Origin of the sequence: Pantoea sp. SIMBA_079, from assembly GCF_046940275.1 — a bacterium.
In the GTDB taxonomy this organism is placed as follows: Bacteria; Pseudomonadota; Gammaproteobacteria; order Enterobacterales; family Enterobacteriaceae; genus Pantoea; species Pantoea borealis.
The window spans coordinates 172,862-216,903 of sequence record NZ_JAWRYR010000005.1; the positions used below are offsets into that span (position 1 = coordinate 172,862).

52 protein-coding genes (1 of these 52 cut by a window edge) are annotated in these 44,042 nt (G+C 54.9%); 41 read left to right on the forward strand and 11 right to left on the reverse strand.

The features are described 5' to 3' along the window. The 4 genes from SB719_RS09835 to SB719_RS09850 all read left to right on the forward strand — a co-directional run. Window positions 1-1,038, forward strand: partial view of a lipopolysaccharide biosynthesis protein gene (locus SB719_RS09835; protein WP_065649676.1) — the 3' portion only. Its footprint begins 483 nt before the window's first position; the window shows 1,038 of its 1,521 coding nt (coding positions 484-1,521); its start codon lies off the left edge, out of view; the stop codon is at window positions 1,036-1,038. A 2-nt stretch (window positions 1,039-1,040) separates the two neighbouring features. After that, a complete protein-coding gene (locus SB719_RS09840) occupies window positions 1,041-2,039 on the forward strand; it encodes a glycosyltransferase family 2 protein (protein WP_293004601.1) in 999 nt (332 codons plus the stop codon). Between the two features lie 120 nt (window positions 2,040-2,159). Beyond that, entirely contained in the window at window positions 2,160-3,170 is a 1,011-nt protein-coding gene (gene pyrD, locus SB719_RS09845; RefSeq protein ID WP_065649674.1) for a quinone-dependent dihydroorotate dehydrogenase, read from the forward strand. A gap of 151 nt (window positions 3,171-3,321) precedes the next feature. After that, window positions 3,322-3,858 carry a cell division protein ZapC gene (locus tag SB719_RS09850; RefSeq protein ID WP_065649673.1) on the forward strand — a complete coding sequence of 179 codons (537 nt, stop codon included), beginning with the start codon at window positions 3,322-3,324 and terminating at the stop codon, window positions 3,856-3,858. 3 nt (window positions 3,859-3,861) lie between these two features. Here SB719_RS09850 and SB719_RS09855 read toward each other — a convergent pair whose 3' ends face one another. Next, on the reverse strand, window positions 3,862-4,971 hold the full coding sequence (locus SB719_RS09855; protein WP_314686626.1) for a YcbX family protein: 1,110 nt from the start codon (window positions 4,969-4,971) through the stop codon (window positions 3,862-3,864). Between the two features lie 96 nt (window positions 4,972-5,067). On the opposite strand from SB719_RS09855, the gene rlmKL reads away from it, so the two are divergent. The 6 genes from rlmKL to rmf all read left to right on the forward strand — a co-directional run bounded on the left by rlmKL (window position 5,068) and on the right by rmf (window position 13,014). Beyond that, window positions 5,068-7,185 carry a bifunctional 23S rRNA (guanine(2069)-N(7))-methyltransferase RlmK/23S rRNA (guanine(2445)-N(2))-methyltransferase RlmL gene (rlmKL, locus tag SB719_RS09860; RefSeq protein ID WP_292972220.1) on the forward strand — a complete coding sequence of 706 codons (2,118 nt, stop codon included), beginning with the start codon at window positions 5,068-5,070 and terminating at the stop codon, window positions 7,183-7,185. 5 nt (window positions 7,186-7,190) lie between these two features. Beyond that, window positions 7,191-9,098, forward strand: coding sequence for an ABC transporter ATP-binding protein (locus SB719_RS09865; RefSeq protein ID WP_065649670.1), 1,908 nt, complete (start codon window positions 7,191-7,193; stop codon window positions 9,096-9,098). A gap of 16 nt (window positions 9,099-9,114) precedes the next feature. Continuing rightward, window positions 9,115-10,401: a membrane integrity-associated transporter subunit PqiA gene (pqiA, locus tag SB719_RS09870; RefSeq protein ID WP_065649669.1), complete on the forward strand. Its 1,287-nt coding sequence runs from the start codon at window positions 9,115-9,117 to the stop codon at window positions 10,399-10,401. Next, on the forward strand, window positions 10,373-12,016 hold the full coding sequence (gene pqiB, locus SB719_RS09875; protein ID WP_304233512.1) for an intermembrane transport protein PqiB: 1,644 nt from the start codon (window positions 10,373-10,375) through the stop codon (window positions 12,014-12,016). The genes pqiA and pqiB overlap by 29 nt, the downstream gene beginning before the upstream one ends. Further along, window positions 12,013-12,579 (forward strand): membrane integrity-associated transporter subunit PqiC, encoded by a 567-nt coding sequence (gene pqiC / locus SB719_RS09880; RefSeq protein WP_304233508.1) that lies wholly within the window; start codon window positions 12,013-12,015, stop codon window positions 12,577-12,579. Before pqiB ends, pqiC begins: the two co-directional genes overlap by 4 nt. A gap of 267 nt (window positions 12,580-12,846) precedes the next feature. Further along, on the forward strand, window positions 12,847-13,014 hold the full coding sequence (gene rmf / locus SB719_RS09885) for a ribosome modulation factor (RefSeq protein WP_075050746.1): 168 nt from the start codon (window positions 12,847-12,849) through the stop codon (window positions 13,012-13,014). A gap of 60 nt (window positions 13,015-13,074) precedes the next feature. On the opposite strand, the gene fabA is transcribed toward rmf, so the two are convergent. Together fabA and SB719_RS09895 are read right to left on the reverse strand one after the other, a co-directional pair. Further along, a complete protein-coding gene (gene fabA / locus SB719_RS09890) occupies window positions 13,075-13,593 on the reverse strand; it encodes a bifunctional 3-hydroxydecanoyl-ACP dehydratase/trans-2-decenoyl-ACP isomerase (RefSeq protein WP_039383641.1) in 519 nt (172 codons plus the stop codon). Window positions 13,594-13,660: 67 nt separating this feature from the next. After that, a complete protein-coding gene (locus tag SB719_RS09895; RefSeq protein ID WP_293004607.1) occupies window positions 13,661-15,505 on the reverse strand; it encodes a Lon protease family protein in 1,845 nt (614 codons plus the stop codon). A gap of 70 nt (window positions 15,506-15,575) precedes the next feature. On the opposite strand from SB719_RS09895, the gene matP reads away from it, so the two are divergent. Continuing rightward, on the forward strand, window positions 15,576-16,040 hold the full coding sequence (gene matP / locus SB719_RS09900; protein ID WP_139074201.1) for a macrodomain Ter protein MatP: 465 nt from the start codon (window positions 15,576-15,578) through the stop codon (window positions 16,038-16,040). A 55-nt stretch (window positions 16,041-16,095) separates the two neighbouring features. On the opposite strand, the gene ompA is transcribed toward matP, so the two are convergent. Together ompA and sulA are read right to left on the reverse strand one after the other, a co-directional pair. After that, window positions 16,096-17,169 carry a porin OmpA gene (gene ompA / locus SB719_RS09905; RefSeq protein WP_039383647.1) on the reverse strand — a complete coding sequence of 358 codons (1,074 nt, stop codon included), beginning with the start codon at window positions 17,167-17,169 and terminating at the stop codon, window positions 16,096-16,098. Window positions 17,170-17,518: 349 nt separating this feature from the next. Continuing rightward, window positions 17,519-18,010, reverse strand: coding sequence for an SOS-induced cell division inhibitor SulA (sulA, locus tag SB719_RS09910; RefSeq protein ID WP_065649665.1), 492 nt, complete (start codon window positions 18,008-18,010; stop codon window positions 17,519-17,521). Window positions 18,011-18,231: 221 nt separating this feature from the next. On the opposite strand from sulA, the gene SB719_RS09915 reads away from it, so the two are divergent. Further along, complete coding sequence (locus tag SB719_RS09915; RefSeq protein WP_065650486.1) at window positions 18,232-18,834, forward strand: TfoX/Sxy family DNA transformation protein; 603 nt, start codon at window positions 18,232-18,234, stop codon at window positions 18,832-18,834. A gap of 23 nt (window positions 18,835-18,857) precedes the next feature. Here SB719_RS09915 and yccS read toward each other — a convergent pair whose 3' ends face one another. The 4 genes from yccS to SB719_RS09935 form a co-directional block, all read right to left on the reverse strand. After that, the gene (gene yccS / locus SB719_RS09920; protein WP_065649664.1) at window positions 18,858-20,993 is read right to left on the reverse strand and encodes a YccS family putative transporter; all 2,136 of its coding nucleotides are present in this window, start codon (window positions 20,991-20,993) and stop codon (window positions 18,858-18,860) included. A gap of 11 nt (window positions 20,994-21,004) precedes the next feature. Continuing rightward, complete coding sequence (locus SB719_RS09925) at window positions 21,005-21,448, reverse strand: YccF domain-containing protein (protein WP_412159179.1); 444 nt, start codon at window positions 21,446-21,448, stop codon at window positions 21,005-21,007. A 134-nt stretch (window positions 21,449-21,582) separates the two neighbouring features. Next, window positions 21,583-22,632 carry a tyrosine-type recombinase/integrase gene (locus SB719_RS09930; protein ID WP_150034552.1) on the reverse strand — a complete coding sequence of 350 codons (1,050 nt, stop codon included), beginning with the start codon at window positions 22,630-22,632 and terminating at the stop codon, window positions 21,583-21,585. Between the two features lie 26 nt (window positions 22,633-22,658). Then, window positions 22,659-23,522, reverse strand: coding sequence for a phage repressor protein CI (locus SB719_RS09935; protein ID WP_412159180.1), 864 nt, complete (start codon window positions 23,520-23,522; stop codon window positions 22,659-22,661). A gap of 122 nt (window positions 23,523-23,644) precedes the next feature. Between SB719_RS09935 and SB719_RS09940 the strand changes: the two genes are divergently transcribed. The 12 genes from SB719_RS09940 (at window position 23,645) to SB719_RS09995 (ending at window position 31,275) form a co-directional block, all read left to right on the forward strand. Beyond that, a complete protein-coding gene (locus SB719_RS09940; RefSeq protein WP_150034554.1) occupies window positions 23,645-24,022 on the forward strand; it encodes a Cro/Cl family transcriptional regulator in 378 nt (125 codons plus the stop codon). Window positions 24,023-24,055: 33 nt separating this feature from the next. After that, window positions 24,056-24,565 carry a phage regulatory CII family protein gene (locus tag SB719_RS09945; RefSeq protein WP_412159181.1) on the forward strand — a complete coding sequence of 170 codons (510 nt, stop codon included), beginning with the start codon at window positions 24,056-24,058 and terminating at the stop codon, window positions 24,563-24,565. 10 nt (window positions 24,566-24,575) lie between these two features. Next, window positions 24,576-24,752: a phage filamentation protein Fil family protein gene (locus tag SB719_RS09950; protein ID WP_412159182.1), complete on the forward strand. Its 177-nt coding sequence runs from the start codon at window positions 24,576-24,578 to the stop codon at window positions 24,750-24,752. Further along, window positions 24,716-25,054, forward strand: a complete 339-nt coding sequence (locus SB719_RS09955) for a DUF5347 family protein (RefSeq protein ID WP_412159183.1) — start codon at window positions 24,716-24,718, stop codon at window positions 25,052-25,054. Before SB719_RS09950 ends, SB719_RS09955 begins: the two co-directional genes overlap by 37 nt. A gap of 64 nt (window positions 25,055-25,118) precedes the next feature. Beyond that, window positions 25,119-25,349: a DUF2732 family protein gene (locus SB719_RS09960; RefSeq protein ID WP_412159184.1), complete on the forward strand. Its 231-nt coding sequence runs from the start codon at window positions 25,119-25,121 to the stop codon at window positions 25,347-25,349. Further along, window positions 25,349-25,555 (forward strand): TraR/DksA family transcriptional regulator, encoded by a 207-nt coding sequence (locus tag SB719_RS09965; RefSeq protein WP_412159185.1) that lies wholly within the window; start codon window positions 25,349-25,351, stop codon window positions 25,553-25,555. The genes SB719_RS09960 and SB719_RS09965 overlap by 1 nt, the downstream gene beginning before the upstream one ends. After that, a complete protein-coding gene (locus SB719_RS09970; RefSeq protein ID WP_412159186.1) occupies window positions 25,555-27,816 on the forward strand; it encodes a replication endonuclease in 2,262 nt (753 codons plus the stop codon). The genes SB719_RS09965 and SB719_RS09970 overlap by 1 nt, the downstream gene beginning before the upstream one ends. 189 nt (window positions 27,817-28,005) lie before the next feature. Next, a complete protein-coding gene (locus SB719_RS09975; protein WP_150034562.1) occupies window positions 28,006-28,191 on the forward strand; it encodes a hypothetical protein in 186 nt (61 codons plus the stop codon). Window positions 28,192-28,296: 105 nt separating this feature from the next. After that, window positions 28,297-28,560 (forward strand): hypothetical protein, encoded by a 264-nt coding sequence (locus SB719_RS09980; RefSeq protein WP_412159187.1) that lies wholly within the window; start codon window positions 28,297-28,299, stop codon window positions 28,558-28,560. A gap of 317 nt (window positions 28,561-28,877) precedes the next feature. Beyond that, window positions 28,878-29,666 (forward strand): TIGR04255 family protein, encoded by a 789-nt coding sequence (locus SB719_RS09985; protein WP_412159188.1) that lies wholly within the window; start codon window positions 28,878-28,880, stop codon window positions 29,664-29,666. A gap of 11 nt (window positions 29,667-29,677) precedes the next feature. After that, window positions 29,678-30,397 carry a hypothetical protein gene (locus SB719_RS09990; RefSeq protein WP_412159189.1) on the forward strand — a complete coding sequence of 240 codons (720 nt, stop codon included), beginning with the start codon at window positions 29,678-29,680 and terminating at the stop codon, window positions 30,395-30,397. Window positions 30,398-30,414: 17 nt separating this feature from the next. Next, the gene (locus tag SB719_RS09995) at window positions 30,415-31,275 is read left to right on the forward strand and encodes a hypothetical protein (protein ID WP_412159190.1); all 861 of its coding nucleotides are present in this window, start codon (window positions 30,415-30,417) and stop codon (window positions 31,273-31,275) included. A gap of 2 nt (window positions 31,276-31,277) precedes the next feature. Here SB719_RS09995 and SB719_RS10000 read toward each other — a convergent pair whose 3' ends face one another. Both SB719_RS10000 and SB719_RS10005 read right to left on the reverse strand, forming a co-directional pair. Further along, the gene (locus SB719_RS10000; RefSeq protein WP_412159191.1) at window positions 31,278-32,324 is read right to left on the reverse strand and encodes a phage portal protein; all 1,047 of its coding nucleotides are present in this window, start codon (window positions 32,322-32,324) and stop codon (window positions 31,278-31,280) included. Continuing rightward, a complete protein-coding gene (locus tag SB719_RS10005) occupies window positions 32,324-34,087 on the reverse strand; it encodes a terminase ATPase subunit family protein (RefSeq protein WP_412159192.1) in 1,764 nt (587 codons plus the stop codon). Before SB719_RS10005 ends, SB719_RS10000 begins: the two co-directional genes overlap by 1 nt. Before the next feature lie 145 nt (window positions 34,088-34,232). Here SB719_RS10005 and SB719_RS10010 point away from each other — a divergent pair, with 145 nt between their 5' ends. From SB719_RS10010 to SB719_RS10090, 17 genes are all read left to right on the forward strand, one after another. Then, on the forward strand, window positions 34,233-35,078 hold the full coding sequence (locus SB719_RS10010) for a GPO family capsid scaffolding protein (protein ID WP_412159193.1): 846 nt from the start codon (window positions 34,233-34,235) through the stop codon (window positions 35,076-35,078). A 47-nt stretch (window positions 35,079-35,125) separates the two neighbouring features. Continuing rightward, window positions 35,126-36,223 carry a phage major capsid protein, P2 family gene (locus SB719_RS10015; RefSeq protein WP_412159194.1) on the forward strand — a complete coding sequence of 366 codons (1,098 nt, stop codon included), beginning with the start codon at window positions 35,126-35,128 and terminating at the stop codon, window positions 36,221-36,223. A 3-nt stretch (window positions 36,224-36,226) separates the two neighbouring features. Then, entirely contained in the window at window positions 36,227-36,895 is a 669-nt protein-coding gene (locus tag SB719_RS10020) for a terminase endonuclease subunit (protein WP_412159195.1), read from the forward strand. A 92-nt stretch (window positions 36,896-36,987) separates the two neighbouring features. Next, window positions 36,988-37,458, forward strand: a complete 471-nt coding sequence (locus SB719_RS10025; RefSeq protein WP_113655930.1) for a head completion/stabilization protein — start codon at window positions 36,988-36,990, stop codon at window positions 37,456-37,458. Continuing rightward, window positions 37,458-37,661 carry a tail protein X gene (locus SB719_RS10030; protein ID WP_412159196.1) on the forward strand — a complete coding sequence of 68 codons (204 nt, stop codon included), beginning with the start codon at window positions 37,458-37,460 and terminating at the stop codon, window positions 37,659-37,661. Before SB719_RS10025 ends, SB719_RS10030 begins: the two co-directional genes overlap by 1 nt. A gap of 5 nt (window positions 37,662-37,666) precedes the next feature. Further along, window positions 37,667-37,882 (forward strand): HP1 family phage holin, encoded by a 216-nt coding sequence (locus SB719_RS10035; RefSeq protein ID WP_370513568.1) that lies wholly within the window; start codon window positions 37,667-37,669, stop codon window positions 37,880-37,882. After that, entirely contained in the window at window positions 37,863-38,375 is a 513-nt protein-coding gene (locus tag SB719_RS10040) for a lysozyme (protein ID WP_412159197.1), read from the forward strand. Before SB719_RS10035 ends, SB719_RS10040 begins: the two co-directional genes overlap by 20 nt. Beyond that, on the forward strand, window positions 38,372-38,788 hold the full coding sequence (gene lysB / locus SB719_RS10045; RefSeq protein WP_412159198.1) for an Rz-like lysis system protein LysB: 417 nt from the start codon (window positions 38,372-38,374) through the stop codon (window positions 38,786-38,788). The genes SB719_RS10040 and lysB overlap by 4 nt, the downstream gene beginning before the upstream one ends. Continuing rightward, complete coding sequence (lysC, locus tag SB719_RS10050) at window positions 38,694-38,963, forward strand: Rz1-like lysis system protein LysC (protein WP_412159199.1); 270 nt, start codon at window positions 38,694-38,696, stop codon at window positions 38,961-38,963. The genes lysB and lysC overlap by 95 nt, the downstream gene beginning before the upstream one ends. Next, window positions 38,896-39,363: a phage tail protein gene (locus tag SB719_RS10055; protein WP_113655747.1), complete on the forward strand. Its 468-nt coding sequence runs from the start codon at window positions 38,896-38,898 to the stop codon at window positions 39,361-39,363. The genes lysC and SB719_RS10055 overlap by 68 nt, the downstream gene beginning before the upstream one ends. Next, complete coding sequence (locus SB719_RS10060; protein WP_412159200.1) at window positions 39,360-39,806, forward strand: phage virion morphogenesis protein; 447 nt, start codon at window positions 39,360-39,362, stop codon at window positions 39,804-39,806. Before SB719_RS10055 ends, SB719_RS10060 begins: the two co-directional genes overlap by 4 nt. Before the next feature lie 29 nt (window positions 39,807-39,835). After that, a complete protein-coding gene (locus tag SB719_RS10065; RefSeq protein WP_412159201.1) occupies window positions 39,836-40,633 on the forward strand; it encodes a hypothetical protein in 798 nt (265 codons plus the stop codon). A gap of 75 nt (window positions 40,634-40,708) precedes the next feature. Further along, window positions 40,709-41,293 (forward strand): phage baseplate assembly protein V, encoded by a 585-nt coding sequence (locus tag SB719_RS10070; RefSeq protein WP_412159202.1) that lies wholly within the window; start codon window positions 40,709-40,711, stop codon window positions 41,291-41,293. Beyond that, window positions 41,290-41,640: a GPW/gp25 family protein gene (locus tag SB719_RS10075; RefSeq protein WP_412159203.1), complete on the forward strand. Its 351-nt coding sequence runs from the start codon at window positions 41,290-41,292 to the stop codon at window positions 41,638-41,640. The genes SB719_RS10070 and SB719_RS10075 overlap by 4 nt, the downstream gene beginning before the upstream one ends. Window positions 41,641-41,644: 4 nt before the next feature. Beyond that, window positions 41,645-42,553 (forward strand): baseplate assembly protein, encoded by a 909-nt coding sequence (locus SB719_RS10080; RefSeq protein WP_412159204.1) that lies wholly within the window; start codon window positions 41,645-41,647, stop codon window positions 42,551-42,553. Continuing rightward, a complete protein-coding gene (locus SB719_RS10085) occupies window positions 42,546-43,154 on the forward strand; it encodes a phage tail protein I (RefSeq protein WP_412159205.1) in 609 nt (202 codons plus the stop codon). Before SB719_RS10080 ends, SB719_RS10085 begins: the two co-directional genes overlap by 8 nt. Further along, a partial coding sequence (locus SB719_RS10090) for a phage tail protein (RefSeq protein ID WP_412159206.1) occupies window positions 43,151-44,042 on the forward strand: 892 nt, incomplete at its 3' end. The genes SB719_RS10085 and SB719_RS10090, both read left to right, overlap by 4 nt.

The following is a 44,042-nucleotide window of genomic DNA, read 5'->3' on the forward strand; positions in this document are numbered from 1 at the left end:
ATCACCACGCTGCGCACGTTTGGTGCGGTGCTGGTGATCCAGCTCTTCGCTAATGCAGTACTGACGTTCTTTATCTGGCAGCTGCTGGTCTCTGTTGCTGAGGCGGGATGCTGTATCTGGAAGGCGCACCAGCTCATTCCGCGCGCGGCGCGTAAAGAGAAGCGCAGCGACCTGAAAGCAGTGCTGAGGCCTTTTATTCGTTTTGCGCTGAGCGCCGCGTTTTCCAGCGCAATCTGGACGTTTATCTCGCAGATTGACCGACTGGTACTGTCCAAAACCCTGCCGCTGAGCGAGTACGGATCATTTACCGTCGTGGCCACGGCGGCAACCGGTATCCTGCTGCTCAGCAGCCCGATTATGCAGGCGATTGTGCCGCGTATGACCGGCATGAAAACGCAGCAACAGGGCGATGCGGAATCACTGCGGCTCTACCGTTACACTACGCAGGCTGTCGCCATCTTTATGGCTCCGCTCAGCATCACTATCGCCTGCTATTCAGGCCCGCTGCTCTGGGCGTGGACGCAAAAAACGCAGATTGTCGATGAGATGGCTTTTGTCCTGACGCTTTATGCATTAGGCAGCGGAATTCAGGCGATCTGTGGCTTGCTCTATCACCTGCAATACGTCAATGGCAACCTCAAGCTGCATATGCAGGGCTTTACCCTGTTTGCCATTCTGCTGGTGCCGCTTAACATCTGGTGTGCGATTCACTACGGCGCGCTGGGAACCGGCTGGCTGTGGCTGGCGCAGAACATTTTCTACCTGGCTGGCTGGGCATGGCTGGTACACCGTCGCTTTGCGCCGGGTATTCACTTTACCTGGCTCACGCGCGATGTGGCGCTGATCTGGGCCGTATCGGGCCTGATTGCTGGCCTGAGCACGCTGCTGCCTATTGAGTGGAATCAGAATCGCTGGATCAACCTGCTCTGGCTGGCATTGATTGGTGCCGTGAATCTCGGTGTCTGCTGTCTGCTGCACAGCCTGGTGCTGAAGCGCCTGCGCCGCACCCCTGTTGTTAATGCTGAAGAAAGAGGATAAGTATGACGTCGCGTCACGCACCGACTGTATCGGTCATTATTCCTAACTGGAACTGCGCCCCGTGGCTGCCGGAGACGATGCAGTCGCTGCTGCAGCAGACGTCGCCGGCAGATGAGATCATTATTATCGACGATGGCTCAACGGATGAGAGCGTGAGCTGGCTTACGGCGTTCGCCGCTGCGCATCCGCAGGTCACCCTGCTGAGCGGCAACCGCGGCGGCGTCAGCGCGGCGCGGATGAAAGGGATGGCGGTCGCCACCGGCGATTTTATCTACTTTATGGATGCCGATGACTTTATCTCTGCCGATCTCTTCGCTGACTTCCGGCGCGCGCAGGCGCAGCATAACGAACTCGAGCTGTTCTGCTTCGGTGCAAAAATGTTTTTTGATGTGCCGGAGCCGCAGCGCCACTATCAGACGATACATCAGCGTCACGTCAGCGGCCTGTTTTCCGGCGGCAGCGAAAGTCTGCGTACGCTGATCCAGCATCAGTCGGCGCATCGGGTGATCTGGAGCAGCATTATTTCCCGGCAGCTGATTGAGCGGCTGGGGCTGAGTTTCCTGCCGATTCAGAACCATGAAGATGCGCCCTTTATGTTTGCGCTCTATATGCAGGCGCACAGCTTTTACTGCACCAGCGAGAGTTATTACTACAAGCGCTTTATGCTGAGCTCACTGTCGCAAAGCACCCGCGACTTCTCATGGATCAAAAACTATTTTATCGCCCGCGACAGCAGCGAAGCCTTTTTGCGTGCGCATCAGCTGCCGCAGGATGACGCATTACTGGATGACTACTATCAGACCATTATGCATGGCTGCCTGGCGCAGATCCGCAAACACCGCATCAGGGTACCTGCAGAGTGGCAGCCGCGGGTGAATGCACTGGTTCGGCGCGTTTTACGCCATAATACCCGACTGAAACTGCTGTGGTATTGTCCGCCGCTCTATCACGGTCTGCAGGCGTGCCGTAATCGCCTGAGTCGTTATTCGTCCCGCCGTTGATCGCGATCGTATTCTGCGTTTCGTCACCAATTTACTTTTGCGCCAGAGCACCTTACCATTCTGGCGCACGTCATCCCGTGCACCCGCTGTTTCTTCGTTTACTGCCATTCAGGAGAGTGCATGTTATATCCCATCGTCCGGCCCGCCCTGTTTAAACTCGATCCCGAGCGCGCGCATGAACTCACCTTCCAGCAGCTGCGTTTTATCAGCGGTACGCCGCTGGAAGGGCTGATCCGGCAGTCGCTGCCGGCGCGTCCGGTCAGTTGTATGGGCCTCACGTTTCCCAACGCGCTGGGTCTGGCAGCCGGTCTGGATAAAAACGCGGAGTGTATCGATGCATTCGGCGCAATGGGGTTTGGCTTTATCGAGGTGGGAACCGTGACGCCGCGTGCACAGCCGGGCAATGATAAACCGCGCATGTTTCGTCTGGTTGAGGCGGGCGGCATCATTAACCGGATGGGATTTAATAACCACGGGGTTGATCACCTGGTAGAGAACGTTAAAAAAGCGCGATTTAAAGGCGTGCTGGGGATCAATATTGGCAAAAATAAAGATACTCCGGTAGAGCAGGGGAAAGATGATTACCTGATCTGCATGGAGAAGGTCTACGCCCACGCGGGTTATATTGCGATAAATATCTCTTCACCTAACACGCCGGGGCTGCGTACGCTGCAATATGGCGATGCGCTGGACGATTTGCTGGCAGCCATTAAATTAAAACAGCAGGAATTACAGCAGCGACACCTTAAATATGTTCCGGTGGCAGTAAAGATTGCGCCGGATCTGTCTGAGGAGGAATTAATCCAGGTCGCTGACAGTCTGGTGCGCCACCAAATTGACGGAGTAATTGCAACCAATACCACGCTGGATCGTACGCTGGTCAGCGGGCTTAAATATGCGGATGAAGCGGGCGGCCTGAGCGGGCGCCCGGTGCAGGCGCGCAGCACCGAGGTGATCCGCCGACTGGCACTGGAGCTGCAGGGGCGCTTACCGGTTATTGGTGCAGGGGGAATAGATTCACTGATCGCCGCCCGGGAAAAAATTGCCGCGGGCGCCACGCTGGTGCAGATATACTCCGGATTTATTTATCAGGGACCGGCTTTAATTAAAGATATCGTGACCCACCTCTAAGACATATCTCACTTTCCCCGGCCAGGGGGTTTATTTCTCCCTCTGGCTCGTTTATATTTTCCCCTGTTGTTCTATTTTTCAGCTTTTTGCTTAAAGCGATATTTTATTTTTTAGGCGCCATTTAGCGCAGCAGAACCCAACAGGGCACATCATGAAAATCAAACCCGATGACAACTGGCGCTGGTATTACGACGCCGAGCATGACCGTATGATGCTTGATTTGGCTGATGGCACACTCTTCCGCTCCCGCTTCTCCCGCAAAATGCTGACCCCCGACGCGTTTAACAGCAGCGGCTTCTGCGTCGATGACGCCGCACTCTATTTCAGTTTCGACGATCGCTGTCGTGAGTGTGAATTATCCGCTCATCAGCGAGCCGAGCTGATCCTGAATGCGCTGGTGGCAAGCCGCTTTCTTAAGCCGCTGATGCCGAAAAGCTGGCACTTTATCAGCCACAAACACAGCTGGCAGCCGGTCGCGGGCGATATGGTCACGGCTACGCTGGCAGAGAGTGGTGAGCAGGCGCAGCTGCTGGTGGTAGAGAGCAGTGAAAACGCGGCACTCTGCCTGGTTGCACAGCCAGGACTGAGCGTGGCGGGAAAAAGTATGCAGCTGGGCGATGCGATCAAAATCATGAACGATCGCCTGCAGCCGCTGCAGCTGGCGACCTGGTACGCGCGCGCGGTTTAGCCCTTACGCCAGGTCAATATCACTGGCCGGAATACAGCTGCAGCTCAGAATCGTGCCGTCAGCGCGTACGGCGCTCTGCTTTAACGGCCTGACGGTGCCGGACACCAGCGTCACTTTACAGCTGCCGCACAGCCCGGCCCGGCAGGAATAGGGAATGCGAAACCCTGCCATCTCCAGCTGTTCCAGTAATACCTGCTGATTATCTCCCTCAAAGCGCCGGCCCTGACAGGTAATGGTAACGCTGGCAGGCGTGCCTGTCTCTGCGTTCAGCGGCGCCGCAATTTCGCCGGCCCCGTAGCCGCGCGGGGTATGACGTTCCAGAATAGTCACGCTGTCGCCGCTGCGGATCAGCCCGCTGTTCAGGGCAACCAGATTCAGGCCAAAATCGATATCCCCGCTGCCATCCTGCGCGCTGCGAAAGCCCTGCAGCGTGGTCAGCGGCTCACCCGCGCGGTGTTTTTCTCCGCTTTCCGTTCCGATAGTGGTGAATACGCAGCGGCTGCACGGTTTCGGCACGATAAACTCAACGTCACCGATTTTCAGCCGCTTCCAGCTATCCTCATCCCAGGCAGCGACACCGCTGACCACCAGGTTAGGGCGAAACTGCTCCACGCGTACGCCAGCCGGGCAGCGCTGCTGCAGATCCTGCAGAGACGCCATATTGACCAGCAGAAACGGATAGCCGTCGGCAAAGCCGAGCGGCACGGCGTCAAAACGCTTTACGCGACGTGTCGGCGTTTCGCCCACCCAGCGCAGCTGTACCGGGCGCGGAAAATAGTCGCTCAGCCAGCGGTTGATCGTTTCCGGCGCGGTGCGGGCAGTAAAGGTGTTACCCCAGACAACGGTTTCACTCTCTTCTGCCGCAAAGTCGGCATAGCGGATCAGCGCCTGCTGGCCGTCCGGCGCGTTAATCAGCAGGCCATCCGGCAGCATAACCGGCGTAAAACGTACCAGCTGCGGAAACTGACGGGCGGTGATGAATGTCCCGTCTGGCTCTGCAATCATAAAGATGCGATCGAACGCCAGACCGCTCTGCAGCACCTGTGCGTGCGACTGCTGCTGGCCGCGCATCGATTTGACCGGGTGAATATAAAGACGGGATAAGGTAATCATCATCGTTCCATGCAGACAAAAAGAAGCTAACTTTATGACATAGGACGCTGATTCGCTATAATGCGCAACAATTTTAGCAAGAGTATAAGTGACGATATGAATTCTCTGTTTGCCAGTACGGCGCGTGGGCTCGAAGAGCTGTTGAAAACTGAGCTGGACGCGCTGGGCGCGCAGGATTTGCAGGTGGTGCAGGGCGGCGTCCACTTCCGTGCCGACGATCGCGTTATGTATCAAAGCCTGCTGTGGAGCCGTCTGGCTTCACGTATTTTGCTGCCGCTGGGAGAATTCGGTGTCTGGAGTGACCTCGATCTCTATGTCGGCGCGCAGAGTATCCCCTGGGCTGAGCTGTTTGACAGCGAAACCACCTTTGCCATCCATTTCAGCGGCACTAATGACGTCATCCGCAACAGCCAGTTTGGTGCACTGCGTATCAAAGATGCGATCGTTGACTGTTTTACCCGTCAGGATCTGCCGCGTCCGAGCGTGGATCGCGAGCAGCCCGGTATTCGCATCAACGCCTGGCTGAATAAAGATCGCGTCAGCATCGCGCTGGATCTGAGCGGCACCGCGCTGCATCAGCGTGGCTATCGCCAGCAGACCGGTCAGGCCCCGCTGAAAGAGAATCTGGCGGCAGCCATTGTTATGCGTTCCGGCTGGCAGCCGGAAACCCCGCTGCTGGATCCCATGTGCGGTTCCGGCACGCTGCTGATTGAAGCTGCCCTGATTGCCTGCGATCGCGCGCCGGGTCTGCTGCGCAGCCACTGGGGCTTTAGCCGCTGGAAGCAGCACAATGCAGCGCTGTGGCAGGATCTGCGCAGCGAAGCGCTGCAGCGCGCGCGGGCTGGCACCGCGGCCACCCAGGCACGCTTCTTTGGTTATGATAACGATGGCCGCGTGCTGGAGTGGGCGCGCGCTAACGCACGTCGTGCCGGCGTTTTTGAGCTCTTCACCTTTGCGCAGCAGGATGTGCTGAAGCTGAGCAATCCGCTTGACGATAAAACCGCGACCGGAACGGTGCTGAGTAACCCGCCGTATGGTGAGCGCCTGGAGAGCGAGCCGGCGCTGATTGCGCTGCACAGCCAGCTGGGCCGCATTATGAAGCAGCAGTTTGGCGGCTGGAATCTGTCACTGTTCAGCGCCTCACCCGATCTGCTGAGCTGCCTGCAACTGCGCGCGGAGCGCCAGTTTAAAGCGAAAAATGGCCCGCTGGAGTGCGTGCAGAAAAACTATCAGCTGGCGGCCTCCGGTGCGGCTGGCAGCGCGCAGATTGCAGAGGATTTCGCGAACCGCCTGCGCAAAAACCTGAAGAAGCTGGAGAAGTGGGCGCGTCAGTCGGGCATTGAGTGCTATCGCCTCTATGATGCCGATCTGCCGGAATATAATGTCGCGGTCGATCGTTACGCCGACTGGGTAGTGGTACAGGAGTATGCGCCACCGAAAACCATTGATGCGGCGAAAGCGCGTCAGCGGCTGTTTGATGTCATCAGCGCTACGCTCAGCGTGCTGGAGATCCCGGCTAACCGGCTGGTGCTGAAAACCCGCGAGCGACAGAAAGGCAAAAATCAGTATCAAAAGCTGGGTGAAAAAGGCGAATTCTTTGAAGTGCAGGAGTTTAACGCCCGGCTGCTGGTAAACCTGACTGACTATCTTGATACCGGCCTGTTCCTCGATCACCGTATCGCGCGACGGATGCTCGGAGAAATGAGTAAAGGAAAAGACTTCCTGAACCTGTTCTCCTACACCGGCAGCGCCAGCGTGCATGCCGGACTGGGCGGAGCTAAATCCACCACCACGGTTGATATGTCGCGCACCTATCTTGAGTGGGCCGAGCGCAACCTGCGCATCAATGGCCTGACCGGCCGCCAGCATCGGCTGCTGCACGCCGACTGCCTGAGCTGGCTGCGTGAGAGTGATGAGCAGTTTGACCTGATCTTTATCGATCCGCCGACGTTCTCCAACTCCAAGCGAATGGAAGCTGATTTTGATGTGCAGCGCGACCATCTGATGCTGCTGCAAAATCTGAAGCGTATGCTGCGTCGCGGCGGCACTATTATGTTCTCTAACAATAAGCGCGGTTTTAAAATGGATCTGGAGGGCCTGCAACGGCTCGGCCTGCAGGCGCAGGAGATCACGCAAAAAACATTGTCTCAGGACTTTGCCCGTAATCGTCAAATTCACAACTGCTGGCTGGTCAGCCACGCCGGTAAGGAATAATTTATATGTCGTTGATCAGTATCCATGGTGCGTACCTCTCGTTCAGTGATGCGCCGCTGCTGGATAATACCGAACTGCACATCGAAGAGGGCGAGCGCGTCTGTCTGGTGGGCCGCAACGGTGCCGGTAAATCCACATTAATGAAAATCATCAACGGCGAACAGCCGCTGGATGATGGACGTATCATCTATGAACAGGACCTGATCGTGTCGCGGCTGCAGCAGGATCCGCCGCGCAATATCACCGGCTCGGTGTATGATTTCGTTGCTGAAGGCGTGGCCGAGCAGGCTGAGCATCTGAAAGCCTATCACGCGATTTCGCATAAAGTGATGGAGGATCCGAGCGAGAAAAACCTCAATGAAATGGGCCGGCTGCAGACGATTCTTGATCACCAGAATCTCTGGCAGCTCGACAGCCGTATCAACGATGTTCTGCAGCAGATTGGTCTGCAGGCCGACACGGAACTCTCTTCGCTCTCCGGTGGCTGGCTGCGCAAAGCCGCACTCGGCCGCGCGCTGGTCAGTAATCCGCGCGTGCTGATGCTGGATGAGCCTACTAACCACCTCGATATTGAAACCATCGACTGGCTGGAAACGTTCCTGAAAACCTTCACCGGCAGCATCGTGTTTATTTCGCATGACCGCTCGTTTATCCGCAACATGGCAACGCGCATTGTCGATCTTGACCGCGGCAAGCTGGTCTCCTGGCCGGGAGATTACGATCAGTTCCTGGTGGGGAAAGAGGAGGCGCTGCGGGTTGAAGAGATGCAGAATGCTGAATTTGACCGCAAGCTGGCGCAGGAAGAAGTGTGGATCCGTCAGGGGATCAAGGCGCGTCGCACCCGTAATGAAGGTCGCGTGCGGGCACTGAAGGCGCTGCGCCGTGAACGCTCTGAACGTCGTGACGTGATGGGCAAAGCCAACATGCAGGTCGGTGAAGCCGCGCGCTCCGGTAAAATTGTCTTTGAGCTGGAGAACGTGCACTACGGCGTGGAAGGCAAAACGCTGGTTAAAGACTTTTCAGCCCAGGTCCAGCGCGGCGATAAGATTGCGCTGATTGGCCCTAACGGCTGCGGCAAAACCACGCTGCTGCGCCTGATGCTGGGTCAGCTGAAAGCGGACAGCGGACGGGTTCACTGCGGCACCAAGCTTGAAATTGCCTATTTCGATCAGCATCGCGCTGAACTCGATCCGGACCGGACCGTGATGGATAACCTCGCGGAAGGTAAACAGGAAGTAATGGTCAACGGTAAACCGCGTCACGTACTGGGTTACCTGCAGGACTTTCTGTTCCATCCTAAGCGTGCCATGACGCCGGTACGTGCGCTGTCGGGCGGAGAGCGCAACCGCCTGCTGCTGGCGCGGCTGTTCCTGAAGCCCAGCAACCTGCTGATCCTCGATGAACCGACCAACGATCTGGACGTTGAAACGCTGGAGCTGCTGGAAGAGCTGGTCGATGGATACCAGGGCACCGTACTACTGGTCAGCCACGATCGTCAGTTTGTTGACAACACCGTTACCGAATGCTGGATTTTTGAAGGCAACGGCGAAGTGGGCGCGTTTGTGGGCGGCTATCATGATGCGCAGCAGCAGCGCGCGGCGTACAAACAGACGCGTGTTGCACCAGCGGTCTCCGCGCCGGTGAAAACGGCAGAAAAAAATGAAACCGCCAAACGCAGCGCAGGCAAGCTAAGCTATAACCTGACGCGCGAACTGGAACAGCTGCCGCAAAAGCTGGAGCAGCTGGAGGCGCGGATTGGTGAGCTGCAGGCGCAGATGAGCCATCCTGATTTCTTCAGTCAGCCGCATGAAAAAACGCAGCCGGTTCTGGATACGCTGGCGCAGACGGAGCAGGAGCTGGAAACTGCCTTTGCCCGCTGGGAAGAGCTGGAAGCGCTGAAAAACGGCGCATAACACAGAGGAAAAGGGCATGTGCGCAACGTCGCCACAGGCGCAGCAGTGGATGCTCTGTCCACAGTGTGATTTAACCGTCAGGCTGCCCGCTGTGCCGGCGGGCAGCCGTGCCCGTTGCCCGCGCTGCCATACGCAGCTGCTGGCTAACTGGCATGAACCGCGTAAGCGTCCAACCGGCTATGCGCTGGCGGCGCTGTTTATGCTGGTGCTGGCTAATCTCTTTCCGTTTATCGATATGCACGTCGCCGGCCTCTCCAGTCGCATTACGCTGCCGGAGATCCCGCGCGTGATGGTGCGGGAGGATTACCGCAGCCTGGCCTCCCTGTTCCTGCTGTTTGTGCAGGGTATTCCGGCTTTCTGCATGATTACGATTGTGCTGCTGGTCAACCGGATCGCTCTGCCGCACCCGCTGCGGCGGGGGCTGGCGCGTATTCTTTTTCAGCTGCGCAGCTGGGGCATGGCAGAGATCTTCATGGCAGGCGTGCTGGTCAGCTTCGTCAAGCTGATGGCGTATGGTGAAATTGGCCTGGGCAGCAGCTTCTGGCCCTGGTGTCTGTTCTGCCTGCTGCAGCTACGCGCATTCCAGTGTGTGGATCGGCGCTGGGTCTGGCAACGCATTGATGCACTGCCTGCGCTGCCGTTTACGCCGCAGGCGGGGAAGAGTGGTCTGCAGCAGGGGCTGCGCAGCTGTCCCTGCTGCACGGCTATTTTGCCGGCGACGCAGCTGCGCTGTGGTCGCTGCGGGGTCACAGCAACACCCCGTCGCAGGCATAGCCTGCAATGGACGCTGGCGCTGCTGCTAACCTCCGTTATGCTCTATATCCCTTCGAATGTTATGCCGATCATGGTCACTGAGACGCTGGGTTCACAGTATCCCTCAACGATCATGGGCGGCGTGATTTTGCTGATGAGTGATGGCTCATGGCCCGTCGCGCTGGTGATTTTTATCGCCAGTATTATGGTGCCCTCACTGAAGATGGTCGCTATTGGCTGGCTCTGCTGGCACGCCAGCGGGCGCGGGCAGCGCGATGGCGAAAAAATGCATCTGATTTATGAAGTGGTGGAGTTTGTCGGTCGCTGGTCGATGATCGATGTATTTGTTATCGCCGTGCTCTCAGCGCTGGTGCGTATGGGCCAGCTGATGAATGTCTACCCTGCGCCGGGAGCGCTGCTGTTTGCCCTGGTGGTGATTTTGACAATGTTTGCCGCTATTACATTCGATCCGCGTCTGATTTGGGATCGCCAACAGGAAACTGAACGTAAGGAGTCGCGTCTTGACGGACAACAATCACGGGACTGCTAAGGTCGATCAGATCAAACGCTGGTCGCCAGTCTGGATCGTACCTATCGTCACGCTATTGATCGGCGGGTGGATCCTTTTTTATCACTTCAGCCATCAGGGGCCGCTGGTGACGCTGATCACCGAGAGCGCCGAAGGGATTGTGGCGGGTAAAACCACTATTAAAAGCCGCAGCGTGGATGTGGGAACCGTAGAGAGTGCGGTGCTGACGGATGATTTGCATCACGTCGAGATCACAGCCCGCCTGAATGCCGGTATGGAGAAGCTGCTCTATAAAGACAGCGTGTTCTGGGTGGTCAAACCGCAGGTCGGACGCGAAGGTATTACGGGTCTTGGCACACTGCTTTCAGGGGCTTATATCGAGCTGCAGCCCGGTGCAAAAGGCGAACAGCCGGAGCAGTATCAGCTGCTTGATTCACCGCCGCTGGCACCGCCGGATGCGAAAGGAGTCCGCATTGTACTCGACAGCAATAAAGCGGGTCAGCTCAACCCGGGCGATCCGGTGCTGTTCCGCGGTTACCGTGTAGGCACGGTTGAAACCAGCACCTTTAATACTGATAAACGTATGATGACCTATCAGCTATTTATCAGTGCGCCGTACGACCGGCTGGTGACCACCAACGTGCGTTTCTGGAAAGACAGCGGCATTGCCGTTGATATGTCGGCTTCCGGTATGCGCGTTGAGATGGGCTCACTGACCACGCTGTTTAGCGGCGGTGTCAGCTTTGATGTGCCGGATGGCTGGGATCTGGGTGAGGTAGCGCAGAATAAAGCGGATTATCATCTGTATGACGATCAGCGCAGTATTCAGGATTCGCTCTATACCCGACACACTGATTTCCTGATGTTCTTCAGTGATTCGATTCGCGGCCTGCAGGTGGGTGCACCGGTTGAGTTCCGCGGTATTCGTCTGGGAACCGTCGCGCAGGTGCCTTATATGATCCCGGGTATGGACCAGGCGCTGAACACAGATTATCGCGTGCCGGTGCTGATTCGCATCGAACCCGATCGCTTTACCGCACGACTGGGCAGTGATTTTAATCTGGAGCAGCATCTGCAGGATGGGAAGAAACGTGGCCTGCGCGGCACGCTGAAAACCGGCAACCTGCTCTCCGGCGCGCTGTTTGTCGATCTCGATTTCTACGATAAAGCGCCAGCCTATAAAGGACCGAACAGCGTAGCAGGTCTTGAGGTGATCCCTACCGTCAGCGGTGGTCTCAGCCAGATCCAGCAGAAGCTGATGGCGGCGCTGGATAAGATCAACGCGCTGCCGCTTAATCCGATGATCAGCGAGGCGACCGATACCCTGAAAGAGAGCCAGCGCACGCTGCGTCAGCTGCAGAATACGCTGAATAATCTGAACCAGATCACCGGCAGCCCGGCAATGAAAACATTGCCTGCCGATATGCAGCAGACGCTGCGTGAACTCAACCGCAGCATGAAAGGGCTGCAGCCGGGATCGCCAGCGTATAACAAGCTGGTGGGTGACATGCAGCGGCTCGATCAGGTGCTGCGTGAACTGCAGCCGGTACTGAAAACGCTGAATGCGAAAAGTAATGCTCTGGTCTTTGAAGCGAAGCCAGGCCAGGATCCGCAGCCAAAGAGGGCGAAACAGTGAGAAAAGCCATCATCGCAGGAGCCATGTTACTGCTGGCAGGGTGCAGCACAACAATCGATACCACGTACTATCAGCTGCCGGCAGGCAGCAGTACGGCGCGTGTCGCCAGCAGCGCGGGCAGCAGCCAGCCGATGCTCTGGGTAGAACATGTGAACGTACCTGACTATCTGGCAGGCAACGGGCTGGTTTATCAGACCAGCGATGTCAAATATGTTATTGCCGCTAATAATCTCTGGGCCAGTCCGCTCGATCAGCAGCTGCAGCAGACCCTGGTTGCCAATCTGAGCCGGGCGCTGCCGGGCCGTGTTGTCGCCTCATCGCCACATGGAGAGGGCTACGATACGCTCAACGTTAGCGTAAGTGGTTTTCAGGGACGATACGACGGGCGGGTCGTGGTGAGCGGTGAATGGCTGCTGCAGCATCAGGATCAGCTTATCAAGCGCAGCTTTAACCTGACATTGCCACAAAACGAAGATGGGTATGATGCGATGGTGCGTACGCTGGCCGCAGGCTGGCAGCAAACCGCGCAGCAGATCGCAAATAATGTAGCTTCGCTAAATTAGGAATAGTTTTAAGCGTTCGCTAAGTCCCTGATTTTCTGTAGCAACACTGCTCAGCCAATCAGGGGCTTTTTTTTGCCTAATCAGAAACATAGACACGCATTTGACATTTCTTTATGTCGTTTTAACGGCAAAACCGTGACGCTGGCGTGAATTTTGCGCATTGCTTTTTTTGCGCATTGGGGTTAGAACTTTACTGTGGCTGAACATAAATTCGCCACTCTTTCTTTCCACCAGATTCCACCAGACCTGAAATGAGGGAAACGCGGTATGAAGAGACAGAAGAGAGACCGTCTGGAACGTGCACATTCACGTGGTTATCAGGCCGGCATTACCGGTCGCTCTAAGGAGCTATGCCCCTATCAACTGATCGATGCGCGGTCTCACTGGCTGGGAGGCTGGCGTCAGGCCATGGAGGACAGGTCGGCGGTGGTCTAGCCCTGCCGGATGTCAGCAAAGGGAAAACCTCCGCCGCGGCGGAGGTTTTGTTAAGCAGAATCAGAATGCAGACGTATCTTTAAACAGGCCTACTTTCAGATCGGTAGCGGTGTAGATCAGGTTACCGTCAACAAAGACTTCACCATCCGCCACACCCATTACCAGCTTGCGGTTAATCACGCGCTTGAAGTGAATTTTATAGGTCACTTTTTTCGCTGTTGGCAGCACCTGACCGGTAAACTTCACTTCGCCTACGCCCAGCGCACGGCCTTTGCCTTCCGCGCCTAACCAGCCGAGATAGAAACCAACCAGCTGCCACATCGCATCCAGGCCCAGACAGCCAGGCATGACCGGATCGCCTTTGAAATGGCAATCGAAGAACCAGAGGTCAGGGCGGATATCCAGTTCAGCTTCTACAAAACCTTTATCGAAGTTACCGCCATCTTCGGTCATTTTGACCACACGGTCCATCATCAACATGTTGTCAGAGGGCAGCGGTGGCCCGTTTTCGCCGAACAGTTCGCCGCGACCTGAGGCAACCAGGTCTTCTTTGCTATAGGATTCGCGTTTATCTACCATGTTCTCAATATGCCTTCTTTTAGTGAAGCCCGAATATTAGCGAACAGTTGTACGCCGGGCAATGCCCCTATCTGTGGTTAAACCAGTTAAGCCAGCGTAAGGGCCATGGACGGGGTGAAGATTCCTGCTGATTAAACTGCGTAATGCGGGCCTGAATCATCGTTAGCAGTGATTCTCCGCTCTCACTCTGCCACACCACACCTGTCAGCAACGGCAGGGCTTCATCAATGCGCTCAATGGCCCACAGATGAAACTCTCCCGCTTTCACTGCATCAACAATTTCCTGACTAAGACTGAGATGACGCACGTTAGACGCGGGCAGAATGACGCCCTGCTTACCGGTGAGTTCACGCGCCTGACAGACATGGAAAAAACCTTCAATCTTCTCGTTCAGACCACCGACCGGCTGCACATTACCAAACTGATCAACAGAGCCAGTCACCGCAATCTGCTGGCTCAGCGGCTGATTAGCCAGCGCGCTGATTAATGCGCACAGCTCTGCCAGAGAGGCGCTGTCACCATCCACTTCAGAGTAAGATTGCTCAAACACCATTGAGGCGGAGAAGGGCAGTGGCTGATCGAGTTCCAGCTCAGCAATCAGATAGGCCTGCATAATCATCATGCCTTTGGCATGAATATTACCGCCCAGCTCCGCTTTGCGTTCCACATCGTTAAGTTCACCATCGCCGGGATGCACAACGCAGGTAATACGCGACGGCTCACCCCAGGCGCGCGGATGCCCCGGAAACTCAACAACCGACAGCCCGTTGATTTGCCCGATAACCTCACCCTCTGTTTCAATCATGATCTGATTCAGCAGGATCTCATCGCGCATGCGTTCAGTCAGGTAGTTTTCCCGCCACTGGCGTGCTTCAAGCGCCTCTGTCAGTGCTTCGCCATTAATAATATCGCCGTGCAGAGCGGTCTCATGCAGCTGTCGCCTCAGCCAGCGCGGACAGAGCGGCAGCGTATCCTGATCGCCGGTAAAGCGTACCGCTTCCGTCACCAGCGGTGGCCAGAAATCCGCTTCCGGGGCATTGATGTCAGCCTGTGCTGCCTGTGTCAGAACCCACTGACACCAGTTGAGCATATCGCTTTCATCAACAATCTGCAGGTGCTCTTCAAACTCACTGTAGAGCGCCATTTCATGCACTTCGGCATCCAGTTCCTGAAAACTGGCCAGCGCATCACGGTCGCCACACAGCACCAGCCGGACGCTGAGCGGCAGAGCAGGAATAGCTACCGGCAGGGGCTGACGCTCATCCTGTGAATACCACTCAAACCGCTGCAGTTCGATACACCGGCGCAGTCGCAGCCAGAGCAGGGGCTGGGCCAGCAGCGTGTTGATTGACAGGATCAGCGTCCCGCCATTGGCGCGATGCAGCAGCCCTGGCTCAGGCATCACGCGATCTTTGTACTGACGCACGCAGCCAAACAGCTGCTCAGCTTCGATCCAGTCAGCATAAAATACCCCGCCGCTACCGGTAAAAGGGCGGTTGATATCGGCAGGCGGCAGCAGCGTTACGGTGTCGCCCATCACATGGTAGTCACCACCATACAGCTGCCCGGTATCGGGCTGAAAACGTTGTGCTGCCGTTGCGATCCAGGCGAGATAGTCGCTATTTTCCTGGCTGCGTAACAGCAACAGCGGGAAACCCGCGGACTGATGGTGTAAATGCGCCAGCGCATTCAGCAAACGCGGCTGAACCGCGGCAAGGCTATCGCTATCTTTCAGAGAAACCGTTGAAAAAAGGGTCTGCCAGGAAGTGCTATCTGGCTGCAGGGCTTGCCACGTAAGTTGGTTGCTGGTCAAAATATTCGCATTAGTCTGATTTAGGAAAAGCGTGATTATACAGGATACAACCGGGTTTATCACGGCGAGTTCCGGTAGTGAGTGTGACAGGAACAACATGTTTTTCGTTGCTGCATCGCGCAAAAAAGCTGTTATTCTTAAGTTGTTACGTGGTCACGGTGGGATTCCGATGAAATACCAGCAACTTGAAAATCTGGAAAGTGGATGGAAATGGAAATACCTGGTGAAAAAACATCGGGAGGGGGAGCTTATTACCCGCTATCTGGAGCTCAGCGCGGCACAGGCTGCGGTGGACGCGCTGCTTGCGCTGGAAAACACGCCCGTTGAGGTTAACCAGTGGATTGCGCAGCATATTCATCCCGGTCTGGAAAACCGCCTGAAGCAAACCATACGTGCCCGTCGCAAACGTCACTTTAATGCTGAACACCAGCATACGCGTAAAAAATCGATCGATTTAGAGTATCTGGTGTGGCAGCGGCTGGCGGGTCTGGCGCAGCGCCGCCACTGCACGCTTTCGGAAACCATTGTGCAGCTGATTGAAGATGCCGAGCGGAAAGAAAAGTATGCCAGTCAGATGTCTACGTTAAAACAGGATCTGCAGGCCATTTTAGGCAGCGAAGAGAACAAAAAGTAAGCGAACAGCAGAAACAAAAAACCCCGCCGGAGCGGGGTTTTTTTTACGCGATAACTTAAGCCTGTGGCTGAGTTACAACGTCTTTGATGCCTTTCACGTCGATCTCAACGCGACGGTCTGGACCCAGGCAGTCGATCAGGGCATTACGGCCTTTCACGCTGTCACAGGTGTTACCAGTAACCGGGTTGGATTCGCCCATGCCACGTGCAGAGATTTTGTTAGCCGGGATACCTTTAGATACCAGGTAGTCGACAACAGACTGAGCACGTTTCTCAGACAGTTTCTGGTTGTACTGGTCTGAACCGATGCGGTCGGTAAAGCCCAGAACCACAACAGAACCATCTTTTGGATCCATTGAGCTCAGCTGGCTGTACAGCTGATCCAGAGCCTGCTGGCCTTCTGGCTTCAGGGTAGATTTGTTGAAGGTGAACAGCACGTCAGACTTCAGGGTGAAACGCTTGGTTTCAACAACCGGAGCCGGTGCCGGAGCTGGTGCAGCGATTGGTGCAGCAGCTTCATCCTGACCGAAGCGGTATGCAACGCCTACGCTCAGCATGCCGTTGTCTGGACGCGCGCCAACGGTACCTGCATCACCGATGTTGTTAACCCACTGGTAATCCAGACGGGTTGCCCAGTTTTTGGTCACTGCATATTCAACACCCACTGCAGCCAGCGGAGAAACGCCGGTGTCGTGGTCGCTGCGGCGCTCGCCGGTCAGGGTGTTGTTCTGGGTAGAATCTGCACGCCATACCATGCCGCCCAGACGGGTGTACACGTCCAGATCATCAGCAATTGGGTAGCTCAGTTTAGCAGCCAGCTGAACGCCCTGTGCTTTGAATGCGCCGTTGATGTTGTCGCCTTTGTTAGGCATACGGCCCAGCCAGTCATAGCCCAGCTCGAAGCCCAGGTATGGGTTCGCCTGGTAACCCAGGAAGGCACCTGCGCCCAGCTGAGATTCGTGAGTTGGACCGTCGTTGTTCGCGTAACCGTTACCGTAGTAACCAGTATCGTGATACTGAGACCAGCCCAGTTTAGCACCGGTGTACCAGGTGTCATCTTTAGGAGCGGCCTGCGCTACGGTAGCGAAGCCAGCCAGTGCCACTGCAATTGCGATAGCTGTCTTTTTCATTTTGCGCCTCGTTATCATCCAAATAGGCAATGAGCAAAAAGGTTGCTCTTGGTTGTAATCCTTCGCCGGGTCTGAACGCTCGCTTATGACTCTACCGAAAAAACGGAGGTTATTGAGCACCCTGGCGAGCTAAAGTCTACAACGAGATTGAAAACTTACAAGTATGATGTGAGGCGAGCAGGTAAAAAAACAGGTGTAAATACACACATTTTAACAATTGACGGGGCAAAATTTTCGTTCTGTAAACAGAGAATTGCAGCTAAGCCCTTGTCCTGACTGGCAGGAACATTATCAGTAGCTTAGCGGCAACTGGCCGGAAAAAAAAGCTGAGATAAATCCCACTTTTTACTTAATGAAACAAATCTGAGGGAATTTTTGTGCTTCTGGGTTGTCTGGCAGAAATAAGATTGGCTTCTTCCGGTCGCATAATCAGACCCAATGCCTCACCTTCTTCAGCTGCCTGCTGAAGCATCTGACGTTCATTTTCGTGCAGCTCATAAGGTATCCAGGCCAGCACCACGCTGTAATTTCCGGTTCGCAGGGCTTTCACCATATTTTCAACCGTACTGAGCCGATCTGATTCAGTAATATGCATACTTTTCTCAAGCGGCAGACCAGACTGCTGGATCCAGCGACGGCTGACTTTGTGCGCTGGCGTCAGCCAGAGCTGCCAGCGTGACTGTTCACTCAACTGTTTAAGCACCGGAAGCAGAAGCAATTGCATCATGCCAGGATGCTCACTGTAGCGTAATTCCGTTATGCCGCCCATTGACGGCTGAACTGCGGTGGAAGGCGCTAACCAGGAGGAACGATCAACAGGGCCAGAGAAATGCGTGCGCATAATATACTCGCTCAGTAGTGAACTGGATGAATGTACAGTACTGTTTAAATTAACAGAGATCAACTGCATTTTCTGAAAATGTCTCTCAAAACTGGCAGAAGATAGCGCTAAAACAGTTTTATTCATTGAATCAGTAAATTGTTTTTTTTATCTTCTAACTAAATGAATAGTCACTGTTTTATAGGAAATACCCTGCACAAGGAATGAGGAAAAGGGACATGATGAAGCGAAGAAATGAGGTTGTAGAACAATCAATTGACGCCCTGTCGATTCTGGGTGACATAGAGTCGCGTACGCAATTTGGTGGCTACGCACTGGCCATTGAGCGAGTGGTATTTGCCTATATTGATGATGATACGCTCTATCTGCGCGCCAGCGAGGCGCTGCGGCTGTATGCGGTTCAGCGCCCGCTGGAGCCGCTGGTTTACCGCAAGCGTGGCATTCCTGTCACCCTGAGTTACTTCAAAGTTGATCAGCAGCTCTGGCAGGACAGGGGGCAACTCATCCGTTTGTCGGCCAGCTCTCTGCAGGCGGCACAGGCTGAAGCCGCGGCGAAAAATGTCTCGCTGCGGCTCAAAGATCTGCCTAATCTCAGTTTGCGCATGGAGCTGATGCTGCATAAAGCGGGGATCAGCTCAGTACAATCACTGCAGGAGATGGGATCGCGACAAAGCTGGCTTAAGCTGCGCAGCGTAAATAAACATGTCGGTTTAAAAACGCTGCTGGCGCTTGAAGGGGCGATCTCGGGTCATCATCAGGCGGCGCTCCCGGCAGAGGTAAAAGAGGCACTGAGCAGCTGGTATCAGGAGCGGCTACGCCGATAAACCGGTAAGCTATGGCTGTTGTTTCAGGCCTGCGCCAGGGCACGGCGCAGGCGCGCAATCTCAGGCAGCAGCGTTATCAGTAAATCGAGCTGTTGCAAAATCAAAGGCGCCTGGGCTTCAGTGCTGGTTTTCAGCGCGCCGATGCGTTGCTGAAGCGTATGCTGCATCACAGTGACCTGGTCATCCGACACACACTCAATCTGCAAAACATCCTCAACAAAACAGACGGCATCATCAAGCAGCGTAAGCAGGTTTCCCGGCGATAAACGTGTGCGATGTGCACCCAGTGCTGAGATATAGCTCAGAAACGAGTGATTAAGACAAAGCAGCCTGAAGGCGTGATCCCGCAGCGGCTGCTCTGCCCGGCGCTCACTATTTATGTTCGATACCACAGACGCGAGTTCGGCGTCAGCGTTATGCGCATCCCGGCGAGCTACCCGGTAAGCCAGCCGGTTATCTTTACCCTGATGATATTGTTCCATAATGGCATCCAGATAGCGGCAGTTAGCATGCAGCGCGCGGTCGGCTATCGTGGTGAGCTTGCGAAAGCGCCAGTCAGGCCAGACAAACGCCACCGCCAGCCAGGCGAGTCCGCACCCCAGCAGCGTATCAACAATACGCGGCAGGGCAACGTCAAAGCCTTCGCCCAGCAAATTAAAGCACAGCAGTACCAGCAGGGTAATAAACAGCGTGGCCTGCGCATACTGAATCTGACGGAAAGCAAAAAACAGGACGCCGCTGAGGACAATCAGCAGCAGCTGCCCCTCTACAGAAGGAACCAGCCAGAGCACCGGCAGCCCGATAGCCACGCCTGCCAGCGTTCCGCCGATACGCAGCGCCAGCCGGCGACGCGTGGCATTATAGTTAGGCTGACAGACAAACAGGCTGGTGAGCAGGATCCAGTAACCACGCTGCAATCCGGTAATCTGAATAAAGGCATAGCCAATACAGAGCACCAGCGACATACGGATAGCATGGCGAAACAGCGGAGACGCGGGTGTAAGGTGACGGCTCAGACGCAGACGTATGTCAGGCCAGCCACGCAGCGTATCACGCGAAAGATGGTGCTCACTCTGCAGCGGCGTCTCAAACAGCTGCTGTTCTGAAGCCACCGAAGCAAGCTGTGCATCAATGGCACGCAGATTACGCAGTAGCCAGTAGAGCGGGGCGGTATGCCCGGCATCCGGATCGCTTTGCTGCAGTCGCTCAAGAGCTGTTTCAAGGCGCGCAAAAGCACGCTCAAAATGGCTGCTGTGGTGCCAGCGCTGACGCAGTACGATCGTTTCGGCCAGCTGGCGACACGCCTGCGCCTGCATATTAAGCAGGCGCTGAAAACGGAACAGGATTTCGTTGTAACGCCAGTTATTACGCAGCTGATGATACTGTATGTGCGAAGAGCTGGCGCGTTCATGAATATCCTGCGCCACAAAATAGTAATGCAGACTGCGCCGGGTGCTGCGTGAGCCCCGATCGCCACGCAGCCGGCTTTGAATCGTATTTTTCGTCTGATTAAGCTGCGCGACTAACTGGCTGTTAGCCATTGCGGTGTCAATCAGAGCGGCATCATCCTGCTCACCGCCGTCCGGATCAAACAGGTTCGCTTTCGCTTCCAGATAACGCGCCAGCTGGGAAAAGCTGGCAGCAAGCTGTTCCTGAACCGGCCGAACCGGGAACATCAGGTGACCGATAAAGGTCAGCAGGTTGTACCAGAGCGCGCCTGTTAGCAGCAGAGCAGGCTGCATCCACCACTGTGAAAAGAGACCAATACCCAGCATGGTGTAGACGGCAATCAGCAGGGCACCAAATGCAATGGTAGCGTAACGCTGGCCGAGTGCGCCAAGCAGGATAAACCCCCAGCTTGAGAGCGCCAGACCGGCAGCGAATGCCCACGGAAGGGGGAAAAGCAGCTCTACGGAGACCGACGCTATACAGAAGCAGCACAGGGTAATGATCAGATTGCGCAGGCGACCTGTCCAGCGATCGTCAAGATCGGCCAGCGCGGCAGCGACCACCCCCAGCGTAAGCGGAATGGTCCACTCTACCTGCTGCAGCCACCAGGGAAAGGCGGCGCAGCCCGACAGCGCCAGAAAAATACGCAGCAGATAGCGCAGGCTGCTGTTAAACAGATAGCGGCGCCAGGCGGGCATAGCGTCGGACATAAACCGGATCCTCAGTAGCGGCGACGCGCGTTAGCTTCCCGCGCCGCCTGTGCCTCTTCAACGCTGACCACCCTGCGGCCAACCGGCCAGAGTGAAATCGCAGCCAGCTTAAAATGCGCCAGCCCGGTGGGAATACCGATAATGCTCAGACACTGCACAATCCCGGTGGAGATATGCATTACGCAGAGCCACCAGCCAAAAAAAATCAGCCAGAAGATATTCAGGAATGTACCGCCTGCGTTAAGAATCGCGCTTTTGCTGTCAGGACGCAGCACATCAACGTGAACCGCTTCATTGCCGAACGGGACCAGCGAGAGTTTTGTGATTTCCCAGCAGGAACGCGTCAGCGGGAGCGTAAAAATCAGCACAATGCTGACCAGCGTGGCAAAGAGCCAGCCAAGCGTGGTGAGAAAGCCGCCCAGGATAAAATTCAGAATATTAAGTACGGTGCGCATAACGCGATTTTCCTTTTGCAATCCGCAATATGTGCCGCCAAGTTTAGCCTGTATTTGAAATTCTCATTTAACATTAGCTACTTAGCAACAAAAACAGTTAGTTAAGTTAATTTTAAGCGCAGTGAAATGCAGTGTTATGAATCCTCTGCTGCCACATTGCTGCCACCAAGATTCGCGATTGGATTGAGTTGAGCAGCTTCTTCAAGATGATCAGGAGCAAAGTGCGCATACCTCATAGTTTCACGAATATTGGCATGGCCTAAAATCCTCTGAAGTACCAGAATGTTGCCCCCATTCATCATAAAATGACTTGCGAAACTATGCCGGAGCACATGCGTGTTCTGGCCCTCTGCTAACTGAATATTAGTAGTCGCTATCATTTCCCGGAAGGCACGATAGCAGGGTTGAAACATCTTATCTTCAAGTGGTGAAAGTTCGTCATAAAGCCATCGTGGGATAGGTACAGTTCGATTTTTACCCCCCTTAGTTTTTATGAAAGTCAGCTTATAAGGTGACAACTGAGAGCGAGTAAGGTTCTCGGCTTCCCTCCACCTTGCACCGGTTGCCAGGCAAATTTTGACGATCAAGGTGAGATTGTGATTACCGAAAGCTTCACATGAATTAAGAACAGTTTTGATTTGTCCTTCAGTTAGCCAGGACATCTCTTTTTCTTTTTCTTTGAACGGACGTACCCCATCAAGCGGATTAGGCAACTTCCATTCACCTAGCCGGCGCAACTCGTTGAAGACAGCCTCAAGATAGTATTGCTCACGGTTAACTGTAATTGGCTGTGCTATCCATTTTTCAGGATTAGCATGATAGCCGTTATCGATTTGACCACTCAGACGCTGATCACGATAATGCGCCCAATCCTTGCTTGTGATCCGTGAAGCAATAGGGTCGCCCATACCTCTGCAGACAATTTTTAACTTTGCCAGGCGCATTCTATTGGCTGCAAGCGATTGACCATGAAGATTGTGCCATAATTCGATCAGCTCACTTAGTTTGCGGCGATCTTCTTTTTCACCTAACCAGGGCTTGTCTTCGGTCTTTTTTCTCTCATAGGCTTCGTATGATTCAGCCTCACCTTTGGTGTTGAACTGTTTACGTATGCGCTTTCCTTCCCTGCCATTCGGGAATATTTGCGCCAGCCATTTGCCATTTTTCTGTTTGGTAACAGTCATAGTGAGAACCGATTCAGTAATTTTATTTAAACGTGTTTTTCAAGAGTAAATAAAACGGCCCCAAATGCAGTGACCTCAGAAGCCGCACACTCAAAAGAGACATTGCTATTAGTAAGCTTGATTTTTCCACCTGGTAAGCGCGCAATATCGTAAACGTCAAAAGAGTTATCGATATTTACGAACCAGCGACCATTAGCGATATTTTTCGCCTCAGTGTTAACCAGCCAGGAATGTCCTACGCCATCGATAAACACTAAAGAATTTTTATCAACTGTAGAAAGGGCTGGATCCATCAGCCAGGTGCCAGCCTCATTCAAAACGCCTGATTCGAGTTTTTTCCTGGATATGCTAATCGAAGATGTTACGGCTTCAGGTTGGCTATCGAACATCTGACCCTTTCCTGTAGCCAGCCATTTGAGAGATACGCCTGTATCAAGGGCGCATGCAACAACAACATCCCCAGGGAAGTACTCTCGGCGAATCCAGGTGCTGATTGTTCCTGACGATATGCCAAGCAAATCACCCAACTCTTTTTGCATACTAAAACCATAAGCGTCTAGTAAGCGGCGTAAAACAGGTTTACCACCATTGGACATGACCTCTTCATATCCTTCCTTACCTTTCAAAACAGGCTTGTACGAAGGTGAGTTTGAATTTGCAAGTTCACCAGTAATTAGCCAATTGATATCTGCACCAGTCTCTAAGCAGCAACGAACAACAACAGTGCCGGGAATGGTGTCACGTTGAACCCATCCACTAACGCTATGTTTAGCAATGCCAAGGACGTCTGCTAAATCCTTCTGCATTTTAACGCCATACGCCGACATGATGCGCTCCAAAGCGCCACCAGTAGCATCTATTTTCCAGCTGCCACCCTGTTCATCAGACATGATAAATTACCTTTAGAACCCATAAAGTTATTTACAGGTAATTTTTAACGATCTATAGTGACGCTCATCGACCAAAATGCACATCACTGCACCATAATTCACACAACCGGAGATGATGCGATATGAAAGCTGCAAAAGCAACTTTAACGCATACGATTGAAACCTCACAAAACCAAGCTGGTGAGTTCACTGACTCGCAAATCAATGCCCTTGTATCCGCACTACTGCCAAGCCTGCAAAGGATGATCGGCTCTGCTATGGCTGACGCTATGAGCGTCCCTGACTTTGCGGCAATGCGCGGTGTCAGTGAGCGACTTGTCTGGCAGTGGCTGGATGAAGGCGTACTGCTCAAAGCACCCACCAAAGATTTCAGCGATAAAAAAAGTGCTGAAAAACGCAGTAAGACACTCATTAATGTCAAAGCATGGCGCGACAAACTTACTCAGCAAGCAGTCGATTGTCGTTACATTGATGCTCGTGCTTCGCAATCTCTAATCTGAGTTTGATTATTTAAGGTGAGCAAGGGAATAGCTATGTTTGATTTTAAGATTTCCACCCAAACACATTTTGATGAGGCCTGCCGGAAGTTTGCTGCCACTCATAATCTGACTGAGTTAGCAGAGCGCGCTGCGATAAGAGTCCAGACTCTGCGCAATAAGCTGAACCCCGATCAGATGCACAAACTAACCGTTGACGAAGTGCTGCTTTTAACCGATCTCACTGAAGATGCAACGCTGATCGATGGCATGCTGGCACAACTGCATTGCCTGCCATGCGTACCGGTTAACGAGGTGGCAGAGGGAAATTATTCGACGTATGTCATGAAAGCGACTGCTGAGTTAGGCGTGCTGGCTTCCAGGGCTTTTGGTGGCAGTAAAATCTCTGCTAACTGCCGGCGCGGAATCGTGGAGGCAGCAAATACAGGTGTCCGCTGCATGATGCTGGCTGCTATTGCCGTACAGACCCGCATTCACTCAAACCCGACTTTAGCCTCGACCGTGGATGCAATTAGCGGTATCGGCGCAACAGTCGGCCTCAGTTGAGGGCGACACAATGATCTCGTTAGCATCACGCCTGAAGAAGCAAAGCCCGTCAATGTCCTATGGCAATGGCTGGATTATGGGAAAAAACGGCAAGCCGTGGCACCCGGTGCTGTGCAGCCAGGGCAAAGAGGTAAAACAGAAGGGGAAAACATGGCTATCGAAGGTAGCGCAATGCTGGGCGAACTGAACGCAGGACAGCGTGTAACAGCGCTGAATCACCTTGCCTCAATTCGCTCTCAGTTTGGCGGCAGTTGTGAAAAAGAGTTATCTCGCTTCTTTGATGATATGCGCGATGTAAGAGATAGTAATTATCAGGAAAACAAGCGGGCATTAAGCGCAATTCTTTTTCTGGCGAATATCGGTAAAGACAGACACGATATTTCTTTTAGTGAACTGACTACTGATGAAAGAAGCGCGTTAATCCGGGCAATGAATCATTTAAAAGCAGTCGTGAGTTTATTCCCAAAGAAAATGACTCTGCCAAATTAATCTATCAAAGCAATAAAAGGCGTAAACCCGCCGGGCATTTTTTTGCCTTAAATAAGGAAAGTACATGAAACTTAATACCCCTAATGAAATTAAAGAATGCTATGAACTACCACTTGATGTAATGCTTCGCGATGTGCGTCTGGATGAACGCCGCAGCCGGGCAGAATTAATGGCTTCAAGATTGAATGTTCTCGCATGGAAAATTAGCAGCGGTGAATTGAATCACGTCGAGGCCGCTGAGTTATTACGCCAGGAATCCGAAAAGTTAGAGCGTCAAGCGCAGGAGCTGCATTGATGGCCGACTCAATGGACATGGCGCAGGCACACGCCGACGAGATGCTGGCGCGAAATATAGCCAGCGTGGTCAATCGTCCGGTCTGTGTAACGGCTTTATTTTGTGAGGACTGTGACGCCCCTATCCCGGAACAGCGCCGCCGTGCCGTATGGGGTGTAACTCGCTGCGTTAGCTGCCAAGACATGGGCGAACGGTATTCCCGATAATGTTTGATGCACAACAATTCGCTTACCCGTGGAATGCTCCACGGGAAGCCATCGCCAGCCCTTATCCTACCTATGAGGAAATGCACAGCCGCAATCGTATGAATGCGGCTTTAGCGCATGCGCAGGAGGTGCTCGAAAAGCAGCCGACGCTGGTACAGCTGGACGTAAAACGCCGCGTCAGTGATCTGGAAAAAACACAGGGAACAGCCCGCGCCAATGCGTACTTTGCAAAAACGTTTGTAGAGCGCACATTGCCACGTGTTGAAACCGTCAGCACACAGTATCGCCTCAGCGAAATGAAAGCCGGCACCTTTAACCTTCTGGCTGAAAACGCCACTGAAAAAGCCGGCGCGGCCAGTGCGGGCGGTCAGTTGTGGGAGCTGACGCGCCGCTTTAACCGACTGCCTGATATGGCCCGCGCCGATGTTGATCTGCTGGCCGGGGATGTAGCTAACTTCATCCTCGCCGAGCTGGTACAGGTACACGCGCAGGCCGGCGGCGAGTCAGATTACAAATACACGCACCGCGTTTACATGACCGCCGCGACTATCACCCGCGAAATGGGCCAGACTCCGCCGTTGTGGGATAAAGTTACTTCCCGCCTTTTTGACCCGGAGGAAGTCACCCCGGCGATCATGCGCATGCAGACTGACAAATGGTGGAAAGGGCGCCTGCGACGCGTTGCTGCCTCATGGCGTGAGCATCTTCATATCGCCCTGGCTAACGTCAGCAAAAAGCATACCCCGTACGCCAGTAGCATGACCGTGTCAGAGTGGCGCGAGCAGAAGCGCCGCACGCGTGAATTTCTGAAGGGCATGGAGCTGGAAGATGAAGAAGGCAACCGCATCAGCCTGATTGAGAAGTACGACGGCAGTGTGGCAAATCCTGCGATCCGCCGCTGTGAACTCATGACGCGCATCCGTGGCTTTGAAAATATCTGCAATGAGATGGGCTTTGTTGGCGACTTCTACACGCTGACAGCCCCGTCACGCTATCACGCCACGATCAAGACCGGCCATCGCAACCGCAAGTGGAACGGCGCCAGCCCTGCAGACACACAGCGGTATCTCTGCAGCGTCTGGCAGAAAATCCGGGCCAAACTGCACCGCGAAGATATCCGCATTTTTGGCATCCGTGTTGCCGAACCGCATCACGATGCGACCCCGCACTGGCACATGCTGATGTTTATGCGGCCTGAGCAGCTGGAGCGCGTGCGTCAGATTATGCGCGATTATGCATATCAGGAGGACAGCGGCGAGCTGAAGACTGATAAATCCCGCAAGGCCCGCTTTCATGCTGAGGCTATCGACTCTGACAAGGGCAGCGCGACGGGCTATGTCGCTAAATACATTTCAAAGAATATCGATGGCTATGCGCTCGACGGCGAAACCGACGATGAAAGCGGTAAAGACCTGAAAGAAACCGCCTCGGCTGTGTCAGCCTGGGCAGCCCGCTGGCATATCCGGCAGTTTCAGTTTGTGGGCGGCGCGCCGGTCACGGTTTACCGCGAGCTGCGCCGCATGGCAGACAGTGAAACCGCACACGGCCTGAGCGTTGAGTTTGCGGCCGCGCATGACGCAGCCGATGCAGGAGACTGGGCCGGTTATGTAAATGCGCAGGGCGGCCCGTTCGTGCGCCGTGACGAGCTGGCCGTGCGCACTTGGTATCAGGCAAGCGAAGATGTAAACGAATACGGCGAGGAAACCGTGCGCATCAAAGGCGTATTTGCGGCTGAGGTTGGCGAGGACACGCCGATTTTAACCCGCCTGGCACAATGGAAGATTGTTCCGAAGCGTGCCGTTGAATTTGGTTTTGACCTTCAGGACGCGCCCGCGTCCTCTCGGAGTTCTGTCAATAACTGTACGGGCGGTTTGAGATCTGGGGATTCAATGTCGCCCGGAGGTTATGAGAAATTGAACCTTGAGAGCATGAGCCGGAAGGAGCGGCGGCAGCTTCTCAACCGGATAAGAGCGGATCAGCCTGAAAAGCGGCACCTGAAGCTGAGGCGCTCAGATAAAGTTGAGGCCGCGTGCGATAACGTAATCAGCCAGGTAAGGGATTTAAGTGGCGAAACCATCAGCCGGGGTCTTGCTGTGCGTCTGCTGAGCGGCGCGCAGACGGAGATTGGCGATCGGATGTTCCGTAGCAACGCATATGGTGATTTGTTCCGCCCCATCATAAAGCCTGTCATTGAAAGCCCATTAACCCGCTTTAACCGTCTGGCTGAAAAGTACGGTGTAAAAGCACATCGCAATGGATAGGTTTCTTAGAGTACGTTAACTATAACTGGTGCAAAAACACTGATTTGTTAGCAAAGCGAGTCATTCGGCATGCTATAAAACCCTTTCTGTATCATGAGGATAAAATTTATCTGGCTATCTATATTTCTCTTTCTTACAGTACCAGTGCTATGCTACTGTATAAAAACACAGTATATTTGGGGAGGGAAAATGGAAGCTCAGGAGTTAATGCAAATGCATAAGAAGATGGCGTGCGTTCAGTTCATAGCGGAGATTTCACTCATTGCTAATTGCAAGCCATCAGATATGGAATTAGCTATGACGATAATCGCGGAGCTGGCCGGTTCCGATACCCGACAGCATGAAGATGATGAAATTTTTTATGCTGCGCTGTGATAATCCTATACAGACGATCTGCCCGATAAGCTCTAAACCAGCCGGTAACTGCTCAGAGAGCAAAAACAGAGCAGTCGAATAATGAGCATCGCGAGGTGTTAGGTTATGGGCGGACGTGATTACAATTTTCAGATCGTGTTCAAAGGGAAAAGCCTGCCTTACTTTCGGTCGGGGGAAGTGGTGATTTTTCAGCTTTCAAATAAGGCCGGTGACGGCTTCTGGCTGGGTCGGACTTTTTCGCATTTCTTTGAATTTGAGCGCCTGGCACCTTTAAGCTATCGGGATGCTTTTTGTCTGGCTAAGGCACTTACCGAACCTGAATCAGATGTGCAGGCACCTGAGCCGGACGACCAGTTAAACCTCTTTTGACCGGTATTATTGCCATGCGTGCATAAAGCGCATGGATTTGCATGCACAAACCACAGCTGAAAACATACGACGGGGCCAGCTCTGGCCTCGTTTTTCATAGCTCATGCATCTGCATTAAAAACGCTGCATAAAGCGGGCAGGCGTGGCGGGGATAGCATTGCGCGCGAGGCAAAAACGACCTTTGTACATGAGCACTTTTCCAAAGTGTCTAATGAATAATACTAAAAGTGTGTAATTTTTGATGCGCGCGACACAAAACTGTGTAAAATCTGTCTACCATAATAACTATAAAAAAAACTAGTGTTGACGAGGCGCTTATGAATGAGAATTTGATTTACGTTTTAGCCAAGGTGGATTTTGGGCGTATCACTGAAAGTCGTTTCAAAGACCGATCTGATGCTGTTCAAGAAGCTTTGCGCAAAGATTACCCAATTGTTAATGAAAACAATATATTAACAACGATCCAATTTGATTTTAACAAATCAAATGAGCATAAAATCAACCAGTCGAATGAGAGAATTATCAACCTTTGTTCATCCAATCGCGACTGGGGCATCAGGATAACTCAGAACTTCTTAATGCTTCAGACTAAAAGGTATGATGGATTCGACAAATTTATAAACCGCATGCGAGCTATCTTGACAGTGATCGAGAAAGAGTTCGAGCTATACCACTCGGCTTTTGTAGGTATAAGATTTGTTAATAAGTTTCAGTACAATGGTGATGACGATTTTAAAGATGTTTTCAGAAGGCGTGACTTCATACAGCCTGAGTTACATTTTGACAACTCTTTAAAGGCTGGCTCTAATCTCAACGCTCATTACTTTGCTGGCTTCAACAATCTCAAAATTAACTCAGGCATTATGATTGATGGGCCTAAAGTTGCCGGAGAATTTACCGATTTACCAAGTGATTTAGGTATTCAAAGCGACGAAATCTTAGAAGGGGTATGGGCCCATCTCGATATCGACTGCTTTTACAATGAACCAGATGTACTTAATGATTTTTCAGTAGAAGATATAACTGAAAAGTATAGCGCATTGAGAAAACTTGCAAATGAAGCATATGTTCAGATAATTTTCGCGAAAATTCCTGAGCTTAGTTGAGGAGATAAATCATGGCATTTGCTCATAGCAGTCCTTCAGGATTTGCTCTGCCGAAAGCCCGGCACGAAGCTAAGTCAACACATTCTACAGGTTTTTCAAACCAGTTAGGCGGATATAGTGCGCGTAAAAAAGATACAGCTTCAACTTCGTGGCTTAGCTCAAAATTAGCTCGCATTGCCTTACTGGCCACGTTACTATTTTCGACTGGTAGTATCGCTACTAACCAGCAAAATATAAACGTCAATTTTTCTGGTAATGCAAAGGTAGTAAAAAATTTCAATGGCAACGCTGATGATACGAAAAATCTATTTGGCAATGCTGGAGAAGCTAAAAAATTAGTAACGAAAGGTAATGAAAAAAATAATAATGGGACAACAATTTCTCCATCATTAAGCAACTTTTTACAAAAGAGTTTTGGCTTCAAAACTTCTCAGTGGGCGGCAATTTTAAAAGTAGAGCGTAAAACCCTTTATAACTGGGAAAAAAATCCCGAAACTAAAATGCAGTCTAAAGTAGTTGAAAGGTTATTAGCTTTGAAGGGTTTTCATGATAGCATCGATAAGGAACATGCTATGTTTATTTCAAAAATGACTTTTGGGAGACATAGTGAAGGTGCTTTTTTGTCAGCTTTTAATGATAATGATATGACGTCTCAATCTTTGAACGCAGTATACGATGATCATTACATCGAGATAGATGGGCTATATAAACGTTTAAAACATTCTGTATAAAGTCAAGGGCTGTTAGCATGGTTACAGTTGAAGAAAGAGATGGGTGGCTTACTAGTGGATGGAAGCGTGGTGCTTTCGTTAAAATAGAAGAGCAGTCTTGCCTCTTTAATAAACTACCATCATTAGCCCGTGAAATGGTATTACAGGGGCAAGAGGTCTATCTTGTCCCTGTGCTTAATGATTGCGCTCTTGTAAATCAGTGCTTTACTACAGAACCATGGGTGCATGCCTTAGTCTGCTGGACATGCAACGATAAAAAAGACGATTTATTGTTTGCTAAAAATCCACGCAAATATCAATTTCCGGTAATTTATGATGGGGAAGAAATTTACTTAGAGGCATTGGCGACCAATGTTTTGACTCTTGAACGTCAAAGTTTTTTACAACTTACTCCATTAACAAAAATTTCGTGGCCAAAGTTTGGTCTTGATAGGGTTTTGAACTGGGTTGCAGAAAGATTTGTAACTCCTACTTTTCCTGATAGCTGGAACAAAAGACTTAAAACTAGAGAAAAAAATCTCAAAAAAGTATGGAAATTAGATTCCTTTGCTAAGTGCTCAGGCATTTACTTCAGGATTGAACCATTTGACGAATTGCCCGAGGATAAAGAATATAAACTCTGGGTTTATTTCTGCCTTCCGGCAGAGATGTCATCAGCCGAATATAGAAATTTCAACTCTAATGAAACTCCAATTTTAAGAGAAAGGCTTAAAGCAGCTCTTTCTCCAATACCTAACCTAAAAATACAAGATATTGACAGCATTTCGGAAGAAAGCTTTACTAAAAAGCTGGAGCGCCAGTATAAAAGATGGATTCTGGAATACTACAGCTATAGTTCACCTGACGAGCCTGAAATCCCTGCGGAATTTGTGATATAGTTTTATTCCAATAATCGATTTTCCTCTAAAATATAAGATCTAAACTGAATGACTGGCATACCTATCCAATCATTCAGTTCTTTCATTCTTTCCTGAAGCGGCGACAGTTCATTGCGAACGAAAACCTGCGCCGCCTTCACTGCATCCCCGAATCCGCCGGAGTTGTCCGGAATAATACCCATCATCTGCGGCGGCACGCGGTGCGCGCTGAGAAGGTCGTCACGACTGGCTTTCTTGATGTTGAAAAAGTCGTCTTTTGTTGCCACCTCGCTGAGCGGTAGAATCTTGATGCCGTCCGGCTTACCGTTCGGCGCGTACATAAATAGGTTGCGGAAGTTGCCGATCCCTTTCGTGTCGCGCATCGCCTGGCGCATCCGGTCGATATCGCTGCTGCTCTGCGCGGCGTCGGTCATGTAGAGGATGTATCCTGCGTGGGCGCCGTTCTGGTAATACTTGCGGCGGAACAGGGTGGCCGCCTCGTTCAGCCAGGCCGAGTTAAGCGCGCTCAGATACTCCGGCAGGCCGTACAGCTCCTGATTGATATCCGGCTCCAGCAGGTGAAACACGCTGCCGGCCGCAAATTCGTGCGGCTCCTTCCAGTCATTCACAAACCAGTAGGCGCCGTCGGCAATGCCTCTGCGGGTAAATTTAGCCGGCGACGTCTCAAGGCGCAGCGGTTTGCCGAGCCCGTTGCGGCGCAGCTCGGCAAAGGCGTTGCCGAACACCAGATAGTCGAGCGCAAATTTGCTGAACTCCTGCTGACTCAGCATCGGGTGCGGAATGAAGGTGGACGCCAGAATGTTGCGTTTCACGTAAATCGGCGAGCTGTGGTGCACGGCCGCGCGCAGGCTTTTTGCCAGGCCGTGAAAGCTCACGGGCGGCTCGTACCAGCGGCCGTTACCGATGCACTCGGCATAGTCCAGAATGTCGCGCTTATCCATGACGGGCGTAGGATCGCCAAAGGTAAACGCCTCGGCGTGCTGCGGTGCGGCTGCCTGTGCCGGCTGCGCGGTGGCGGTCTGAGCCTTGCGGCCTCTGCGTTTGCTCATTAGTAAAACTCCAGAATTGAAGGGCTGGCGCCGCCGCTGGCTGCGGTAAGCGGTTCGTTTAACAGTGCGTGCATGATGGCCCAGGCGACGTCGGCATGGCTGGCCTCCTCGCTTCGGCTCGCTTCATAAGTTGAGCGGTTTCCGCTGGCCGTCATGGTTTTGCGGATAGCCATAAACGACTGCGTGATATCGGTGGCGCCGGCGTCGTACTCCAGACGGCCGCTGGTGATGGTGTCTTTTGCCTTGAGCACCATTGCCGTTTTGACCTCGGGCGAGTATTTGATCTCGCGCGCCGCCGGAAAAAACTGGCGTACCAGCTGGAAAACGCCCTGGCCGATGCCGGTTGCGTCAACGCCGATATACTCGACCGTATATTTTTTCGTTAAGTCCTCGATGGATTTCGCCTGCGCGGCAAAGTCCATGCCGCGCCACTGATGGCGCTCCAGTACGCGGAACTTGCCGCCCGCGACGACCGGCGGCGCAATCACGGCGCACCCGGCGCTGTCGCCGGTGTGTGAGGGGTCGTAGCCAATCCAGACCGGCCGGTACGCAAACGGGCGCGGCAGGTACGGGTTAAAATCTTCCCACTCCTCCAGGCTGTCGATCATGCAGGTCTGCAGCTCGGCAAACGGGAACACGCTTGCCTCGTCGTCCACAAACTCGCACATCAGCAGGTTCTGGTATTCCGCCGGGCTGTACTCAAGCTGCAGCTGATCGATATCAAACAGGTTGCAGCCGCCGCTCAGCGCGTCCTCAACCGTGACAATCTGGCGCCACTGCCCGTCACCGCACAGCGCGCCTTTTGCCAGGTGAGCGTGCGACAGGTCCAGCTCGATGCGGTCGTCCCGGTTGCGCCGTCCCTTATTGAACAGCTCGCCTGACCAGAACGGGTACGCGCTGTGCGACAGGCTCGACGGCGTGGAAAAGTACGTCGTGCGCCACTTCTTGTGCAGCGACATGCCGCTGGCAACCTTGCGCAGCTCCTGAAACTTCGGAATCCAGAAATATTCGTCCAGATACAGGTTGCCGGTGTAGCTCTGCGCGGTGCGCACGTTGGTTCCGAGGAAAATCAGGCGGGCGCCGTTCGGCAGCACAATCGGATCGCCTTTGAGGTCCACGTCAGCCTGGCGGGCAAAGTCGAGAATGTAGTTTTTGAAAACGTGCGCCTGCGCCTTACTGGCCGAAAGAAAAATCTGGTTGCGCCCCGTGGTGAGCGCGTCTATCAGCGCCTCGCGCGCAAAGTAAAACGTCGCCCCTATCTGGCGCGACTTGAGGATGTTGCGGATGCGGTGAGTCAGGCCGGCCCGGTGCCAGTTGAGCTGATACTCAAAGCAGTTGCTTATAAACAGGTCTGTCAGCTTTGCGGTCTGTTCGTCGCTGAACTCGTTTTTCACGACCGGCTGACGCTCGCCCCGGTTGCGGTTGCGCACGTTGGGGTTTAAGTCCGCCTCGTTGCCGCTGCTCCGGTAGCGCTCAACGCGCGCCAGCCGCTCAATCTGCCGGCCGAGCGCGTCTATCTCTTTGTAGTCACCATTCCCCTTGACCTCTTTCATGATGAGCTGAATCAGCCGGGCTTCCATGCTGGATTCAACGCGACTGATGGGCGCAACGTCGTCCCACGCGTCGCGCTGCTTCCAGCTCTGCACGGTTGGCGTTTTCTGTCCGAGCGTCTCCGCTATCTGACGGATGGAATATCCCTGCCAGTAAAGCAGCGCGGCCTGACGGCGCGGATCGCTGATGATGGTTGTCGGTGTCATGTTCATGGCGTCAAGGCTACCGGGGCGAAAAATGCCGCGCCTGCTGTCCCTGTTTGCTGATGGCTCAGCGGGCTGGCATTCGTTGAGGGAAGGGGCCGCGACGGGGAAACTGACCCCGAACCGAACCAACCCACTGACCGGAGCCTGTTACATGACAACTAAAGCAAAGCGTTTCCGCATCGCGGTTGAAGGCGCTACCACCGACGGCCGCGAGATTTCCCGCGACTGGATTTCGCAGATGGCGAAGAACTACGACCCGGCCATGTACGGCGCCCGCATCAACATGGAGCACATCCGGGGCTACGCGGCAGACAGCGCCTTTCGCCGCTTCGGGGACGTGACCGCCGTTGAGGCTGAGGAAATCGGCGACGGCCCGCTTAAAGGCAAGCTGGCGCTGTTCGGCTGGATTGACCCGACCCCGGAGCTGGTCGAGCTGACCAAAGCCCGCCAGAAAATCTACACCTCCATTGAGGTTAATCCGGCGTTTGCGGACACCGGCGAGGCGTATCTGGTTGGTCTGGCCGTCACCGACGACCCGGCGAGCCTCGGCACGGAGATCCTGAGCTTCAGCGCCTCGGCTACATCTAACCCGCTGGCCTCGCGCAAGCAGGACAAAGGCAACCTGTTCACCGCCGCCGAAGAAACCTCGATTGAGTTTGAGGAGGTCGCCGATCCGGCCCCGTCCCTGATGGCCCGCATTACCGCAATGTTTTCCGCCAAAAAGAAAACCGACGGCGAGCGGTTCGCCGACGTCGGCGCAGCGGTCACGGCCGTGGCCGAGCAGGTGCAGCTGAATGCAGAAGCGCAGGCGGAAAGCCTGTCAGCGCTTGAGCTGGCTTTTAATGCCCGCCTTGAGGCCATTGAGCAGCAGGCCGGCGAGGGCCGCGCAGAGTTTGCCGCGCTGCAGGCGCAGCTTGAGAAAAACGACGGCGGCTTCTCCCGCCGCCCGGCGTCAACCGGCAGCGATCCGAAGTCCGGCGCGCAGACCGACTGCTGATCTGCCCTGAACGCAGACACCTTACACAGAGATAAACAGGAAAACCCATGCGCAAGAATACCCGCTTTAAGTTCAATCAGTTTATGACCCGCCTCGCCGAGCTGAACGGCGTGGAAACCGACGACATGAACAAAAAGTTCACCGTCGAGCCGTCGGTCACGCAGACCCTGATGACCCGCGTGCAGGAGTCGTCAGAGTTTCTGACCCGCATCAACATTGTGCCGGTATCGGAGATGAAGGGTGAAAAAATCGGCGTCGGCGTGTCCGGTTCGATTGCGAGCGTGACCGACACCGCCGGCGGCGACGAGCGCGAGACGGCCGACTTTGCCGCGCTGGATGAAAGTGGCTATGAGTGCGTGCAGGTCAACTATGACTTTCACATCCGCTACAACACGCTGGACCTGTGGGCGCGCTATGAAGATTTTCAGGCCCGGCTGCGCGACGCCATCGTGAAACGCCAGGCGCTTGACCGCATCATGATCGGCTTCAACGGCGTTACCCGCGCCAAAACATCGAATCGTCAGAAATTCCCGATGCTGCAGGACGTGGCCGTCGGCTGGCTGCAGAAGTACCGCAACCACGCCCCGGAGCGCGTGATGAATAACGTCACCGACGACGCCGGCGTCGTGGTGTCGGAGAAAATCCGCGTCGGTAAACACGGGGACTACGCCAATCTCGACGCGCTGGTGATGGACGCGACCAACACCCTGATCGAGCCGTGGTATCAGGAAGACCCGGAGCTGGTCGTTATCGTGGGCCGTCAGCTGCTGGCCGACAAATATTTTCCGATCGTGAACCAGTCGCAGGCCAACACCGAGCAGCTGGCCGCCGATCTTATCGTCAGCCAGAAGCGCATCGGCAACCTGCCGGCCGTGCGCGTGCCGTACTTCCCGGCCAACGCGCTGATGATTACGCGCACCGATAACCTGTCGATTTACTGGCAGGAGGGCACGCACCGCCGCCTGATTGACGAGGTGCCGAAGCGCGACCGCATCGAAAACTACGAATCGGTTAACGAGGACTACGTGATCGAGGACTACGCGGCCGGCTGCCTGGTGGAAAACATCGAGATGGGCGAATTTCCGGAGCCGGTGAAGAAAGATGAAGGCGGCGACGCTGCAGCCACTCAGCAACCGGAGGCGTAACGCATGTTAAGCCCTGCCCGACGTCACCGCATGCGCCAGCAGGCGATTGAAGCCTCGCAGAACGCAGACAACCCGATGCGCCACGCCAGCGGCTATGAGCAGATGCTTGTCAAACTCAACGAGGACAAGCGCCGCCTGAAGAAAGTTCACTCGCAGGAGCGCAAGGCGGAAATGAAACGTCAGCTGCTGCCGGAGTACCTGCCGTGGGTGGCCGGCGTGCTGGAGAAAGGCAAGGGCGCGCAGGACGCCGTGCTGATGACCGTCATGATCTGGCGGCTTGACGCGGGCGACGTGACCGGCGCGCTGGAGATTGCCCGGTATGCGCTGGCGCACGGGCTGGTATCGCCTGACGGCTTTAAGCGCGGCAGCCTGCCGTATCTGCTGGCCGAGGAGGTTGCCAGCGCCGCGACGCGTGCCTGGACGGCAAAAGAGCCGGTTGATACCGGCCCGCTGCTGGCAACCATTGCGATGACGGAATCCGAAGACATGCCCGATCAGGTGCGCGCCAAGCTGCACAAGATTACCGGGTACGTGCTTCGCGATGCGGGCAGGGCTTCGGAGGCGATGCCCCACCTCGTAAGGGCGCTGCAGCTGCACGACGGCTGCGGCGTTAAAAAGGACATAGAGCGGCTGGCTACGGCGATGAAAAAGCAGGCCATCGCCAGCCGCTGACCGGACGCGACCCCGCGCACGGGCGGCAGGGCGGCAATGCGCTTTCAGCGTCTGCGCCGCCCTCCACCGCCCACCCATTTTAAGGGCCAACTATGAGCAGCACGCTGGTAATAGCAGCACAGCGGCCGGCAGAGACTGCCGAGCCGCCCGTCAAGAACACCTTTTTCTGGCCTGATGTTGATCTGCAGCTGCTCCGCGAGTCGCTGCGCTATGAGGGAACCGTCACCGCCCCCCGGCTGCGGCAGGCGGTGCTGACGGCGATTGCCGAGGTAAACGCCGAGCTTTACGACTGGCGCGCCGCGCAGATGGCGGCGGGCTGTAAAACGCTTGAGGCCGTGCCGGCGGAAACGCTCGACGGCGTGAGCGAGAAAGTCACGTACTACCTTGCCGCCGTGGGGGCCGTCACCGCCGCGACCATCGCCGAGCGCTATCGCGGCTATGACGCCGCCGGCGCGAACAAGGGCGCCGAAGTGGAGGCCAGCGCCGGCGAATACTGGCGCGATGCGCGGTTCAGCATCAGCCGCGTGGCTGAGCGTCCGGGCTGCATCGTGGGGCTGCTGTAATGCAGGTTTATGCCCTGCAGGGCGACACCGTGGACGAAATCTGTCAGCGGCACTACGGCCGCACGGAGCAGGTCGTCGAGCTGGTTTTCGCGGCAAATCCGGGGCTTGCCGAAAGCGGCCCGGTGCTGCCGCACGGCTGCGACATCACGCTGCCCGAGCTGCCGGAGGCCGCCACGGCCGAAACCGTTAACCTCTGGGACTGAAGATGATCACAACTGAGCGCATCAGCGCCTTTATCACGTACGCCGTCGCGGTCGTCATGGGCTGGCTCGGCCGCTGGGATTTGCAGGACGTGGCAACCCTGCTCGGCATGGCGCTCGGCGTCGGCATGTTTCTGGTGAGCTGGTATTACCGGCGCAAAACCTACCTTCTTTTTGAGCGCGGCCGCATCAGCCGGGGGGATTATGAATCTGCAAACCGTTAAGCGCTGTTCCGTTGCCGTGGTGCTGGCCATCGCCGCCACGCTGCCGGCCTTTCATCATCTGCACACCTCGGCCGAGGGGCTGAGGCTGATAGCCGACTATGAAGGGTGTCGCCTGAGTCCATACCGGTGCGACGCCGACAAATGGACGGACGGCATCGGCAACACCCTCGGCGTGGTGCCGGGCAAAAGCATCACCGAGCGGCAGGCCGCCGGCACGTTTCTCGCCAACGTCCTGCGCACCGAGAAGGCGCTGGGCGGCTGCATCTTTACGCCGCTGCCGCAGAAGGTCTATGACGCGGTGGTGTCGTTTGCCTTCAACGTCGGCACGGGCAACGCCTGTGGCTCCACGATGGTAAAGCTGCTGAATCAGGAGCGCTGGCGCGAGGCGTGCCTGCAGTTGCCCCGGTGGGTATACGTGAAGGGCGTTTTCAGTCAGGGGCTGGATAACCGGCGCGGCCGCGAAATGGCCTGGTGCCTGCAGGGGGCGCAGTGAGCCGCGCCCTCAGTCTGCTGCTGGCCGCCGCGCTGCTGGCGGCGGCGCTCACCGGCTGGCGCTGGTCTGTTGTCAGTCAGGAGTTTGCCGGTGCGCAGCGCATTATCGGCACGCTGTCGGCCGGCATTGAAAGCCGCGATAAAGCGATAAGCCGGCTCAGCGCTGAAAATCAGCAGAGTCAGAAACGCGAGGCCGCGCTGCGGCTCATGCAGGGCAGGGCCAGCGCGGCCGCCCTGACCCGTGAGGCACACATACAGAGGGAAACCGATGCAAACCCGATACTCCGCGAGTGGTCTGCTGCTGCTCTGCCTGACGACGTTGTGCGGCTGCACGCCCGGCCGGCCTTTGCCAGCGCCAGAGATTATCTGGACTGGCTGTCCGCGCGTGACAAGCTGCCCGGTGCCGGCAAATAACCTCAGAACGGCGGGGGATCTGGCGGCGGATAACCGCCAGTTAGAGGCGGCGCTCGCATCCTGCGGGCTGCAGGTGGAAATGATTAAAGAATGCCAGGAGCAGCACGATGCTGAAACCGCAACAACTGCGACAGGTGCTGACCGGCAGCGTCCCGCTGCTGCAGCGAAATCCTGACAGCCTGAATGTCTTTATCGACAGCGGGCGCATTGTATCAACGCTCGCCAGCTCGCTGTCGTTTGAGTACCAGTACCGGCTTAACCTGGTAATAACGGACTATGCCGGCGATATCGACCTGCTGATCGTGCCGATGCTGGAATGGCTGCGGCTGAATGAGCCTGACATGATGGCGACGAAGGAAAAGCAGCAGGCGGGCTTTACCTTTAAGGCCGACGTTATCAGCGACACGACCAGCGATATCAGCATTGACCTGCAGCTCAGCGAGCGCGTGATCGTAAAGCGCGTGGGCGACGCCTTGCACGTTGATCACGTGGGGGAAAATCCGCCGTCTGACGACGACTCCCGGCCGCTGCAGCTGTACGCACGCGGGGCGCTGATCAGTGAGTGGCAGCCATGAGCGGGCTGCAGCTTTTTGACGACCGGCTCAGCGCGCTGATAAACAACCTGTCACCCGCTGCCCGCAAAGAGATGACGCGTGCCATCGCTAAAAAGCTGCGAGCAAGTCAGCAGCAGAACATCAAAAGCCAGCGGGCGCCGGACGGGACGCCGTTTAAGCCCCGCCGGGCAGAGGCAGGACGCAACAAAAAAGGCCGCGTAAAGCGGGAGATGTTTTCGAAGCTGCGCACTGCTAAATACATGAAAGCCACGGCAACCGACAGCGAGGCGGCCGTCGGATTTGTCGGGAAGGTTCAGCGCATGGCCCGCGTGCATCACTACGGGCTGCGCGACCGCCCGGCGCGGCGCGGAAAAGAAGTGGCTTATGACGAGCGGCCGCTGCTGGGGATTAGTAAAGCTAATACAAAACTAATTGAAGATATTATTGTTCAGCACTTAAAATGATGACTTCGACTAATTTTAGCGAGCTTACAATGGAAAAATTACTTAGCAGTAAAGCGCTTTATTCATTCTTTGGGTTGCTGCTTATAATTCTTGGGGCTGTAAACGTAACGATGGGGGAAGTTGCTAGCGGCGGAGCATGTTTTGCAGTGGGAATTATTTTAGTTTTATTGTTTCGATTTGAGGTTAAAAGCTTTAGGCTGCTTGGTTTGGCTGCAGAATTGAAAGATAAAATTCAGGAAGCGGATGTGATTATTGAAAAGCTAAGAGGGATATCACTCCCAATTAGTGAAATTGCTGTTATGACTGGTTCTCAAGCCGGAAGGTTTGATGGAGCGATACCAAGAAAAAAGCTTTATGATAATGTCATGGCTATCAGTAGTGAGCTTCTTAAAATGGGTGTGCCAAGTGAACGCGTTGAACAGATAAAAGACTCATGGTATTTCGTAACTGCAATTGATATGTCCATTCCAATCCGACAAAAAATTAATGTTATAATTCACAATAAATTCAATAGCCTTTTAACAATTAATGAGAAGGTTAATACAGGGCAATTAGCTCTTTCTCCTGATGAAAAAAAAGAATTTGAAAAAAAATTTGGCGATATCCAAGTGGATAGACATGAATTTATTGAGGAAGGCGAATGGATAAATCCGGAATACAGAAAATACCCAGATTATTTTATAGGCATTATCAATGGCTTAAGGTCTTTAAGCGCAGAAGAGAAAAAAGAGTTATTATCTGAAATTGAAGATATAATCTCAGATCTAAACTATTTAATTCAAAATAAAGAGATTAGGCGTCCGGAGTTCTGGTTTCAGCGTCCCTGAATCATCCTTGCTTGACTATTCACAGCCAAACAGCCTCTTTTTGAGAATGCCGATTTAAATTGGCATTCTCACCTTATGAACGAACAACTCTCCGAAATACTGCGCCTGCTGCGCAACCTGATCCGCATAGGCACCGTGTCCGCCGTAAATCTGGACGCCGGGTTATGCCGCGTGGACACGGGAAATAACGCAACCGGCTGGCTGCACTGGCTGAGCGCCCGCGCGGGCAAAACGCGGTCGTGGAACGCGCCATCGGTGGGCGAGCAGGTGCTCGTTTTATGCCTCGGCGGCGAACTCGACACCGGCTTTGTGCTGCCCGGCGTTTACTCCGACGCTAACCCGGCGCCGTCGGCCTCGGCGGACGCCCTGCACTGGTCGTTTCCTGACGGCGCCGTGATCGAGTATGAGCCGAAAAGCGGCGCGCTGACGGCGACCGGCATACAAACGGCAACCATCAGTGCCGCCGTAAAAATCCTGTTCGACGCGCCAGAGGTGGAATGCACGAAGCTGCTTAAAGCCGCGCAGCTTGAAGTAACGGAGGGCGGCACGATGAAGGGTGATATCACGCATACCGGCGGCAGCCTTTCCTCAAACGGCAAGGTTCTGCACTCGCATAAACATCCGGGCGACAGCGGCGGAGAGACGGGGGCGCCACTATGACAGCCGCAAACTACACCGGCATGAACCGGGAAACCGGCAAAGCCCTGGCTGACCTTGAGCACATCCGGCAGTCGGTGCGTGACATTCTGCTGACGCCGCTCGGCTCGCGGGTTATGCGCCGCCGCTACGGCTCGCTGCTGTCGGCGCTGATTGACCAGCCTCAAAACGACGCGCTGCGCCTGCAGATTATGTCCGCCTGCTACGTGGCGATCCTGCAGTGGGAGCCGCGCGTCAGGCTTACCGCCATCAACTTTGACCCTGATTTTGATGGCTCTATGGTGGTTGAGCTGAGCGGCGTCCGCACCGACTCGGCGCAGCCTTTTTCTTTAACCGTTCCTGTGAGCTGAGAGCATGCCAACTATTGACCTGAGCCAGCTGCCCGCGCCCGACGTGGTGGAAACGCTGGACTATGAGGCGCTGCTCGCCGAGCGCAAAGCCACGCTGATTTCTCTCTATCCGGAGGAGCAGCAGGAGGCCATCGCCCGCACGCTGTCGCTGGAGTCAGAACCCATCGTTAAGCTGCTGCAGGAAAATGCCTACCGCGAGCTGATCCTACGCCAGCGTATCAACGAAGCGGCAACGGCCGTCATGTTGCCCTATGCGATGGACGGCGACCTTGACCAGCTCGGCGCCAACAACGGCATTGAGCGCCTGATCATTACGCCGGCGGACGACACGACAATCCCCCCGACGCCGGCCGTGATGGAAAGTAACGACGATTTTCGCGCCCGCATCGCGGCAGCCTTTGAGGGGCTGAGCGTGGCCGGGCCGACCGGGGCGTATGAGTACCACGCGAAAAGCGCCGACGGCCGCGTGGCGGATGCGTCCGCCATCAGCCCGTCGCCCGCTGTTGTCACCGTCACCGTGCTGGCGCGCGAGGGGAACGGCGCGGCAGCCGGCGACCTGCTGGCCGTGGTTAACGCCGCGCTTAATGGTGAAAACGTGCGCCCCGTTGCCGACCGGGTAAGCGTGCAGTCGGCTGAAATTGTGAATTATGAGATTGAGGCCGAAATCTACCTCTACCCCGGCCCGGAGGCCGAGCCTGTCCGCGCCGCAGCCGAGGCGAAGCTCGCGGCCTACGTGTCCGCGCAGCGGCGTCTCGGGCGCGATATCCGGTTGTCCGCGCTCTATGCCGCCATGCACGTTGAGGGCGTGCAGCGCGTCAGCCTGATTAAGCCTGCCGCTGACGTGGTGCTCGACAGGACGCAGGCCGCTTACTGCACGGGCTACGTGCTGACCGTGGGAGGCTCGGATGAATAACCGCCTGCTGCCGACCGGCTCCTCGCCGCTTGAGGTGGCCGCCGCCGAAGCGCTCGCGGGCCTCGGCTCGCTGAACGTGCCGCTGCGCCAGCTGTGGAACCCGCGCACCTGTCCCGTGGCGCTGCTGCCCTATCTGGCGTGGGCGTGGTCGGTTGACCGCTGGGACGCCGGCTGGAGTGAGTCAACAAAGCGCGCTGTGGTGGAGTCCTCGCAGTACGTGCACCGGCACAAAGGCACTATCGGGGCTATCCGTCGTGTGGTTGAGCCGCTGGGTTATCTGATACGGGTTATTGAGTGGTGGAAAACCAACGAGGCGCCAGGCACGTTCCGGCTTGACGTGGGCGTGCTGGATACCGGCATTACAGAGGAGATGTACAACGAGCTTGAGCGCCTGATCGCGGATGCGAAACCCTGCAGCCGGCACCTTATCGGCCTCTCAATCAATCTTGACGCGACTGGCGTAATGCCCGTGGCCGTTGCCAGCTACAGCGGCGACGAGCTGACCGTTTATCCCTATACACCAGATGTTATCAGTACCGGCGGCGCGGGTTACTCCGGCGTGGCGGTGCATCTTATTGACCTGACGGAAGTGAGCGCATGACGACAAAATATTATGCCCTGCTGACCAACCCCGGCGCGGCCAGGCTGGCAAACGCCGCCGCGCTGGGGACGAAACTGCAGATTACACATATGGCCGTCGGCGACGGCGGCGGCACGCTGCCAACGCCGAACGCCAGCCAGACGGCGCTTGTCGGTGAAAGGCGCCGGGCGGCGCTGAACTCGCTGAGCGTTGACGCGGCCAACAGCAGCCAGATTATTGCCGAGCAGGTGATCCCGGAGGCGGAGGGCGGTTTCTGGATACGTGAGATTGGCCTGTTTGACGCTGACGGCGTGATGATTGCGGTTGCCAACTGCGCCGAAACCTACAAGCCGCAGCTGCAGGAGGGCAGCGGCCGCACGCAGACCGTGCGCATGATTATTATCGTGAACAGCGCGGACGCGGTTACGCTGAAAATCGATCCGTCCGTCGTGCTGGCAACCCGCAAATACGTTGACGACGCAGTGATTGAGGTGAAGGCGTACGCCGACGGGCTGATGGCCGCGCACCTGAAAGCCAGCGATCCGCACACGCAGTACGCGCCGAAGGCCAGTCCGACGCTGACCGGCATTCCCAAAGCGCCCACGGCTGCGGCAGGCAACAGCAGCACGCAGCTGGCGACCACGGCTTTTGTGCAGGCTGCACTGGCCGCGCTGGCAGGCGGTGCGCCTGCTGCACTGGACACGCTGAAAGAGCTGGCCGATGCGCTCGGCGGGGATGCGAACTTCTCTGCTACGGTGCTGAATGCCCTGGCCGGAAAGATGGAGATTGCGAAGAACGGCAGCGACATTGCAGACGTTGCCGAGTTTCTTAAAAACCTCGGTTTGGGCGAAGCAGCAAAGCGAGATATCGGAACCGGCGCGAATCAGGTGCCGGACATGTCTGCTTTTG

Coding starts and splice junctions, on each gene's coding strand:
- SB719_RS09840 (WP_293004601.1), top strand. CDS start 1,041: ATGACGTCGCGTCACGCACCGACTGTATCGGTCATTATTCCTAACTGG.
- pyrD (WP_065649674.1), top strand. CDS start 2,160: ATGTTATATCCCATCGTCCGGCCCGCCCTGTTTAAACTCGATCCCGAG.
- SB719_RS09850 (WP_065649673.1), top strand. CDS start 3,322: ATGAAAATCAAACCCGATGACAACTGGCGCTGGTATTACGACGCCGAG.
- SB719_RS09855 (WP_314686626.1), bottom strand. CDS start 4,971: ATGATTACCTTATCCCGTCTTTATATTCACCCGGTCAAATCGATGCGC.
- rlmKL (WP_292972220.1), top strand. CDS start 5,068: ATGAATTCTCTGTTTGCCAGTACGGCGCGTGGGCTCGAAGAGCTGTTG.
- SB719_RS09865 (WP_065649670.1), top strand. CDS start 7,191: ATGTCGTTGATCAGTATCCATGGTGCGTACCTCTCGTTCAGTGATGCG.
- pqiA (WP_065649669.1), top strand. CDS start 9,115: ATGTGCGCAACGTCGCCACAGGCGCAGCAGTGGATGCTCTGTCCACAG.
- rmf (WP_075050746.1), top strand. CDS start 12,847: ATGAAGAGACAGAAGAGAGACCGTCTGGAACGTGCACATTCACGTGGT.
- fabA (WP_039383641.1), bottom strand. CDS start 13,593: ATGGTAGATAAACGCGAATCCTATAGCAAAGAAGACCTGGTTGCCTCA.
- SB719_RS09895 (WP_293004607.1), bottom strand. CDS start 15,505: ATGTTGTTCCTGTCACACTCACTACCGGAACTCGCCGTGATAAACCCG.
- matP (WP_139074201.1), top strand. CDS start 15,576: ATGAAATACCAGCAACTTGAAAATCTGGAAAGTGGATGGAAATGGAAA.
- ompA (WP_039383647.1), bottom strand. CDS start 17,169: ATGAAAAAGACAGCTATCGCAATTGCAGTGGCACTGGCTGGCTTCGCT.
- sulA (WP_065649665.1), bottom strand. CDS start 18,010: ATGCGCACGCATTTCTCTGGCCCTGTTGATCGTTCCTCCTGGTTAGCG.
- SB719_RS09915 (WP_065650486.1), top strand. CDS start 18,232: ATGAAGCGAAGAAATGAGGTTGTAGAACAATCAATTGACGCCCTGTCG.
- yccS (WP_065649664.1), bottom strand. CDS start 20,993: ATGTCCGACGCTATGCCCGCCTGGCGCCGCTATCTGTTTAACAGCAGC.
- SB719_RS09925 (WP_412159179.1), bottom strand. CDS start 21,448: ATGCGCACCGTACTTAATATTCTGAATTTTATCCTGGGCGGCTTTCTC.
- SB719_RS09930 (WP_150034552.1), bottom strand. CDS start 22,632: ATGACTGTTACCAAACAGAAAAATGGCAAATGGCTGGCGCAAATATTC.
- SB719_RS09935 (WP_412159180.1), bottom strand. CDS start 23,522: ATGTCTGATGAACAGGGTGGCAGCTGGAAAATAGATGCTACTGGTGGC.
- SB719_RS09940 (WP_150034554.1), top strand. CDS start 23,645: ATGAAAGCTGCAAAAGCAACTTTAACGCATACGATTGAAACCTCACAA.
- SB719_RS09945 (WP_412159181.1), top strand. CDS start 24,056: ATGTTTGATTTTAAGATTTCCACCCAAACACATTTTGATGAGGCCTGC.
- SB719_RS09950 (WP_412159182.1), top strand. CDS start 24,576: ATGATCTCGTTAGCATCACGCCTGAAGAAGCAAAGCCCGTCAATGTCC.
- SB719_RS09955 (WP_412159183.1), top strand. CDS start 24,716: ATGGCTATCGAAGGTAGCGCAATGCTGGGCGAACTGAACGCAGGACAG.
- SB719_RS09960 (WP_412159184.1), top strand. CDS start 25,119: ATGAAACTTAATACCCCTAATGAAATTAAAGAATGCTATGAACTACCA.
- SB719_RS09965 (WP_412159185.1), top strand. CDS start 25,349: ATGGCCGACTCAATGGACATGGCGCAGGCACACGCCGACGAGATGCTG.
- SB719_RS09970 (WP_412159186.1), top strand. CDS start 25,555: ATGTTTGATGCACAACAATTCGCTTACCCGTGGAATGCTCCACGGGAA.
- SB719_RS09975 (WP_150034562.1), top strand. CDS start 28,006: ATGGAAGCTCAGGAGTTAATGCAAATGCATAAGAAGATGGCGTGCGTT.
- SB719_RS09980 (WP_412159187.1), top strand. CDS start 28,297: ATGGGCGGACGTGATTACAATTTTCAGATCGTGTTCAAAGGGAAAAGC.
- SB719_RS09985 (WP_412159188.1), top strand. CDS start 28,878: ATGAATGAGAATTTGATTTACGTTTTAGCCAAGGTGGATTTTGGGCGT.
- SB719_RS09990 (WP_412159189.1), top strand. CDS start 29,678: ATGGCATTTGCTCATAGCAGTCCTTCAGGATTTGCTCTGCCGAAAGCC.
- SB719_RS09995 (WP_412159190.1), top strand. CDS start 30,415: ATGGTTACAGTTGAAGAAAGAGATGGGTGGCTTACTAGTGGATGGAAG.
- SB719_RS10000 (WP_412159191.1), bottom strand. CDS start 32,324: ATGAGCAAACGCAGAGGCCGCAAGGCTCAGACCGCCACCGCGCAGCCG.
- SB719_RS10005 (WP_412159192.1), bottom strand. CDS start 34,087: ATGAACATGACACCGACAACCATCATCAGCGATCCGCGCCGTCAGGCC.
- SB719_RS10010 (WP_412159193.1), top strand. CDS start 34,233: ATGACAACTAAAGCAAAGCGTTTCCGCATCGCGGTTGAAGGCGCTACC.
- SB719_RS10015 (WP_412159194.1), top strand. CDS start 35,126: ATGCGCAAGAATACCCGCTTTAAGTTCAATCAGTTTATGACCCGCCTC.
- SB719_RS10020 (WP_412159195.1), top strand. CDS start 36,227: ATGTTAAGCCCTGCCCGACGTCACCGCATGCGCCAGCAGGCGATTGAA.
- SB719_RS10025 (WP_113655930.1), top strand. CDS start 36,988: ATGAGCAGCACGCTGGTAATAGCAGCACAGCGGCCGGCAGAGACTGCC.
- SB719_RS10030 (WP_412159196.1), top strand. CDS start 37,458: ATGCAGGTTTATGCCCTGCAGGGCGACACCGTGGACGAAATCTGTCAG.
- SB719_RS10040 (WP_412159197.1), top strand. CDS start 37,863: ATGAATCTGCAAACCGTTAAGCGCTGTTCCGTTGCCGTGGTGCTGGCC.
- SB719_RS10055 (WP_113655747.1), top strand. CDS start 38,896: ATGCTGAAACCGCAACAACTGCGACAGGTGCTGACCGGCAGCGTCCCG.
- SB719_RS10060 (WP_412159200.1), top strand. CDS start 39,360: ATGAGCGGGCTGCAGCTTTTTGACGACCGGCTCAGCGCGCTGATAAAC.
- SB719_RS10065 (WP_412159201.1), top strand. CDS start 39,836: ATGGAAAAATTACTTAGCAGTAAAGCGCTTTATTCATTCTTTGGGTTG.
- SB719_RS10070 (WP_412159202.1), top strand. CDS start 40,709: ATGAACGAACAACTCTCCGAAATACTGCGCCTGCTGCGCAACCTGATC.
- SB719_RS10075 (WP_412159203.1), top strand. CDS start 41,290: ATGACAGCCGCAAACTACACCGGCATGAACCGGGAAACCGGCAAAGCC.
- SB719_RS10080 (WP_412159204.1), top strand. CDS start 41,645: ATGCCAACTATTGACCTGAGCCAGCTGCCCGCGCCCGACGTGGTGGAA.
- SB719_RS10085 (WP_412159205.1), top strand. CDS start 42,546: ATGAATAACCGCCTGCTGCCGACCGGCTCCTCGCCGCTTGAGGTGGCC.